We start from the raw sequence: 57,062 nt of genomic DNA, 5'->3' as shown, positions 1-57,062 counted from the left end.
AAGAATCTATTTAATACCTGGTACAACAGCTTACTCACAATAGGTTGCTTCTGGATATTTTATCAAATTCTTAGAAACTTCTTAAGTTGGGCTTTTACAAATGCAAAATGGGCAGTTGTTCAAGCTAACTTCCGGCTGTTTTTAGTAGGTCGATATCCCGTTAGTCAATCATGGCGAATTTGGATAGTATTCGGCATTTTAGCAATTATGGCTGGGTTATCTTGGGCTGCGATCGCTCACAAATTACCCAGCAAATTAAATCGTTGGCTACCTTGGATATGGGTGATAGTTTTCGCCATCATTTGCTGGTTGATTGGAGGCGGTTCTGGTTTAACGCCTGTGTCAACAAACCTATGGAACGGTTTGCTGTTAACAATTTTTACGACGATAATTAGTATTGGTCTATCTTTTCCTCTCGGAATATTGTTAGCTTTAGGAAGACAAAGTACGCTGCCAGTAGTACGTTGGTTTTCCATTCTCTACATTGAAATTATCCGGGGATTGCCGTTAATTGGAATTCTGTTTATGGCACAGGTGATGTTACCTTTGGTTTTGCCATCAGAAATCAGGTTGGATCGGGTGCTGCGTGCGATCGCAGGGCTTGTGCTTTTCAGCGCCGCATACATGGCAGAGAACGTGCGCGGCGGACTGCAAGCCGTGCCAAGAGGACAGGTGGAGGCGGCCCGATCGCTGGGATTCAACACTCTGTTAATATTATTGTTCATCGTGTTACCGCAGGCGTTACGTGCTGTTATTCCGGCAATTGTCGGCCAGTTTATTGGGTTATTTAAAGATACTTCGCTGCTTTCGCTTTTTGCGCTGGTGGAGTTAACTGGTATCTCCCGTTCTATTTTGGCACAGCCGCAATTTCTCGGTCGCTATGCCGAAGTTTATTTATTTGTAGGATTGATTTATTGGGTGTTTTGTTATTCGATGTCGCTGGCTAGTAGGGGTTTGGAAAAAGAGTTAGATGTGGGTAAAACTTAAGTTATGGCAATTATCGTTAGAGTGATATCCTTAAATTATCTGTTTTCATCGTGGGTTAAATTTTTACCACAGATGAAGACGGATGAACACAGATGAACACAGATAAGAATAAGAACAGGAATTTTTTAGGTGACCGATGGGTAAAACAATCGGAGAAAAGTGAGAACTTAGGGAATTGAGGAAGCGAATGCAGGAACAAAAACCGATCGTCATCGCCCAAGATGTTCACAAGTGGTATGGTAAATTCCACGTTCTTCGCGGTGTCAGCCTCACTGTCAACCGAGGGGAAGTACTGGTAATTATGGGGCCATCGGGTTCTGGCAAATCCACTTTTATCCGCACCTTCAACGCCTTAGAAGAATATCAAAAGGGAAAAATTGAAATTGACGGCATTACTCTGGGTCACGACCTCCGCAACATTGAAGCGATTCGGCGAGAGGTGGGGATGGTATTTCAGCAGTTTAACTTATTCCCTCACTTAACAGTGCTGCAAAACATCACTTTAGCGCCAATCTGGGTGCGGAAGCGATCGAAAGCAAAAGCAGAAGAAACAGCGATGCAGCTATTGGAACGAGTCGGAATTTTAGAACAAGCACAGAAATATCCAGGTCAGTTATCTGGGGGACAGCAGCAACGAGTTGCGATCGCACGCGCCTTAGCCATGCAACCCAAAATCATGCTCTTCGACGAACCCACCTCCGCCCTAGATCCAGAAATGGTGCGAGAAGTGCTAGACGTAATGCTACAGTTGGCCCAAGAAGGCATGACGATGGTTGTCGTCTCCCACGAAGTTAGCTTTGCTCGTGAAGTAGCCTCACGAGTAATTTTGATGGATAGCGGCTTAATTGTCGAGTCAGGGACGCCAGACGAATTTTTCCAGCGTCCCCAGTCAGAGCGCACCCGCCAGTTTTTATCTCAGATTTTGTAGTTATTTATCATTACTTTAGAAAACTAACAACTAAAAATAAACTAATCTTGCGGTGACGGTTCTGGTGTCCCCTCTGGTGTTAGCGGTTCTTGAAGCGTCGTTGGCAAACCCCCAGGCGACTGTTTCAGTGTGGTTGCCACCAGGGCATAGCCCAGGTAAGCGGAGACAACGATCATTGTCAGAGATGCTATACCACCCAGCCACATCAGCGGCTTTGACGACGAACCGTAGTGACACCTATAAGGGTCAAACTTCAGGCGTTCTGGTTTAATCAGATCCCGCAATGCCACAGGTCGCTTAAATCGCACCCGTCTGTCATCCAGTTTTTCCAATAAAATCCAGCCAGCTTCCCCCTCTTCATCGCACAAACGCTGAAAAACAACGGGGTCGCGAAATAGATCCCGGTTGGAACGTACAATTTTAAATTCCCAGCCTGCCAAACGCAATTCGCGGGCTAACCCTTGAGCAGAACCGTTTGGTTGTGGAGGTGCTTCCGCCTCGGCATTTAACTTGGATTCATAACGGGTCAAAATCTCTTCCTCCTGTTCGTCTTCTACCACAACCGCCGCTTGATACCAGCGCATCCATCCCCCTATGGCTGTTGCCTGGAGACCGAGACTGCCGACAAATAGGCTTAAAAAAGTAATTTCTAGCATTTTTTTTGTGCTGTTGTTAGTCTATTGCACTTCCTACCTGGATTGGCATTTTCAATCCGGGAACTTGTCATAGGGGCTAGGGAAGAGGGGCTAGGGGCTAGGGGCTAGGGACTAGGGGAAGAAGGGGAAGAAGGGGGTCAATCCAAAATCCAAAATCCAAAATCCAAAATTCCCTCTTCCCTAGTCCCTAGCCCACATCTGTGCGGGTAAATAACCCTCGATTAAGAAATCTTGGCCTATAGTTTGCCAGGTGACTCGTTCTAAGGTCAGTGCTTCGCTCATCTTAGTAAATCCTAGATCTCCCACAGGCGTTGGCGCTGTAGCCCCGCCAACGATTTTGGGGGCAATAAAAGCCAATATTTTTTGTACAGTTCCTTCTGCTAGAGCACGTGCAGCCAAAGTACCTCCACATTCCCACAACACAGAAAGCAACCCCTGCTCATACAAGTATGCCAGGGCGTTAGCAGGTGTCAGATGCTCCAGTTCTACCACCATCACACCCCGTTTTAGCAGCAGTTGTTGAAAATCTGGATTAGCTCCTTTTTCAGTCAAGACTAGAGTTGGAGCATCTGAAGTCTGCCATAAATAAGCTGACTCTGGTAGATTTAGCGTCCGACTCATCACCACTCGCAAAGGATTATGAGCCTCTGCTTGATGACTGGTTAAGTGAGGGTTGTCCCGCCGAACTGTATTGCCACCGACAATCACAGCATCGCAAGCCGATCGCAGTTTATGTACCAGAATACGAGCATTTTTGTCAGTGATCCAAACGCTGTCACCACTGGTCGTGGCAATTTTACCATCCAAGGTCATCGCGTATTTTAAAATTCCAAACGGACGCCGATACAGAACCCGATGTATAAAAGCTTCATTTAATTGACGACAGGCATCTGCTTCCACTCCCACCACCACATCAATTCCAGCCTCTATCAAACGATCGATCCCACTTCCAGAAACTCGCGGATCGGGATCGATCGTACCCACAACCACCTTAGTCACCCCAGCTGCTATCAATGCGGACGTACAGGGAGGCGTCCGTCCGTAGTGGTTGCAAGGCTCTAGGTTAACGTAGAGAGTCGCACCCCTAGCCAGTTCGCCCGCTTGCCTAAGCGCAAAGATTTCGGCATGAGGATGACCCGCACCGGGATGATAACCTTCTCCAACAATCTCACCTTCTCGGACAATTACCGAACCGACGAGGGGATTGGGCGCAGTCCGTCCTAAAGCTACGCGGGCTAGTTCCAGACACCTTAGCATCATTAAATCGTCATTAGTCATTAGTCATTAGTCATTAGTCATTGGTCATTAGGAAAGGGAAGATTGAAGAATTGTAGATTTCAAATTGATTGTTAATGACTCTTTCAGAGTTGTGATGCTTTTGTTCAAAAAAATAACATTTTTATTTCTCTGCCTCTCTGCCCCTCTTACCCCCTCCCCTCTGCTCCCTCCCCAAATAGCATAGTAAATACGAAAGAGCCATTCTACGACTGATCTAGCAAGTTTATTTTTTCCCACCAACGATTGAGCGGATAGTAAACCACGGGAGCCCAAAGACTGCTTATGATAGCAGAAGTGAGCGCGATTCGCTGATTATCTGTCCAAATTTCAGCTAAATTGCGATCGCCCATAGTCATAAACTGAAGGGCTAATAGCGTTTCCGCCACGAGCGCCATTCCGAATACAATTAAAGCTACCGAAATAAAATCTTCTTCTACATACCGTTGTTTTTTCATAAAAGCGGTCAAAATTCCCACGCAAGCCAGACTGATTGCATGAGTAGGATATGGTGCAGTCATACCATCTTGAATCAGCCCCAAAGTCAAACCTGCGATCGCGCCTGAAAAAGCACTGCGCTTGACACTCCAAGCAACCACCCAAATCAACAACCAATTCGGCCCCAAGCCCAACAATTCCATTCCGGGTAACCGCGTGGGCAAGCTTAGCAAACACAACATCACAGAGCAAAATATCACGATCGCATTGGCAATTTTACGGGTATTCTGATGCCAATTAGAGACATTTATTAAAGGATGAGGTCTTTTGAGTGAAGATCGGTAATTGGTCATTGGTTATTGCTATATCAGTACATCCGTGTATATCAGTGTCGTGCAGCAACCTATGGCTCTTTGGGAGTTGTTATGCTTTTCTTAAAACAAATAACATTTTTATGCCTCTGCGACTCTGTTCAAATAGCATTGTAAAGACGGAAGAGCCTTCTTTTTTCTGTAGCGCCCCTGATGAATAAATCGATCGCACCTACAAGTTACCTGGATATACAACAACCCACTCCAAGTAACTTGTAGGCGCTGAAAGTACTATCACAGCTTCAGGAGCAGGGCTTTGGCTGAGATTCAGTGACTCCACACGACCTAATGGCAAGCCGGAGGGAAAAAGCTCGCTGACTGATGACGTAGCGATCGCATCTCCTTTGCGGACATCTGGAACTCTTTCAAAGAACTGGATCGTGGCTTTATCACTTGACATACCCCGCATTACACCCATATAACGACTGCGGCTGATCGTAATACCAACCCGACTGCTGGCATCGCTAATTAATAACACGCGGCTGGTATGTGGAGTAACGCTAATAACCCGGCCTACCAAACCACCAGTCGCTGTAACAATATAGCCTTCTTTTATTCCGGCTTTACTGCCTCGACCCAAGGTAACCTGTTGCCACCAGTGATCCGCACTTCTACCCACAACTGGAGCTACAATCCCCTTGGTTTGATTGGCGGATACATATCCCAATAGTTCGCGTAGTTTTTTATTTTGACTTTGTACTTCCTCTAAGCGTGTTTGCAGTTCTAATGTCTTAGCATCGGCCATAACCTCTTGTTTGGGTGGATTAGATTGGAAAGGACGAGTCACCAACTGGTAGACTTCAAAGATTGCGGCACTTTGAGTTTGCTTAGCAATCCAGGCAGTACCGATGACCAGACCAAGCAGGGAGAATTGTAACCAATTGCGATCCCACCAACGACGTAGCGTATACATTCAACCTATTTATGCAATAAAAGTCAGCAGTCAAATATCAGGACTCAGAATTAAATCTGAATTCTGGCTTCTAAATTGGAGATTGGGATTGAAAACTATAGATTCCGAGAGCGACCGCTGAATACACGATCGAGCTGGCTAATATTTTCTAACACCCGTCCTGTTCCCAACACGACGCAACTTAACGGATCTGCTGCTATATGCACCACTATTCCAGTTTCGTGGCTGATCAGCGTATCCAGACCTTTAAGTAAAGCACCACCTCCTGCTAGCATGATGCCGCGATCGATGATATCTGCGGCGAGTTCTGGAGGAGTCCGCTCCAGAGTGCGTTTGACAGCATCAACAATCACAGCCAAAGGCTCCGACATACTTTCGCGGATTTCTGGCCCTTTGATCGTAACTGTTCGCGGTAGACCAGAAAGCAGGTGCAAACCTCTGACTTCCATGATGTAATCTTCATCGGCATTTGTTGGGTAAGCTGAGCCAATCTGAATCTTAATTTCCTCAGCCGTTCGTTCCCCAACCACCAAGTTATGAACTTTTTTCATGTACTGAGTGATCGATTCATTCAGCTCATCCCCAGCGACGCGCACCGATTCGCTGATCACCGTACCCTGCAAACTCAAAACAGCAACTTCAGTTGTACCGCCGCCGATGTCAATAATCATATTGCCTGTAGGTTCTGCTACAGGTAGTCCAGCTCCTATGGCTGCTGCTACTGGCTCGTCAATCAACCGGACATCTCTAGCACCTGCTTGAAGGGCTGCTTCCATAACTGCCCGTCGTTCTACTCCGGTGACACCGCTGGGAATGCCGATCACAATTCGGGGATGAACTAAGGTTTTCCCTTCATTTACCCGCCGAATAAAATGCTTGAGCATTAGCTCTGCGGTATCAAAATCGGCAATGACACCATCCCGCAGCGGGCGGACGGCAATCACGTTACCGGGACAGCGGCCCAGCATTTTTTTTGCTTCTTCTCCGACTGCCAATGGCTCCATTGTGTCTTTGTCGATGGCTACCACTGAAGGTTCTTGGAGAACAATCCCTTTACCGGATACATAAACCAGTGTGTTCGCGGTACCGAGGTCGATACCCATGTCGCGAGATAAAGAAAAGCGATTGAAAAAACCCACGCGCTTCTTGGCCCCCAAAGTGAGATGCTTTTGTGTACGAATGTAACCTAACCGTGCTGGATTCTATTACGTTTTCTATCCGGCGTCTAGTCCAGCAGGATAATTTATTGTAGCCAGCGCGATCGAAATCCTTATCCTAGCCTCAATTTCGCTAAAGTAGATCAAAGGAAAAAAGAGTACAGCTGTACTGGTAAATAATTATGACTCTCAATGTTGTTAACTTGGTAGGCCGTGCAGGGCGTGACCCTGAAGTCAAGTATTTCGAGTCAGGCAAGGTGGTTTGTAACTTAACGCTAGCTGTGAATCGTCAAAGTCGTAACAGTGATGAGCCAGATTGGTTTAATTTGGAAATTTGGGGCAAAACGGCAGAAGTCGCTGCTAATTATGTTCGCAAGGGTAGTTTGATTGGTGTGAGCGGTTCTTTAAAGTTTGACTATTGGCAAGACCGCGCTACGGGAGTAAATCGTTCCAAGCCCGTGATCAGGGTCGATCGGCTCGATCTACTGGGTTCCAAACAAGATACTAACACCAGTCAAGTAGATAACTACAGACAAGAGGAGTTCTAAACTGCTGCCTCTAGCACTACCAACCTTGCATCGGGACATTTTTGTCCCCTAGCCCCTAGTCCCTCGCAAGAACCCCTATTTTCTTTTGACTTTTGACTTTTGACTTTTGACTTCCCTAGCCCCTATGTCAATACCGAATTTGTAAGGTAACGGATGCTTCTACCTGCTGCTCGCCACCCACGACTGGTGTAGACGGCTGTGCATCCAGCTTTGCCTCGGCTCGAAGGAGCGGTCTTGGCGGGGGCGCGAAGGCTCCATTAACTTGAATGCTGACGACTTCCCGTTTAGTCAAATTCAGGGCGCTTAAAACGGCATCAGCTTGTTTTTGGGCGTCCTGAGTGGCTGACCGCAAAGCTTGTTGTTGGGCAGCGGCTAGAGCGTTATCTGAAGCCACAAAACTAATGCCGTCAATCCTTGTTGCGCCCGCTTGCACGGCTTCGTCTAGGAGATTGCCGACTCGCTGGGTATCAATGCGAAAGCTAACGGTATTGGTGGCGGTGTATCCCGTGAGGCGCTGTACGTTGTTTTCGTAGCTATAGTTGGGATTTAGCTGGATGCCTGTGGTTTGCAATTTTTCGACATTACGCGATCGCAGCAGTTCCACCACCGCAGATGACCGTCTTGCCGCTTCCTGCTGCACTTGAACTGCTGTTTTACCCTGAACCTCTACGCCCAACTGCACTTGTGTTATAGTTGTAGGAATCATTTCCACATCCCGACCCGTAACCGTGATGGTTCGTAAGAGCATCCCTTGTGTCTGACTTTGCTCTTGCGCCAAAACCGGACTAATTAACGTCAGATTTAGCACAGCTAAGCATAGATGCAGAGTTTTTGACCAATTACGTTTAGGTGAATTCAAAATTAGCTCGACTAAAAAGCTTCTTTTCATAAATTACCTTTCCTCCGTAATATTACTTGGAAATCATCAAAACACTGTTAATTTTTATACTCCTATTTGGGAATATTATTTTCGTTTTGTTGATTCAACCCTCCTTATATCCCATATCGTTTGGAAGCACAACAACCCAAAAATAGACTTGAGACTTGAGTTTGTTAAGAAACTTATGATTTGTGCGGAACCAATGGTTGATGCAAGCAATCTTCTTGATTGCGATCGCTATTATTGCTAAGGTTGTCACTGCTGGACGGTATTTGGTCAACCTCAAATCAACCGTTTGGCTCTAGGTGTGGGGATTCGACGAAGCGAAGTCGGACTCGTGTTTGCAGGGGTTGGTTCGGCAAGTGGACTCAGGAGTACTTAGATCCGGATAGCGTAATTGCTGATCTGAAAAAAAGTTTTATGCTCAGTCATTGCCCATTTGTAGATCGGGCTTCGGGTAATAGGCTCCCAGCAGCGTGGGGTGTATCAACAGTGTCGGTGTGAGGAAGGTGCGATCGCAATAATAGCGGTCTGTTGAACTTAAAGGGTTTTAGAGCCAGCCGGATTCATCTGTGGGGTCAATTCCATTATCCAAAATCCAAGAATCCTCTCATCGATTGACTTGTGCTGGGCAGCGCGTGCAGAGGTAAGTTGTGGTATTGTTCAACGCAGCCTCAAACTGTGTACTTATAAGCACGGGTACTCAGATCCAGACCTGTGACTCAAAGTAGAATCCTTACCAGCCGATAAAAATTATGCTGCTGGGCGACGAAAATCAGGAGAAACTATAGTGAAATTTCACTGGCTACTACCCAGTACTGTTTTGAGCCTATTTCTGCTGTCATCTCCAGCGTTTGCGGGTAGACTGCAATCTTGGCGTTTCGATGCCGATCGAAATCGGCTAGTCTTTACCACTGACAGCGGCGTTCAACCGAAAGCGCAATTGCTTTTCAATCCAACTCGCTTGGTAATCGATCTACCCGGTACTGCTTTCGTCCGTTCGACGGTAAATCAGCAACTGAGGGGGGCACTCCGAGAGTTCCGGGTGGGGCAGTTAGACTCCCAAACCACTCGCCTGGTGATTGAATTAAACCCCGGTTATACGCTAGACCCACAGCAGGTTAGATTTCAGGGAATTTCTCCCAGACAGTGGCTGGTGCAATTGCCAACACCTACGAGAGCGGATGACCAAGGAAGCAACACTGCTGCCTCTCTAGATGTTGCGACAGGGGGTTCTGCTTCGCTAACCCAAATCGAGGATGTACAGGTGACGCCCGATGGGTTTTTTATCCGCACCAGCGGGCCAAACCCAGGGGTCAACGTGCGGCGTTCTAGCGATCGCACGATTGATATCGACCTCGAAGGCTCTGCTTTATCTCCCCAATTGACCTTAAAAGACTTATCAGTTAATCGCAACGGAGTCAGCAGGATTGAGTTGACCCAAGTCCAAACAACACCGCCTCTAGCCCGCCTGACGTTGCAAGTGTCGAAAGATAGCCCTGATTGGCAGGCGAGGGTTAGCAATTTGGGTGGAATTGTGGTGTTACCAGCCCTGGGACAGGATTCAGCAACCGATCGCAATAATGACGATCGACTGGCTACAATTCAGTCAGTCGAAGTGAGTGGCAATCAGCTTTTAATCAGAGCAAACCAGCCTTTTACTTACACTAGCGGCTGGGACCAATCCTCTGGCGCTTACCGCATTACCATTCCTTCAGCTAAACTTGCCGATCGAGTCAGGGAACCGCAGTCAAATGCAAACAGTCCCGTATTACGGCTGCGGATGCGTCAGGTAGACCCTTCTACGGTCGTACTTCTGGTACTACCCGCTTCTGGCGTCCAGATTGGGGACATCAATCAGCCTTCACCTCAACTCTTAGCCCTACCGTTAAGAGGCTCAAGGGAAATTTCGGTTCCCCCACCCAGCCGTACCGATCCTGTGCCCGGTTCAGTCACGGATTATCCCAGACCCCTGCCATCCCGCAATCCGAATGCCCGGATTGTGGTGGTCGTAGATGTGGGACACGGTGGCAAGGATTCGGGAGCAATAGGGATTGGGGGGCTGCGAGAAAAGGATGTTATCCTGCCGATCGGACGAGAGGTGGAGAGGCTGCTCCAGCAGCAGAATATTCAGGTCGTGATGACGCGGGATGATGACTATTTCGTTGACCTCGCACCCAGGGTACAGATTGCCAGACGAGTGAATGCCGACTTATTCGTCAGCATCCATGCGAATGCGATCGATATGACTCGCCCCGACATTAACGGACTGGAAACCTATTACTACGGAAGTAGCGAAAGCGAACGTCTGGCCCGAACTATCCACAACAGCATCCTCCAAAGCATTGGCCTCCCAGACCGTCGGGTGCGACAGGCCAGATTTTATGTCCTGAGAAATAATCCCATGCCTGCGGTTTTAGTAGAAGTTGGCTTTGTCACAGGAGCGGAGGATGCCCCCAGACTGGCTACCTCAGCTTATCAAAGACAAATGGCAGCTGCGATCGCCCGTGGTATTCTCCAATACCTTCAGCAAAATTACTAATCAAGTCATTGGTGAATAACTACTGAACTTTTGACCGAAAACCAAAAGGCTCTACCGAAAAAGCACAACCGATCACTCATAAAGGACAAATGACCACTGATACAATAGGAGTCTTTGACAGCGGCGTCGGCGGTCTCACCGTCTTGAGAGAACTCTACCGACAATTGCCTAATGAATCCATACTTTATTTTGGCGACACAGCACGATTGCCCTACGGCAACCGTTCCGGGGCAGAAATTTTGCAGTTCGTGCGCGAGATTCTCCATTGGATGACGCTCCAAGGCGTCAAAATGGTAATTGTCGCTTGCAATACCAGTTCTGCTTTGGCGCTAGAGATGGTAAGGTCGGAGTTCAATGTCCCCATCTTAGGGGTGATCCTTCCCGGCGCTCGTGCCGCCGTAAGCATCGGCAAGCGGATTGGCGTGATTGCCACCCCCGCCACCGCCGCCAGTAATGCTTACCGTCACGCTATCCAGGAAATCGATTCAACTGTCCAAGTCTGGCAAGTCGGTTGTCCCGCATTCGTGCCCCTAATTGAGCAAAACCGCATTAACGACGTTTACACCTATGAGGTGGCGAAGGAATACTTAGCTCCTTTATTACAGCAGCAAATTGATACATTGATTTACGGCTGTACCCACTATCCCCATCTGGCACCAGTGTTGCGTGCCATTTTACCGCGATCGATACGTACAGTCGATCCCGCAGTCCACGTGGCAGCCGCAGCAGCTCAAGAACTCGATCTTTTAGGACTCAGGAGTACAAGTCCGCCACAGCCTACACGCTTTTGCGTCAGTGGAGACCCAGATCGGTTTGCTCAATTGTCAGTACAGTGGCTCGGTTGTACGCCACTTGTCGAGCAAGTGTGCTTACCCGTATCTGTTCCATTCCAGCAAGTGCCGCTAGAATCATTAGAATGAGCTATTGACATCATCCCACCGCTAGTTCGGATTACCTGATACAGCGGGGGTATAACGGCAGTCAAGATAAACAAGGTCAGGCTTGCTGTTGGTTAACCTGAGTTAACCCTCCGGGCGTCGCCAAGCTCCTGACCGTTGAGCGAGGATCAACAAGACATAAATGGCTAGTAAATAACCAGTCGCTATAAGGGGAATCATCAGGGGCATATCGCGGTAAACCATAATGCACTTAGGAGTAAAGCAGAGGAACGTAAAATTTGATACTAATAACTTTTTGTCAGCACGCACGAGGAAACCAGTCGCTCTGACGGCTGTCATAGGAACAGAAAGTATGGAGACATTACCGCCTCCAAATATATGCACTGGTGTATTGACATCATCCCACCGCTAAAAGAGGAGTACCGAATATAGCGGGGGATTCTCTCATATCCTTATGAGAGGGTTCCTCTTTCTACGAGTCGGCTTACTTAATTGGGTTTCCCCAACCAAACTCTTGTCGTTCTCTCCAGAGGCTTTAGTTTCCGACTGCCCATCGGTACTTAGCGGTATCGCGGGGGTATAACGGCGGGCTAGATAAAATTTAATACCAGAGCTTGTTCATCGCTCATTGTTAATTGCAATGAACCATGAACCTTAGAAGTGAAAAATGTCAATCTCTGGTCACTGAAAATATAGCAACTATCGGTTGCTTTGGAGCTATGATGTCAGCTACGGACTACTTACCGCTAGGAAGGATGCAGTCGTGACTTGTATTTACCCTGAGCCTCAACTCCGAATCCTTTTCAGGAAATGGCTTCAGCTATGCGCTACGCGCAGGCTATACATAACCCATCTCTAAGTCAGAGTGGGCTGACAATTTGGCAATACCACCCAAGCGTGGCTTTATCCACTTCCCAGATAGCAACCTTAAGAGTCTGTATCGCGGACAAAACGGGCTCCGCATCAGACTGCGAATCTGTTCGCGGATACAGTCTTCCTTGTCAAGCAAGGTTTTCGCTTCTAGGCGCTGTCGTTATACTCTGTTTTGGCATTTTTCGCCTATATAGCTTGAGGCTATGGTGGCAGAATCTTGCCGTGTTTTGTTGAATTTTTTTAAATCCTTATTATATAGACTATCACAAGGTTCCTGCCTTTTGGAGCATATTTGGAAAAATGCTTAAAAATTCTACACAATTGTAAAAGACCTTGTTCATCAGCGATCGAGTAGAGGGGGACAATTGCTCATCCACCTGCTTGATATACCTACTGCCCCAAAGAGCGGATATTCCAAGATCGGAAACTGGCTAATTGTACCTAGTCTTATTCCATCTGCGAGAGGCTTCGCTTAAAATGAGGACAGAATATGTTAAATTTCTTGACAATCCACCGCTAAAAATGGGTAAGACTTTTGGCAAAAGTACGCAAATCTACATCGCTTATGTATCCAACTGGTGCATATGTCCATATCGTGTGTAGGCAGGGTACAGTGCTTGCCATCCATCCCACAGTATAGATCGAGTGGATTTTCTTGCTAGATTTCTGTAACTATCACGCCTAAACCGGCAGATCCATGACCTCAACTACCTCACTCTTTTCGCCTGTTGAAACAGACCTGCGTTTGCTGTCGGAGAACTTGAAACAGCTAGTTGGTAAGCGTCACCCTATCCTGTCTGCCGCAGCAGAACACCTGTTTGGAGCGGGGGGAAAGCGGCTGAGACCTGCTATTGTCCTCCTGATTTCGCGGGCGACAATGCTAGATGGGGAGATAACTCCCCGTCATCGGCGGTTGGCGGAGATTACGGAAATGATACATACTGCTAGCCTGGTGCATGATGATGTGGTGGACGAATCAGAGGTGCGGCGTGGGGTGTCCACGGTGCATAGCTTGTTTGGCAACCGCATCGCCGTGCTAGCAGGGGATTTTCTGTTTGCTCAATCTTCTTGGTACTTAGCCAACCTGGATAACTTAGAGGTGGTCAAACTCCTATCTGAGGTAATTATGGATTTGGCCGCAGGGGAGATTCAGCAAGGGCTGAATCGCTTCGAGACGAGTTTATCGATCGAGGCTTATCTGCAAAAAAGTTACTACAAAACTGCCTCGCTGATCGCCAACAGTGCTAAGGCGGCTGGTTGCTTAAGTGGGGTTTCTGCTGAAATGGCGGAAAATTTATATCGCTATGGGCGTCATATCGGTCTGGCGTTCCAAGTTGTGGATGATATTTTGGACTTTACGGGTTCTACGGAAGTTTTGGGCAAACCGGCTGGTTCGGATCTCAAAAGTGGCAATCTGACTGCGCCAGTAATATTTGCCTTGGAAGAAAAACCTTTTTTGGAGGTGCTGATCGAGCGGGAGTTCTCTAAAGCTGGGGATTTGGAGCAAGCGATCGCATTGATCGATGAAGGCATGGGCATTGAGTGTGCCCGTGAATTGGCTACGCGAGAAGCTCGAAGCGCCGTTGAATATCTTGCCGATCTACCAACCTCAGAGTACCGTCAAGCCTTGATCGACATGGCTGACTACGTTTTGAGTCGGCTGTATTAAAAGTGCTGAGTGCCGAGTGCTGAGTGCCGAGTGCTGAGTGGAAATTCTCCATTTTTCTTTATTAGTATTTCGTTTGACAGAAGAATCTTTGCTTTGATACTCAGCACTCAGTACTCAGCACTCAGCACTTTTTCAGGCTATATCGGAAGGCAGATGTCTATTGGTATTTCGGGGTGCCTTGTAATTTTGCTGCAATTGGGCCCCGATTAAATTTTGTAAATCTTCCCGACGCAATTCTGTACCCGATGAAAGATTTCCTGGTGTATCAAAGAAAACAGTACTATAAACCCCTTTCATAGCCAGCATTTGAAACAAAATATGGGTGACAGGAATGGGGAGAGCTAGCACCTGGGGATCTTTAAGGGAATTTGGATCGGCGGTGACATCTTGGAGAGTTGAAAAAGCGTAAATAACTTGCTTTTGGTCGCCGGGGTTAGCGCGATTGCTTAAAGTAGTCAAGACCCAATCCCGCTCCAAGGTTTGCAGAATATAGTACTGGGAATGGCGCAATTGCTGAGCCAGGAGCTTGAGAGCTGGGCCGATTGCTTGGATCGCCTGGGTCGTATGCCCATCTTGAGGTGCATTGTCAATTAAAGCCTGTATTTGTCGATCTAAATTCATAGGTCACGTTCACTAGCCCAATAACAACGAGCTTGGGAGAGATCTGCTAGCGTGGAGGCTATCTTTGAGCTGCTGTTCAACGAACTTAAGCAGTCTACCCGTGCTTCAGAGCTGAATTGTCGCGAAGTTGCAGCGCGTTTAGCAACAGAAGTAACTCGAATCTGTAATGAAAGTACGCGCATCCAAGCGCTGGGCGCTGTCGAAACTTGGGCGACAAAACTCGCCCGTCATCGTTTACAGCAGTGCCTCAATTATTACAAACTGGGGTCAAAAGCTGGACGGGTAGAATTACACAGTACGCTGAGTGCAATTGTCTATCGTTACATTACACCACGTGGAGCGTCATCGATCTATCAAAATCGGTTGACCTTGATTGAAGATTTCCTACAGGGATTTTATGTAGAAGTCTTGAGTGCCTTTCGCCGAGAAGGAGCCATGTCCCAGCTAGCACCTACAAGTTCAACTTATCGTCCCCAGACTCTTTTGGAATTGGCGGAATATTTGGCTTTTACAGAGCGTTACGCCAAGCGACGCATTCGCTTTTCCAACAACCGGAGCCAGCAGCTGATCGTTTTGCGGGCACAAGCGTTTGTGCAAAAGCAACCGCCGGAAACATCTGTGGATATGGAACAAGCTGCTGAAGGCGGGACGTCAGAATCAGAGGCTAACTGGGATGAGGCGCTGGTGCAGCAGGTACGCCAGGTGATGGGGACGCAAGAAGAAGCGCCTAATCAGGAAGATTCGCTGCGCCAGTCAGTGATTAAGGAGTTGATGGCTTACTTACAAGAGCGTCAGCAGGAGGACTGCGCCAACTACTTCACCTTACGCCTGCAAGACCTTACCGCCCAAGAAATAGAAGCGATAATGGGTTTGACTCCGCGCCAGCGGGATTATTTGCAACAGCGTTTTAAATATCATTTAGTTCGATTTGCTCTATTGCATCGGTGGGAACTGGTGCATGAGTGGTTAGAAGCAGACCTAGAAAGGAATCTGGGCTTGACGCCCCAGGAATGGCAAGCTTTTGTGGCGAGTCTGGAGCCGCAGCAGCTGAGCTTACTGGAGTTGAAACAAAGAAAACTGTCCGATCGAGAAATCGCACGAAATTTAGGTTGGACAGTTACCCAAATTCAGAAGCAGTGGTTTAAGCTTCTAGAAAAAGCCTGGGATCTTCGCAATTAATTCGTGTCCGGATCGGGTGCATGGACTGATGAACAGAGACATAGAAGCCTTCCCTGAAAGATTCTTCGCCTGGTTACTGCAAACAGATCTGGTTTTACCAGATCTGGACTGCTGCTCAGATCCTTCGATCGGGAGGGAGAGTTCTAATTCAGAAACTCATAATGAGGATTTTGTTAACTCAGAGCTAGGCGATTGTGATATAGAAGATTGGGAATTAGATGATTTCGATCTACTGGAGTCAGAAGTATTGAACGCTACACTCAACCGCACCTCTACTTCGGAGGTTTTGCGTCAAACCCCGCAGAAACCAAGCGACATTCCTGCCGTGCAAGACCGTTTCCAGGCGATCCTTAAGCGTCGGCTAAAGACGGAGATCCAAAAGAACCCACCATTATTTCCGTGGGAAACAGAGATTTCTGACTACGAACCCGACGTTCCTACAAGGGTAGAGCCAGAGTCGATACCGGAAAGGCATTTGTGGACGACTGAGCTACAAAAGTTTAAGCTGCCAGTATCCATCCCGCCAGAGATTTCTGCCCAACTGTTAGACCGATGTCAAGCGGTGGTGCAATCTTCAAGAACCGAGACGACCAAATTAGTGCGTGCGGTGGAGCCTTTATTTCCGGGTCATTCCCAGATGCTGAACAAGTTTGCTGACAAGGTGTTAATGCCGACTGCTGGTAACAGTGCGAATACGGTTGACTGTTTCCAAGAAACGCCCAAGTTTCCGTGCAGTTACGAAGCGGCGACCTTGGCAGAACAAATGGTATTGTTGTTGCTGGCGGGGAGGCAGATTATTCGCTCTCTGACGGTGGCTGTTTCACCAACTCAGCTGACGGTGGAACGAGAGTGGCTCACTACTGCTGGTTTGCTGACGCTTGAGGTGGAATATCAACTCCAGAAGCAGTTAATTACATCTGTACGGATTTTAGGCCGATTTCCTTGTGGTGGTAGTTTGAAGTTTCGTGGGGGTCAGGCTCTAGCCTCTACCCAGCGTCCCGATCTGGGTTGCTTGAGTGTTGAGTTGTTTGACTTGGAACCCGATCGCAGTTACCCTTTAGAGGTCAAGTTTCAGCAATTGGGTCAGAAACCGTTAATTTTTGCTGTGTTGGTCAGCGGTCAGTAATTATAGTCATTAGGCATTGGTCATTAGTCATTGGTCATTGGTGATTAGATTAATAGATAGGGGATAGTGGAAAACGAGGATAAATAACCACTAACTTTTGACAAATGACTTTTGACAAACTGCGAAATACGCCGCTTTTAGCGAAGTTTCGGGAGCGGTTGGAGAGGATGCCGGTGCCAGAAGTAGAAGATTCGCTCTGGCTGCGAGTGCTGGTACAGGCTTTGGTGGTGGTGGGAATTATCGCTACGGATGTGGCGGCCCAAACGCAGATAAGCTTTTGGGCTGTGCCGTTGAGTATTGTGGGTGCGGCGTGGAGTTGGTATAGCCGCCGCAAGCCTAATATCCCGGTGAAGTTTTGTATTGCGATCGGAATGCTGGGCGCGTTGGCGTATTTTCTCTCGAATCTGAGGGATTCTCTCAATGATACTCGGTTTGTCTTAGCTGAATTATTAATTCAACTGCAAGTGTTGCACAGCTTCGATTTGCCCCGCCGCAAGGATTTGGGGTATTCGATGGTAATTGGGCTGATTCTGTTGGGGGTGGCGGCTACCCTGAGTCAGACGATGGCTTTTGCACCGCTGCTGTTGCTGTTTTTAACGATCGCTCTCCCGGTTTTGGTGCTGGACTATCGATCGCGCTTAGGAATGCGAGAAACGACTGGAAGACGTTCCGCAACAGAAATGGGAGAAGGGGGGAAAAAGCCAAAATTAATTTTGCCTTTTCCTTTACGACGCTTGAGTTTTTTGTTGCTGGTAGTTGTGGGGCTGGGGCTGACTATTTTTGCGTTTTTGCCGAGAGTACCGGGTTATCAACTGCGGACGTTTCCAGTCAGTTCTCCGATCCAGTTTACAGATAATCTAGATCCTACCAACGTTAATAATCCGGGTTATAGAGCCAGGAACGGTAAGGAAGGTAGCGGTACTGGTAGGGGACAAAACAAGGAAGAAGGGGCAGGCGAACTGGATGATACTTTTTATTATGGTTTTAATGAGAAGATTAACCAGAATCTGCGAGGCTTTCTGAAGCCGAAAGTGGTGCTGAGGGTGCGATCGCAAGCTGAGGGATTTTGGCGAGTGCTGGCGTTCGATCGCTACACTGGTCAGGGTTGGGAGATTTCTCGCAATAAACAAGCTTTTAGTATCGATCGCCCCAGCTGGTCTTATAAATTTATCTTACCTCCAGCCTTAACCGCCAATCGCATCCAAGAGATAGTTCAGACTTTCACTGTGGTGTCTGAGTTACCGAACTTAATTCCAGCGATGGCAAATGCTAAAGATCTTTACTTTCCAGCGCAGCAGGTAGCGGTGGATTCGGAGGGTAGTATCAGAGGACCGGGATTAATTGAAGGGCTGACTTACACGGTGATTTCGGACGTACCTTACCGCGATCGCACGCTTCTGAGTAAAGCTTCCACCAAATATTCCAAAAATATCCAGAAATACTATCTGCAAATTCCTGCTGGTATTAAGGAGAAAGTGCAACAACGTACTGAAGAAATTTTAGCCAATGCCCAGAAGGTAGCCAAGACAAATAAACCGATCGTCTCTGCTTACGAGAAAGCACTCTACATAGCTCAGTACTTGAAACAGAATCCTAATTACAAGCTAGAAAAACTGCCGCCCTTTTTAAAGGATAAGGAAGATTTGGTAGAAGCTTTCCTGTTTGGCTATCAAAACAGTCCTCCGAATCAGAAAATTACAGGCGGCTACCCCGATCATTTCGCTACTGTCTACACGATCATGCTGCGATCGATCGGCATTCCAGCCAGAGTAGTCGGTGGTTTTGCACCGGGTGAATTCAATCCTTTTACTGGTTTGTATGTTGTTAAGAACACCGATGCTTATTTGATGACTGAGGTGTATTTCCCCAAATACGGTTGGTTCGCTTTCGATCCGATTCCCGGTCATCCATTGATACCACCCTCTATTGAAGAAAACCAAACTTTTACGGCAATTGAAAAGTTCTGGAAGTGGATTGCGGGTTGGTTGCCTTCACCAGTCAATAATTTTCTGAATAACTTCTTCGGTGGAATTATTGGGTGGATATTTGGTGCTATAGTTTGGTTTTTTGCTTTGTTTAATCAAGGATGGACGGGTTTATTTACCGTCTTGATATTAGCAATTGGGCTGAGTTTCTTGGGTTGGTTAGCTTGGAATGCTTGGCAATATTGGCGCTATCACCGCTGGCTGAATAAATTGCATCCAATGGAAGGTATTTATCAGCAAATGCTGCGATGGTTGGGAGAAAAAGGTTGGCGAAAACATCCAGCTTCGACGCCATTTGAGTATGCAAGTGCGTCGCGTCAGCAATATGCTGATGAACGTGGGGAAGCGATTGAAGAAATTTCGCAAGCTTATGTCAGGTGGCGTTATGGGGGTGAGGTTCCTGATTTGAGTTATTTGCGGCGAAGATTGGAGGTTTTGAGAAAGTCGCAGTTGAGGAAGATGGGAAGACAGAGGAATTGAATAACCTAAGAAGTACTTAACCGCTAGTAAAATAGAGGAATAAAACTTTTGGATAATAAGAGGATAGACGATCGTGACAAACGCATCGAATGGCGGCGAGAGAATCGATCGAATAGAGACAGCGATGGAGCAGCTTACAGGGCGTGTAGATACTCTAGTCACTCTCATGGCTGATTTCCGTGAAAGCCAACTTCAAAGTCAGCAAGAACATTTACAATTGCTGCGGATTATGGCGCAACAGCAAACAGAGATTGTGGAGATAAAAAGAGAAATTAGAGATTTACAAGCTGAGGTAAAAGGATTACAAACAGAGAATCACCGCATTTTGGAATATTTATTTGGTCAGCAAGGACAAGGCTCGTCATAAGTATTAGGTTATGGTACTTGCTTGCGATCGCACTTAGCCATCATAAGATTCACACTACTACTTTTGCAATTCAAAAGGGATATGTCAGCGGATTTATCGGCAAAGTAACGCTGAGAGTTTTGCCCCATACCGACCCATTATTGGCGAACGTGGCGAATTTGCTAGTACAATATTCTCAGGTTGCTGGTACTGGCGTAAAAACGAGATTGGGAATGGGGCAAACAAATTTACTTAACTAAAGGTAAGCAACAATGCAACTTTTGACATTTCTGGGTAAAAATAAATATTCCCCTGCCTCCTACACTTGGAAGAAAAAACAGGTACAAACACCTACGCCCTATGTTGCCGAGGCTTTTTATGAATTGTATGAACTCGTTAGTCCGGGTAAAAAGATTGAAAAAGTATCAGTATTTTTGACTCCAGAAGCACGGGAAGCACATTGGGAGGAATTGAACAAGCGTTTGAGCGAGCGCGTTTTTCTTAAAGATGTTCCTATTCCATCGGGAAAGTCAGAAACAGAAGTTTGGGAAATTTTTGATGCTGTAGTGGGGGAAGTCGAGCCTGGTGCTAAAGTGTTATTTGATATTACCAATGCTTTTCGATCAATTCCTATTTTGGTGTTACTAGCAGGAGCTTTTTTGCAAAAAGCTAGAAATGTTGAAATTCAAGGAGTATATTACGGAGCTTTTGAGGCTAATCCTGCTGAACCTCCAATTTTCGATCTAACTCCAGCGATTAAGTTACTAGATTGGCTGACAGCAACAGAACAATTCATTACCACTGGTTCTTCCATCGGTTTAGGCAATTTACTATCGACAATTCAACAAGATTTTTCTAGTCAGGATCGTCGGCAAATTAGACCACCAAGGCTTCTAGAAAAATTAGGTAATTCTATTCAAGACATTTCGCGCTCGCTGGAATTAATTCGCTCTATGGGGGTTTTAAAAGAAACAGCGAAATTCCAGAAAATACCGGCGGAAGAACTAGCGAAAGAAGTCGGTTATTTTGCCAAGCCTTTTGAATTATTATCAGAACAAATTCAGCAGAGTTATGGTCAGTTTGCCCTGACCGATCCAGAAAAGTTAGAAAATAGTCAATCTGCTTTGCAAAAACAGTTTTTACTTCTGCGCTGGTATGTCAAGAAAGAACTGGGAGCGCAGGCAATTCTACTGGCGCGAGAATGGGTAGTTTCAGCGTGGTGTGTTACTAAGGGAATTGATGACTATCTGGATAGATCCAAGCGCGAACGGATGGAAGAAGAACTGAACCATACGACAGGGAAAATACGAATAAGAAAACCCCATTTAACTATAGTTACGGCTCGTTCATCAGATGACTTACTTGCGGTCATTTGGCTAGAGCTACGCGACTATCGCAATGATATTGCTCATGCAGAAATGCGTCGTGATTCTGCTGATGCTTCAGAATTACAGAAATATGTAAAAACCCAGTTAATTCAAAACCTCGAAAGGCTATTTCCCAAATTTGCAGTTTAGTAGCTTGGTTAGCGAATTGCCCCTTCTCTTAACCCCAAACTTAGGTAAATCAGTTCATGAGGTAAATATGTCTTTTAGCAGGTACAAAAGTATCGGTGCAGTTGTCAAAGAATTCCAGATTACCTACACCGAATTTGATTTTATTGTCGAAACCGAGTTTAGTATTTCTGATTACTTCCGAGAAGACTTACAAACCATGATGCGGGATGGTGTAGTTGATAACTCGGAATTTGCCATCTGTGAAAATTTGATTTATCCAGTTCTGAAAGAAGTTTGGAAGTGCTATCGTAGCAACTTCATATTGTGGAGTCATCAGTCACTAACTTATGACAATAATCTGTCGGGTTTTCCTGAGTATATCTTGGCTAAACGATCGCCTTTGGGAAAAGTGGTATTTGACAAACCTTATTTACTTTTGGTTGAGGCAAAACAAGATAAATTTGATGAAGGTTGGGGACAGTGTTTAGCAGAAATGGTCGCCGCGCAACGACTTAATGAGGAACTAGAGATAATTGTATTTGGCATTGTCTCCAATGGTGAACGCTGGCAATTTGGCAAGCTGGAAGCTGATGTTTTTACCCGAAATATTACTCTTTACACCATTCAGGATCTGGATAAACTCTTTGCTGCTGTTAACTACATTTTCCAACAGTGCGAATTACAGCTAGGCAAACTGGTGGCTGCTTAATCTTTCTGGTTTCCATAATTCTATCGATCGAGATGAGAATAAACTATGACCGCAACTAAAATCAAACAACAACTCACCTTTGAGCAATTCCTTGAGCTAGAAGTTGATGAAGAAGGTCGTTATGAACTGGTGAACGGAGAAATTCTGAGAAAATTAGCTACAAGACAACATGACAATACAGCAGATTTCCTTGTCAGAAAGTTTGATAGAGAGGTTGAACGTCTCAATCTAAACTACAGAGTTTCCGGTAGAATTATGGTGAGGACACTTACGCCAGATGGTAGAGAACAAGGTCGATTTCCTGATGTGAGTGTAGTAGACAAAGCGCTCTGGGACTCGAACCTTTCTGCTTATACTGCTTTTGTTGAACCTCTACAGTTAGCTGTGGAGGTCATATCTACTAATTGGGAGGATGACTATATCGATAAGCTGGATGAGTATCAACGGTTAGGAATTGCGGAATACTGGATTGTAGATTATTTGGCTTTAGGTAGTCGGAATTATTTGGGCAATCCCAAAGTACCAACAATTTTTGTCTACTTACTGGATGAAAATGGGGTTTATCAATGTACTCCATATCGAGGTAATGAACGGATTGGATCGCGGACTTTTACAGAACTGGCGCTGACAGCAGAGCAAGTGTTTGCAGCATAGATATTGACAACATATAATATATAAAATCCCAAATCCAAAATCCTTGCATCGGATGACCCGACAACCGCACGACCAATTTGCCAAGCAGTATCTAGAAGAACTACTCGCACCGCTTGGCGAAGTAGAAATCAGCCGCGAAATAGCTGGGGAAGTCCGCCAAGTCGATATCTGCTTTGCACCAAATCCAACAGCCGATCGCGAAATACTGGGATTACTAGGTAAAATGGTATCTACTCCCTGTCTGCTGGAACCATTTCGCAATCAACCCAGCAAAACCGAGATTCGCAGCTGTATGGTGAAACTATTTTCTCTCCACAGCGAGTTACAGCGCAAAGCTAGGCGCGAAGACGAGGAACTTCCCGAAGCCGAATTACCCCGCTTGTGGATTTTGGCAACTTCCGCTTCCGCCGCCTTACTCGATAGCTTTGGCGCTAGACTAGATCCAGACAATTGGCCTATAGGCGTTTACTTTTTAGCCGATGCTCTGAAGACAGCGGTAGTGGCGATAAACCAATTACCCCTTACAGAACAGACTCTCTGGCTGAGAATTCTGGGAAAAGGGACAACTCAGCAGCAAGCTATTAATGAAATTACCGCACTTCCTCCCGAAAACCCATTACGCCGCAACGTTTTAGAACTGATTTCTACCTGGCGTATTAATGTCGAAAGAAAAGACAATTTAACCGAAGATGAGAGGGAATTGATTATGAATTTAACACCAGCTTATCTGGAATGGCGGGAAAATACTTTACGGGAAGGAGTACAAGAAGGAGTACGAGAAGGAAGTTTACAGGAACGTCGCCTGGTGGTGGGAAACTTGTTGAGACTGCGATTTGACTCTGTGGATGAGGAACTGTCGAGGGTAATTGAGCCTTTGCTAAAGTTACCGCCAGAGGAGTATTCGCGTCTGCTTCTGCAATTGTCTCGCGAAGATTTGTTGGCTAGATTTGGAATTGAATGAGAAAGGAAACTCTGAGAATGCAGGCGGTGCAATCGCCAATTATCCCGGTAGTGGGGGAACTAATTCGCCAGCATCCGGGGACGATTTCTTTGGGACAAGGGGTAGTCTATTATGGCCCGCCGCCGTCAGCGATCGAGCAAATTACCGAATTTCTAGCCAATCCCCAAAATCACAAGTACCAAGCGGTAGAGGGAATTCCGTTGTTGCAAGCAGCGATAAAAAGCAAACTTTTAATGGAAAATAAGATCGAAATTGATGATAATCGCTGTATTGTGGTGACCGCTGGCGGAAATATGGCGTTTATGAATGCGGTGCTGGCAATTACTTCGCCTGGGGATGAAATTATTCTGATTTCACCATATTATTTTAATCACGAAATGGCGATCGCAATGGCGAGTTGCCAAGCAGTACTTGTACCTACCGATGCAAATTATCAGTTAATTCCAGATTCGATCGAAAAAGCCATCACCGCAAAAACCCGCGCCGTCGTCACTATTTCACCCAACAACCCCACTGGCGCAGTCTATCCAAAAGAAGCATTGCAAGCGGTAAACGAAATTTGTCGTCACCACGGTATCTACCATATTAGTGATGAAGCTTACGAATATTTTACCTACAATGGCGTACATCACTTCTCCCCAGGAGCAAATCCAGAAAGTTGTGAGTACACCATTTTGCTTTATTCTCTTTCCAAAGCTTACGGTTTTGCCAGTTGGCGCATCGGCTACATGGTAATCCCCGAACATTTACTCCTTTCGGTCAAGAAAATTCAGGATACAATTCTGATTTGTCCGCCAGTTATCTCCCAATATGCGGCTTTGGGAGCGTTGCAGGCAGGTGTGGGATATTGTAAAGAAAAGTTGAGTGCGATCGCAGTAGTGCGAGAAAAGTGCTTAAAAGAATTCGATCGCATTCAAGACTTATGTACTATTCCTAAAGCCGATGGCGCTTTCTATTTTCTGCTCAAAGTCCGCACTCAGCTAGGCGCGATGGAGTTGGTAGAGCGGCTGATCCGGGAACATGGGGTAGCCGTAATTCCAGGGACTACCTTTGGTATGGAAGATGGGTGTTACCTGCGCGTTGCCTATGGTGCTATCAAAGAGGAGACGGCTGTAGAAGGCATTGGGCGACTGGTGGGGGGTTTGCAAACGATTTTAGGCGCTCATTGAGGCCATAACTATAGCTAGGGGCTAGGGGAAGAAGGGGATAGAATCCGCCAGGGTTTCAGGAATTAAGAACGTCCTAACTGACTTTCATCGGTTGCTATATAAGGATTCTACACGAAGTCGGTAAGTGTGACTCCGCTCACACTGATGGCTTAGGTTTAGTCACGGGGAGTTAAACCCTCAGCTCACGCGATCGCCTTTTAATTATCACCGTTTGCTAAAGAGTTTAGTCACGACTAACGACAGTATTTTCACTGAATATTAAACATATTGAGTTAAAACCCTAAGACGATGATGCTAGTTAGCGAACCTGAAACGGAACCATCCAACTCATCTGATCAAGAATTTCAGCAAATCCCTGCACAATATAAAGGCTGGCGGCTAACTACTAAGCTGATCAACGGAAAGCTTTGGTTGCGTTGGCAACATCCACAAGAAAGCTTTGCCCGGTTCGGCTGTCCTATAAATCAAGACGATATAACCTCAACAATTAATCATGTACGATTTCTCATCGATTTAGCTATCAAGCTTGAGGAAGAAACGGCTAAACAACGAGGAAAAAATTAGTAATACCTCCCTCTTTCGCGTTTTGTATTCATTAAAATACGCTACTTTTTGAACACCATTATATGCTGCTGAGGCAAAATATTTTTCGTTTCAACCCAGACAAGACCGATCGCTGACATTTCTTTGCGGACTTGGTTTTGTGTCATTTTATGTAGCGGTTTGATCATCACAAATGGATTTTCGCCCCGGTATTCAACGAGAACTACCCGTCCACCCGGTTTGAGCGCCGTCACTATTCCTTCCATGACTTCTTTAGGATAGCTGAATTCGTGATAAGCATCTACCATTAAGGCTAGGTCAATACTTTGCGGGGGGAGTTTGGGGTCGGTAACGCTTGCCAAAATAGGTTCGACATTAGTAACACTGTTCTCCTTATTCAAAAAGTTAATAATGTCAAGCATCTGGGGTTGAATATCTACAGCCAAAACTTTCCCTTCTGGCACTAAGGGACTAATCCGAAAACTGAAATAACCTGTACCGGCTCCAATGTCGGCTACAATATCGGTTGGTTTCAAGTCGAGGGCTTCTACCACAAGGTTTGGTTGTTCTTCTTTCTCGCGACTCGATCGCTCCAGCCACATCGCTCCCTGGTGTCCCATAACTTGGGCTATCTCTCTGCCCATGTAAACTTTACCAATGCCGTCTGGGCTGTGGATGGCCCGATCCTGATAAACAGCTGACACGACTTCCAGAGTCTGACAGGCACTCAGAATCAGCCCGCAGAGGATGATAAAGATAATGGCTGTTACTCGGCCAAAAAAGTTAGGATGATTTTTTGTACTCATTGTTACTCAAATGACTAATGCAGCACGACACTGATATACACGAATGCACTGATATCCCAATCACTAATGACTAAAAAACTTTTATGAATGACTTGGATAAATATTACAAAATACTTGAACTGGAGCCGGGAGCAACTCTTGAAGATGTTAACCAGGCTTACAAAGATTTGGCATTTATTTGGCATCCTGACCGCATTCCTAAAGATAATATCCGATTACAAGAGAAAGCGCAAGACAAACTAAAACAAATCAATGAAGCTCGCGATCGCTTGCGCTCTTTTCAACCAAAACCTCCAAATACAGCTAAACAAAAGCAACCTCAATCCCCGCATCAAAGCCACTCGCAATCCCCGCATCAATCTCACTCGCAATCCCCGCATCAATCTCACTCGCAATCCCCGCATCAATCTCACTCGCAATCCCCGCATCAATCTCACTCGCAATCCCCGCATCAATCTTACTCTCAATACCCACATCAATCTTACTCTCAATACCCACATCAATCTCACTCTCAATCCCAGAAACAAAATGCAGACTTGAGTGGAAAAGACATGAGTCAGGCAGACTTAAGCGAAAAAGATTTATCTGGAAGAAACCTGAGCCGCGCTAACCTAACTGGTGCCAATCTCAAAGATGCCTTTCTGCACAAAACTAATCTTAATGGAGCCAACTTATTTAAAGCCGATTTGTTTAGAGCTAATCTGCTGCAAGCCGATCTTCGAGAAGCCAATTTACGCGAAGCTAATTTAATTGGAGCCGATTTGAGTGGAGCCGATTTGAGGGGAGCCGATTTGAGAGGAGCCAAAGTCGGGTCTAGCGGACGCATTTTTGTGAAACTGGTGGGAGCAAACTTAGCTGGGACAATTATGCCTGATGGCACAATTCATGATTAATATTTTCAGGAGTTAGGCAAAAACCAATGTTTTGCCCCCTAGCCCCCCAAATCTGGGGGGATAAAAGTCCTGTTCCCCCCAGATTTGGAGGGCTAGAGGGGAGAAAAGCGTAAGTCCTAATTTTGATTAAAATTTCGTAACAATAGCATAAAATAAAAAGAAGCGACATTTTCATATCTGCTATGCACCTGACCTGGTTAGACAGCAATTCCTGGTTGATTGAAATCGGCGGGAAACGAATTCTCCTCGATCCTTGGCTGGTTGGTTCGTTAGTTTTCGGTAACATCGACTGGCTGTTCAAAGGCTCTAAGGGTACTGAACGCCCAATACCAGAGAATATTGACCTGATTCTGCTATCTCAGGGTTTGGAAGATCACGCGCACCCACCGACGCTTAAACAGATCGATCGCAAAATTCCCGTTGTAGGTTCTCCTAATGCTGCTAAAGTAGCGCGGGAGTTAGGTTACACCCAGGTAACGGCACTCGCTCACGGGGAGACATTTGCGTTGAATAAAAGCCTCCAAATCAAGGCAATTCCTGGCTCTCCCATTGGCCCCACATTGATTGAAAATGGTTATCTCCTCAAAGAGTTAGAAACTGGCTTGACTCTCTATTACGAACCGCACGGATATCATTCCCCGTTGCTGAAAGAAGCGGCACCTGTCGATGTGGTAATTACGCCGATAATTGACTTGGCGCTACCTTTACTTGGGCCGATTATCAAGGGTACTAAAAGTGCTTTAGATGTGGCAAAATTGCTGCAACCCCAAGTGATGTTACCCACAGCTGCTGGAGGAGATGTGACCTTTGAGGGATTGCTGATGTCTTTTCTTCGGGTTGTGGGAAGTGCAGATGAATTGCGCTCTAGTTTGGCTGAAAATAATCTCGCGACGCGGGTGATCGAAGCAAAACCTGGGGAGCGTTTTGAACTGCAATTAGAGCAGCGGGCATTAGTTTTGTAAAGTAACGTTTGTGTTCTTTTATCTAGGAATTAAAAATGCGCTGTACGATTTCGAGTCGCGCTGGTCAAGTTTTGGCTAGAGGTAGTTTGGCAATTCAAAAAGATGAAGAGGGGGAACTACAACTGGTTTTCCGAACCGATGCGGGAAACATAATCTCAGGAGGAGCGATCGCTTCTGATGGAGACTTAACTTCAGCCAGTGAATTTCTATTTCGGCAGTTCTTTGAAACTTGGGGAATGAGCGATTTGACGCTGACTGCTAAAACTAAAACATAAGGATTTGTTATTAGTCATTTACAGATCTATTCAGGTGAGTGAGGTACAGAGAAACCGGGTTTCTTGAAGAAACCGGGTTTCTGGGGTAACTTAATAAAAAGCCCGGTAGCACCACCGGGCTTTACTGTAGATCAGGAGGAACGCGGACAAACTTTTTAAAACTAAAATATAACTGGAGATGGATAGCACCAGTTGATTGATAGCCAGAGAATTATTGATAATTTGCTTAGGAGAAGCTGCGTTTTATTTGCATTTAGCTGATATCTTTATATTGAGCTATTATTGTCCACTAATCTGTGATAAAAGTACTACACAATGTTGATAATAATCATCGAAATATGTGATGAGGTAATTAATTTATTGTGACTTGGTAGTTTTTAACTATGTGATACCCGCTTGCTACAGTTTGTGATTAGCGTCACACCCAATATCCGATACTTTGCGCGGTCAGAGATTGACATTTTTCATTTCGGGTCATTTATGGATAGGCTGTCGTAGCGTCCGTCAGTCGGGCCGATCGCATGGATTTATAGCATAAATTTAGTATATTGGAAGCATCTAACCATTAAAAGTGTTTTGCGATCGCGTTATGAAAATTTACCGCTCTGTTGTGTGGGTCAACATTTTATCTTTTCTGCTGGTTATTGCTCTAGTTATATATGCCAATTTTTTTGGCTCATCAGTAGGCGGATTGTTCCTACCTCCGTTTACTTTCTCAGAGCCAGATATAGGTTTTTTAACCCGGACATTCCAGTTATTGTGTTCTGTACCAACTATAGTTTGTGCTTTTACTTTTGGATTGCTCAAAACGATTGTACCGCGCGGTAAAAACAATGTATTTATCCTTTGTTCTGCTCTTTTAACAGGAGGGTTTCTCATCAACGAAATCTTTCGTATTCACATTTATCTCATATCATTTGCCGGTATTCCCAAGCTAGTTACTAGCTTAATATATGGACTTGTTGCTGCCGGATACGGATTCGCATTCAGACGGACAATAAAATCAACGCCCTACTTTTTGCTTCTAACGGGAATGGGTTTATTATTCATTGGCATTGTAGTTGATTCGCTGAAATTACACGGTCATGGAATTCCCGGTTTGCTTGAGGGTGTACCCAAGTTGTTCAGCGAGATTAATATCGCACTTTACTTTTGGTATGTCTGCTATGGAGAAATATTGCGATCGCAAACTCATCCCTGAACAATTTGACGTATCTGTTCCGATTCTGACAATATTTTTTCAACCCCTCCTTCTGCAATGCCTTTGACGTAGTTAATTTTGATTTCTTCTAACATATCTACGAGCAAGGATTGAATTTCCGTTTGGTGAGGCTTTTTCTTTAGTTGCAATTCTAACGCTTTTTGAAAGTTGACCACCAAACGAGTCGTTAATTCTGCCACAAGCGGATCTTCTATTGTTGCTGTCAGTGTTTTATAAGCTGTACCAGACAAATCTTTAGCTAAATTATCGGTAAGCTGCGTGCGTAAATTACTCAAACCTGGTAGATTCTGAAGTTGCTGATAAACAGGAGATTGGTTGAAGGTACTTTCAATAATATAACCCACTAAAGCTTCGATGTCGGGTTGGATTTGAGGGAGAACGTCATAGATACTTAATTTGAGAACACGAGATGCGATCGCTTGCAATTCATTGGTATTATTGATATCAACGTAAAGGCGGCGATTTTCCCCATGAAACAACCACCGCGTTACGTCACCCCGTTGAATTGACTCTTGCATTTGACTAATCATCCGAACTCCCACGACTTCAGTAAGTTCTTCAGCGAAATTAGCAACGAAATCATGGTTAATTTGTTGTCGTACTGGTTCGAGATTGATTAAGTCAGCTTGGTGGAGGCGAATTGTGACTGCAATGATTCGCAACCAGCGCCAGAAAGGTAGTAGTAAAAAAACGTCAAACCAACGCCGCAGCATTGCTGAGAACCAGTTTAATTGAGGATTGGTGCGTGCGATCGAGAAAGTACGGACTAGGAAATCTAAGCCAAATAGAATAACAAAAGGTAGATCGATCAGCCAAAATTTATCAACAAATTTGCCATTAGTTCCCGTATGGCGATAGTAGTTACTTTGCATCAGGGGTCGGGTATGGTTGTTAAAAAATTTGACTTCTTTTTGCCAACCAGCTTGGGAGAGATAAGCTTGACTCCAAAATTGACTAAATGCTTCGCGGGCAGATTCTTTGCCTATGCGATCGCGCATTTTATTTTTTATCTTCTCTAAATAGCCACTTTTATTTGCCAATGCAAATGGATTATCTTGAATGATTTCGTTACTGAGGGTTCGCAACTCGGAAAGTAAGCTTTCTACCTCAGACGACTCTAAACCTGTCTGGATTATCTGTTGTTCGAGTTTGGTTACCCGGTCGAGATATCTCTGGGTTTCTCGATGAGGTTCAATTCCCTTAACCGGGTCGTACAATTGAGTTATACTTGGGACAAATTCCAAGTATAAGTCGCGCCAAGGTATATAACTCAGGTCAAAAAATACTAAACCTAAGTTTACAGAGGCAATGATGGCAATTAACCGGGACAGCCAAAGGTAACGACGGACTGGAAGTTTTTTGATCCCTAGATTTGATGTCATAAAGGCAAAAGTTATGCGTTTTTACTTTTTCGAGGTTATTCTAATTCGATCAGCATTTCCATAGTGCTTATCCGAAAACCGCACGACGAAAACAAGCGCCGAGCCGCTTCGTTAGGGCCAGATGTATCCAGGCGAATTTGTTTAATTCCCATCTTGCCAAAAAGTTCTACAGCCTGCATTACCATCTGCCGTGCAATCCCTGCATGGCGATATTCTGGCTCCACCCAAATGTCGTGAATAAAAGCAAATTCCTTGAGGCGGTAGATGGGTATTTCGCGCTCTACCGTTGCGACCAGAAATGCAACCAATAGAGGGGATTGTTTTGGCTCAGTTGCTTCAATTTCAGCTACTAGAAACACGGCCCGATCGTCTATCGCAATTTTAGCCAACCAGCGATCGTAACGCAACTCTGGATTTGGTAAAAACCCATACTTAGCAGAATCCCAAGATTCGTGTAAAGCACAAATCTTAGCTACCATTGGTAGGACTGCGGGTACGTCAGCTGGTGTCGCTGGACGGATAATCATATAGTTTCCGGTTGATTGTTCAGGGAAAGCAAAATCTACCTCCTGCTCCCAGCTTAGCTTCAAACAGTCCTCAAATCGCACAATCTAGAATTTTAATTTATACCCATAGTCAGATATCTTAGGACAGTATAAAGCGATCGGCCCAGAGAAAATCCCTGTAGCAGTCGGCTTTCCCAAACAAAAAACCCCTGCCGTCAGGGGTTTCATCAGAGTGCATCTACTTGATCTAAAGGTAATCGCCGGTAGGTATTGGGCGGCTCACACAACCGGGTGAAATTTCACTGAGATGGAATTTGATCTGTGAAATTACTCCTTTGGAGAGACTACCGACAAAGAAGTATGGCATCATACATACCATTTGCTTATTTGCAATGGGTAATTACTCGTATAAACCTAAGACTTACAACCGCAGAATGACTTTGTATTTAGCCATATCTTTCGCAGGAGAGGTGTAAGTATTGGGCTACGGTTGTTATATTTACTGTTAGTAAAATATCGCCCCAAATGAGAGTTATGCAACCGCGCCCATACCTATAAATGTCGATATTCATCTGCTACGCATCTAATTTCACAGTCAGTTTTTCTGAGCTTATTGTGGGATGGGCATTCTGCCCGTCTTTGTATTCGATGTAGATGCGTAATAGCTTATCACATCCAGATTCGGATGTATTGATTGACAGTGCAAACAAATTAATGAATCTCTCTATAAGAGAGTTTAGATAGTAGTTTGCTGAATCGAGGCATAAATCAAAAGAGGAAACCATTGTTATGAACGAGAAGGATCAATACGATATGAGTCAATCTGATGTTCAACCTACAGAAGAAAAAATTGTGATGAGCGAGAACAAGGAGCCTTCTGAGGAGCGTCAAGAAAATGCTCAAGCAACTATAGATCAACCTGCTATTCATCCAGTTGGCACACGCATTGGTGCCGCTGCAGGCGGGGTAGCAGGAGCGGCTATTGGTAGTTTAGTTGGGGGTCGCGCTGGAGCAGCGATCGGTGCTGTAGTAGGCGCATTAGCTGGCGGTATCACTGGTAATGATGCAGCCGAGAGCGTTAGCCACACTGTAGAAGATGTAGTAGGCGCAGTAAAGGGTGTGGCTGAAGGTGTTACCCACACGGTAGAAGATGTAGGGGATGCAGCAAAGGTTACGCTTGAGGAAGTCAAGCCCTCTGTAATAGGTATAGCGGATTCCGTCAAGAGTACAGTTGAGGAAGTCAAGCCTTCTGTAGTAGGTATAGCGGAGTCCGTCAGGAGTACAGTTGAGGAAGCCAAGCCTTCTGTAGTAGGTATGGCGGAGTCCGTCAGGAGTACAGTTGAGGAAGCCAAGCCATCTCTAGTAAATGCAGCGCAAACCTTAAACGAAGCCGTTGAGGATGTCAAGCCATCTGTAAAAGATGTAGCCCAGTCCGTAAAGAGTGCCGTTGAGGAAGTCAAGCCCTCTGTAGTAGACGCCGTTAAGGGTAGCGCTGAGGGAATCAAGACTTCTGTTCAAGGTGTAGGCGACGCCGTAAGGGATACCGCTCAAGAGGTCAAGCCATCTGTAGTAGATGCGGTCAAGGGTAGTGCTGAGGGGATCAAGACTTCTGTTCAAGGTGTAGGGGATGCCGTAAGGGATGCCGCCCAGGAAGTGAAGCCATCTGTAGTAGAGGCAGTTAAGGGTAGCGCTGAGGGGATCAAAACTTCTGTTCAAGGTGTAGGTGAAGCTTTCAAGGATAAAGCTGAGGATGTCAAGTCCTCTGTAGCGAAGTCAGGAAAAGGTGCAACTGAGGATGTCTCCTATGTAACTATTGTTGATAATCGCACTGCCCCTACAGACACTGGTATGCCAGTAGCTTCTACTAATGCGGGCTTTTATCAAGGAGAAGTCGCTCCGATGGAAGTTTATGGAGAGACTGCTTACGTTGAGAACTCAACCTTCGACACTCAATCAGTCAACGTTGACAAACCAGTGAAAGACGACAGTGTTGACGATCGAAATCTGAACATCATCGATCGCAGCACGCCGTTGTAATAACTTTGCACAAGCTTTCTTGTTTGGTTAAAGCTTGCAGTTATAACTTTTGATGGGGGTGGGTCAACAATGGCCCACCTTTGGCAGTAAAGGATTAGTGAAATTTACTGTTTAGCTAGCAGGGGAAATCGTCAGAAAAATCTGGCATAATTTATCTTTTGTTTCTCCGATCTTAAAGGATAGCTACTGATGACGGTTTCTGGTTGTATCTGGGATGCTCCACCAGCAGATTTTACATTGTCGAGTAATGATATTCATATCTGGTGTGCTTGTATTGACTTACCCAGTCTACGAGTTCAGCAGCTAGCACAAATCCTCTCTGAGGATGAGCTAAAGAGGGCCGAGAGATTTTACTTTGAGCAGCATAGAAACCGTTTCATAGCTCGTCGTGGAATTCTCAGAACGATTTTGAGTCGCTATTTGGATAGATCGCCAAATGAGTTGGAATTTAATTATGGTTCTCGCGGCAAACCTGCACTGGCGGAAACCTGCGGTGGGGATAGACTGCGGTTTAATTTATCTGACTCTCATGGATTTGCTCTATATGCGGTGACGTGCGATCGCAATCTCGGTATCGACATCGAAAAAATCCGTCCCATTGACGATGCCGAACAAATTGCCAAACGTTTCTTTTCCTCCCAAGAATATGCTGTATTGCGCGACCTCGATCGCAGTCAACAACAAGTAGCATTTTATAATTGCTGGACTCGCAAAGAAGCTTATGTCAAAGCAATTGGAGATGGATTAAGTTTCCCCCTGGATGGATTTGATGTTTCCTTATCTCCAGGAGAACCAGCTAAGCTACTTAGTATCAAAAGCGATACCGAGTCAGCTGCTAATTGGTTGCTTCAAGATTTTATCCCTGTGACTGGCTATGTTGCTGCTCTTGCCGTAGAAGGTTTTGGTTTTAATATCAGCTGCTGGCAGTGGCTGGAGGAGTGAAAATCGGCTCTTCCGTATTTACTATGTTTTTGTTCAGTTAAGAACATTTTTATTTATTTTCTCATCTGCTCCTCTGCTCAAATAGCATAGTAAGTACGGAAGACCTATTTTTGTGGGTGCAGTTACGTTTTTTTTGTTCATCTGGAGTCCTTAGTATTTTAAATCATAAAAATCATAGCTTTTATAAAAAAAAGTTAAAGAAATTACAAGTTACTGAGGGCGTCTATGGTAAAGTAACTCCTGTAAACGAGCAACTAAAAAAAACCATGACCAAATCCAGCATAAAGCTACCCAGCGGTGAACTTACCGTTTTCGCAAAAGAGGAAAAAACCCTTCCTAGCTTGACCAACCAATCTGACAAAACGATAACATTTAAAATTCAAGCTGAGGGAAAGTGGAGTTACGGAGGTAAAGACGCATTCGCTAATCAAGTCGATGGCGATGGCAATACGGCGCAGACTGGACGAAACCCATATATGCGCTTTCCAGACGTAACGCCAGCGGCACTGGTGGCGGTAATTGATGGCAAACCTGTGGGAAGCGGCAAGGAACATACGATCGAGATCCCACCAGGCAAGACTGTATCGTTTATAAACAATGACCAACCGGGTGTGTACGGTGACAACAGTGGCAGTCTCACGATTAAGTGGTCTATTGCCAGCATCAAGAACGGTAACGGTTCTACTTCAACTAAAGAAGAATCTATTGTCTCTGGCCCTGACAATAAAACCTTTCCCCTACCTAGCGGCGAACTTATTGTTTTGGCAACTGAAGAGGAAAACCTTCCCAGCTTGATTAACGAATCGGACAAAAAGATAACATTAAAAATTCAAGCCGAGGGAACGTGGAACTACGGGTGGAGCGACAACAACGCCCCGATCGCTAACATGGTAGATGCCAATGGCAATCCGGCGAATACGGGGCGAGAACCATATATGCGTTTCCAAGGCATAACGCCAGCAGCACTGGTGGCGGTAAAAGACGATCGAGCTGTTGCTAACGGCAAGGAACAGACAGTTGAACTCAATCCTGGCGAAACCGTATCGTTCATCAACAATGACCAACAATACATATACTTTGACAACAGTGGCAGTCAAACCGTTAAGTGGTCAATTTTGAGCGTCAATTAATCGGATAGCTTACCCCACCCCCTCACCCTCTCCCCGCAACAGGGAGGGGGAAAATTTAGATCTTCCAGCACTCCCACACCCCACACCCTAAGCAACTTGAGAAATAGTAACTAGCGGTTTAGGTTGAGGTAAAGGTTTACCGTCTTGTTGATATTCTTCAACGAGTAATTCCAAAACTTCTTGAGCGTTGCTTAAGGCTTCTTGATAGGTGTCACCATGAGTGTGAAATTGTTGAGTGGGAAACTCTGGTAAATGGACTAAATAACATCCATCTTCATCACTCCATTGAATGACTATTGTATAAGGTAATTTCATTGTTCTGACTCCTTTTCTTGAATTTTTTGTAATTTAGCTAATTTTTGATTAACTTGTTTTTCTAAATATGCTTTTCGCACTCCCAAACTCACACATATCCAAAGTGCGATCGCATTTGCTCTTAACCCCAAACTTGACTTCGATCCGAATACTCGTATATCATTAATATAACTAAGGTCAATTGAAATTATACCTCTATCCGTTGGATGATTTTAAACCAGGGATAGTTTCAGAATCTTGGGGCAGATAGTTGCTTGCTTATGGGGCGGGAAAAATACTCTGTATTGGTTTATGATAGTTGTATTACGGCTATTTGCAGACCTCAGAGTATTACTGGGAACTTTTTTATAGGTGAGGGTTGTTACTATACCTAGAATATGCTGTAATACTAGCTAGAACAAACAAGCAAAAAAGGTTAAATTAAGTTCATGCTGATCGAGTTTCAAGTTGGTAACTACCTGTCTTTTAAGGAGACACTTACTTTCAGCATGGTTGCATCTGATATTGACAACCAAGATTCAGAACTAGATAGTAATAGTGTATTTACAGTAAATGAAAAATTAAATTTACTGCAAACCGCTGCTATTTATGGAGCAAATGCAAGTGGTAAAAGTAATTTTGCTAAAGCATTTGGATTTATGAGGAGGTTTGTTATTGATTCTTCCAGACAAATTCAAATTACTGATGAAATCGAAATAGAACCCTTTAGACTTAGTACGGTAACTGAGAATAAACCTTCATTTTTTCAGGTTATCTTTTGGCTAAGTAATAAAATTTATAGATATGGTTTTGAACTAACTAAAGAAAAAATTATTAACGAGTGGTTATATTGCACAACTAATGTACAAGAATATAATTTATTTACCAGGAACAAAAATCAATTTAGAATTAGTTCAAAATTTTTTAAAGAGGGAAAAAGCTTAGAAGAAAAGACCAAACATAACTCTCTATTCCTATCTGTCTCAGCCCAGTTTAATGGAAAGATTTCTGAACAAATATTGAAATGGTTTTTCAACTGTCAAGTTATTTCAGGAACCCAGGATAGGAATTACAGAAATATCACTATCAAATATTTTGAATCTTCATTTTCTCATAGAGAAGATATAGTGCAATTTATTAAAGATTTAGATTTATACATATACGATATTCGCATGACTAAAGAAAGTGTATCTCTGCCTTCAGAGATGCCAGAGGAACTCAAAAAGTTAATTTTACGTTCAGCGAATGAAATTTCTAGCACTAGCATTCAGACATGGCATGAAAAGTATAATGAAGAAGATCAGGTTGTAGAAATCGAAAAATTCGAGTTGGAAGAAAATGAATCGGAAGGAACAAAAAAATTATTTTATTTATCAGGCATTCTTTTAAATGCTCTAAGAAACGGGCATCTTATTGTTATAGATGAATTAGATGCGAAGTTACATCCTATGATTACTCGCCAAATTGTACAGTTATTTAATTCCCAGGAATATAACTCAAAAGGAGCGCAACTTATTTTTATGACTCACGATACAAACTTGTTGAGTTCTCGTTTATTTGGAAGTAGATTATTAAGGCGAGATCAAATATGGTTTACAGAGAAAAATCAACAAGGAGCTACTGATTTATATTCTTTAGTTGAGTACGATATACCAGAAGATGCTGCTTTTGAATCAGATTATATTCGCGGTAAATATGGAGCTATTCCTTTTATAGGAAATTTTCGGGAACTTTTAGCTAATCAATAGAAATGAGTAAAAAAAAGCCTAAGCCTTTTGAGAGGAAAACAAATTATAAATCCGTAAGGAAAACTTTTTTGATTGTTTGTGAAGGTATAGAAACTGAGCCGAATTATTTTGCAGCTTTCCAAAAGATAGGCAGAGATAACAAAACTGCAACTATTCAAATTATACCAGCCAGCGCAGTCGGTATAACGGTAGTAAAAAAAGCTAAAAAATTAAAAGATGATAGTGCTTACGGTGAAGATGAGGTTTGGTGTGTATTTGATAGAGATGCCAAAAAGGAAAATAATAATCAACAAAATTTTAATGAAGCAATTAGATTAGCTAGAGAAAATAAAGTAAATTTAGCTATTTCTAATGACGCTTTTGAGTTATGGTATCTATTGCATTATGAATATTATGTCAGTGAAACACATCGCAGCAATTTAAAAGAGATGCTTAGTAGTAAGACGCGACTCGGAGAAAAATATGAAAAAAATTGTGAGGATATGTATGAAAAACTGAAAGATAAACAAGCTAATGCTATTAAATATGCTAGAAACCTTTTGTCTAGTTATGGTATAGATACCGATAAGTTGGATAATTTAACGCTGGAAGAGATAACAAGAATACACAATCAAAATCCATCAACAACAGTTTATAGATTGGTGGAAAAGCTTAATGAAGTAATTTTTGCGCCTCAACAGGAATAAAGGTTTTTGAATAAGTGTGGTGTTGGGTGTCGATCAGGTTTTTGATGTGCGATCGCACTCCCAAACTCGCACACAGCCAAAGTGAGATCGCACTTGTCTTTGGATGAGCGATCTCACTCCATTGAATGACAATAGTATAAGGTAATTTCAAGGAAAGCATAAGGTTTTATCCCTTAACTTGCTTTCCTCTCAATATCCATCCCAGATAGCGGTTTACAATCTACAAAACTAACTGAATCAGGATCGAGAAAACCAGATATCGCCATTTCTAACACGGCTTCTACGGGATATTCTATTTCTGCTGAATATGCAATCAACGCCTGCTTAATTTTATTTGGAAGCGCATCAAGAAAAGCATTTGCGGCGACTGGTGATAAGTGTTCGGTGGCAGTTTCCATTATGCTTTATTCCTCTTGCCTGATACGAATGTTATAGCATCTGATTGATGGCGAAATGCGTAGATACCAGAGCGGGCAGGCACGCTTGCAAACTCACGAGTCAATGGGTGACATTCTATAAATGGGGTAGAGTAGAAAATCTCCAGAATTCTCTGTGCTTGCCCTGTCACGAAATCGTTTGGCAACTCATCCCCCTACAACAGCAATGACTCTACACCACAATTAAACAGTTTAATCTCTACAAAGTATACTCAAAGAGCGATCGCACTCCCACACCCCATAGCCAAAGTGCGATCGCATTTTCTCTTTTGCCGAGACTTGACTTCGATCCGAATACTCGTATATCATTAATATAACTGTAGTTACAAATATTAAACGACCATTACTGCTATCTATCTAACTTAACCATTGACTATTACCTAATGCTAGGCAAAAACATAGAAAACTTCAAGTGCAACCTCATGTCACCTTTACAAACAAAAGAAAAAGGTATTCCGAATAAGCGAAAGAAAAAAGCTTTCTGCACTTCCTTAAAACGCAGGCACAAAACTTTAAATTATAAGAGAAACGTTCCTGTAACTTATGAGGATGAGTCTCTGGCGCTGTCCGAACGCGATAGTCGGTTTTTCATATCCGTAATGGAAAATCTGCCTGCACCTTCAGAAGCGTTACTCTCAATTTTTGAATAGTGTATCTAGTAGGTCTAGCAGTGAAGTGACTAACGGAAAACTGAATATTGATGTTGCTAAGCAGGGTAAGCATATCCCCGGTCATCCAAATTATATCCCCGGTAAAAGCATATTAACCCATCCAGATCCGCAAGACCTCATCAATCGTTTTGGGGGAACGGGACAACCTCTCAAAGGTACTTTTGGACAACCAGGATTTAAAGAGCGTGTGGATTTTGGCGAAATTATTGGAGAGTACATCGATCCTAGTACCGGAGTTGCTACACTGACATCAAAGGGAATATTGCACTATTCCCAAGCAGGAGTTCACATCGTTCCAGCGAGGCCGTAAAATTATGCAGACAGTTGAAATGCGAAATAGCGTAATTTTATCAGTTCAAAGAGCGCTTTTGGGAGAAGTTTCACCAGCGCTTCGCGGCGTGACGGTGGGATGGGATGAAAACAGTATCGCGATTCTATGCTACTACGATCGCAAAATATCTCCAGAAGATCGAGAAGCCATGTCATGCGTTGAGACAGAAGTAATGGCTGATTTTCCAGACCTTCAAATGGATTTAGATGTAATTCAGTGCGATGTACCCCAGGAAATGAAGTTGCTGGATGTTTGGGTTTATCGCAGAAGTGAAACTTTGGCTAAATTAACAAATATGCCAATTTTTAAGCACTTTAAATTTAGTGGTACTTTCAAACAAGCTAATGCCAATGATGAATTTCCCGTAAATATCGATAATGCTGTTATTTACTGTTATGCCAATGGTTTAGTTATGCTTGAATGCAATCCCATAACAGTAAGAGAAATTAATAAAAAAAAATTATTGACGAGGGTGAAAAGTATTCATATAAACAAACTGAGATTGTTAGGAGTAGCGATCAACAATTACCACAAGAAGATAATTACGGAAACAAATTATTGCAACCTTTCCAGCTTGAAGGTTTAGAAAAAGTATTAATTAATCATGGTTATGAAGGAATTTATCAGATAGAGGGCAAAACTCCTGAAGGATGGGATGTATTAGCCGAAGTTTATAAATACAATATAAGCATATCCTTTAGTAATAATTTATTATATGAAAATATACATAAAGATGCAGGAAAATCTTTCATAGGATTGAGTAATTTATCTATAGATTATTCGCCTAATATTAAAAAAGAAGAAAGTAATCTTTTAGAGGTTACATACGGTATTGTTGATTTGCCGATTAGAGTACCATTTGCTACATCATTTCTTGATTCTCAAGCAGAAATTAGCGTTAAACCAATCAGAATTGAAGAAGGAAAAAATTTAATAGATGCAGTACTAAATGCTGAGATAAAGTTTAAAAAGTTACCTGTTGATGAGGTAATCAATTATGAATATGAAAATTACTACACTTGGTTTAATTTAATATTATCTTTTGCCTCCGGGCATACTACAGAGTCAATTTATCAACTAAAAACATTCAAAGTAGAGCATGAGAAAAACCAAAGTATAGAATATTGGATTGGTGGTAATCCTAAACCTAAAAAGAGAGATATTGAGGTTATTCAAGATCTTGAAGATTTTATTTCCAAGATTGCTAACGAGGTTAATTATGATAAATTTGATGAAAAAGGTTTAGGTTTGGCACTTAGCTGGTATCAAGACAGCTTATCTAGTGATATGAATTCAGTGCAATTCATATTTTTATGTACTGCCTTAGAAACACTTAATTACAAACATAACAAAGATGTTAGTAATAGAGTGCTACCAAGACGAAATTACAGTAGAATAAAAGAAAAAATATTGAGTTATTTTACTAATGTACTGCAAGAAGAAAAACAAATCATTAGTTCAGATAATAATATCTCACAGGAAGAAAAAGAAAAAATCATTAGCCAAGTAGATATTTTTAACAAGATAATAGTAAAACCTTTCGAGCAGGGTGACTATAACAAAATAGGTAATCTTAGAACCTCTCTTCAAATAATGCTTGACTATTATAAAGTCAAATACGATGATCTATTTCCTAAGCTTGAATTCATAGGCGTTAGAAATAAATTGATACATAATGGCTATGGTGGGTTGGATGTTGAACCAGGAGTATATTTTACACCAAAGCTTAAAAGTTTGTTTATACGTACAATTCTTTCTATGCTTGGATATCAGGGTAACTATATGGAGATGGAAAAAGTAGAACTAGAGAAAAAGCCGAAATATAATATGTACCGACCTGTGTGTAAAGGCTTCCCACTATCATAAAGGAAATAGTACTTGTTCTTTAGTATTTTTCAAGAAATAGCTTATTGGGTACAAGATACAGGTGGATGTTGCAACAACACCTGCCTCAAATACTCCCCAGTATAAGACCGATCGCACTTCGCCACCTCTTCCGGCGTCCCCACTGCAATAATCTCTCCTCCCTTATCGCCACCTTCGGGCCCTAAATCGATTACCCAATCGGCAGATCGAATTACATCTAAGTTATGCTCGATCGCTAAAATCGAATTGCCTTTATCCACCAGTCGCTGCAACACATCCAGCAATTTGTGAACATCGTAAAAGGATAAACCTGTCGTCGGTTCATCTATTAAATAGAGAGTCTTTCCCGTAGCGCGACGAGATAGTTCGGACGCCAATTTCACCCGCTGCGCTTCACCGCCAGATAAGGTGGGTGCTGATTGTCCTAAATGGATATATCCCAAACCAACATCTACTAATGTTTGTAACCGGGTAAAAGCTTTGGGAATATTTTGGAATACTTCCAATGCTTCTTCAATTGTCATGTTGAGAACATCGGCAATGGATTTACCTTTGTATTTCACTTGTAGGGTTTCTCGATTGTAGCGATCGCCTTTACAAACCTCGCACTGTACATACACATCTGGCAGGAAGTTCATCTCGATCGCATTCGCACCCTGTCCGCCACAAGCTTCGCATCTTCCACCTTTGACGTTGAAGGAAAATTGCCCCGGTTTGTAACCTCTAGCTTTAGCTTCAATCGTCTGGGAAAAAACATCCCGAATGACATCAAACACTCCCGTGTAAGTAGCAGGATTTGAACGGGGTGTTCTACCAATAGGAGATTGATCGATTACAATTGCTTTATCTATGGCGTCGAGTCCTTTGATAGCATCCATCTGACTGGGGAAAGGTACTTTGCGAGTCAGGTGATGTTGCAAAGCTGGGTAAAGTAATTCGTTAATTAAGGTAGATTTGCCAGAACCAGAAACGCCAGTAACGGATACAAGTTTACCCAGCGGAATTTCTACATCTATATATTGAAGGTTGTTGCGGTGGCAATTTTTCAGGATAAGGGATTTTCCATTTCCTTTTCTCCTCTCAGCGGGTGTTTCAATTGCCAGCCTTCCTGACAAATAAGCACCTGTCAAAGAATCTGACGCCGCCAGCAATGTTTCTAAATTTCCTTGCGCTACTATTTCCCCACCGTGAATCCCCGCTCTAGGCCCAATATCAATAATACAATCTGCGGCGCGAATCGTTTCTTCATCGTGTTCTACCACAATCAAAGTATTTCCCAAGTCGCGCAATTTGGTGAGAGTTTTCAACAACCGACTGTTATCTCTTTGATGCAATCCGATACTGGGTTCGTCCAAAACATAGAGAACGCCAGTTAATCCCGAACCAATCTGAGTGGCGAGACGAATGCGTTGCGCTTCTCCACCAGAAAGTGTCATCGCCGGACGATCGAGGGTTAGATAATCTAAACCAACATCGAGGAGAAATTGCAATCTTGCTTTGATTTCTCTGAGTACCAGGTCGCCGATTTGCGCTTGTCGATCGCTCAACTGCAAATTATTTACCCGTTCCTTACATTCCGCGATCGAAACTCCAGTTAAATCCAATATTCGATATTGTCCTAACCTCACCGATAGCGCTTCCGGTTTCAACCTTTTACCCTGACAAACTTCGCAAGGTCGATCGATTAAATACTGTTCCAACTTTTGCTTTTGCAATTCGGAAGCGCTGTCATCGTAATACCGTTGCAGCATCGGAATTACGCCGCTAAACTTTCGATAATCGTTGCGTTCTCTGATAAAAATCGGTTGGTCGGAACCGTACAAAATTATTTGTTGCTGTTCTGGCGTTAGCTGATTCCAAGGTTCGTGCAAATGAAAACCGTGTGCTTGTCCGACACTGTAAAGTAACCCAGTGTAATAGGAATTTTCCTTATCCACCCAAGGTGCGATCGCATCTCCCACTGTCGCTTTTGGGTCTGGCACCACCAAGTCTGGCGAAAATGTTCGCAAACTTCCCAATCCGTGACAGTGGGGACAAGCACCGTAAGGCGAATTAAAAGAAAACAAACGCGGCGATAATTCTTCCATCACCGCCCCATGTTCGGGACAGGCAAAGTTTTCCGAAAATATCAATTCTGGCGGTAATTCTTCATAGCTATTGACAGGGTTTTCCCCATCCTTTATTATATACGTACTATCTTTTCGCGACGCGCTTACTTTGTCCGATGTATTATTTAATACCTCAATAACAGCAATTCCCTGTGAATGCCGCAAGCAGGTGCTAAGAGAATCGACCAGACGCTCCTGAATATCGGGTTTCTTAATCAGCCTGTCAACGACGATATCTATATTATGTGTATGATTTTTATCTAACTCGATATTTTCATCGAGTTGTCGAACCTCCCCATTTACCCTAACGCGCACAAATCCTTCCGAGGCGAGACTGGAAAGTAGCTTGCGGTGAGTGCCTTTTTTCCCGCGCACGACGGGTGCTAGGATTTGGAAGCGCGTACCGTCGGGAAGTTCCAGAATGCGATCGCACATCTCGTCGATCGTCTGAGGCGCAATCGAGCGATCGCAAATCGGACAATGAGGTTCGCCAGCCCGTCCGAACAGCAACCGGAGGTAATCGTAAATCTCCGTCACCGTACCGACTGTGGAACGCGGATTGTGGGAAGTGGATTTTTGGTCGATCGAGATTGCTGGGCTAAGACCTTCGATCGCATCCACATCCGGCTTATCCAATTGTCCCAGAAATTGTCTGGCGTAGGCGCTCAGGGATTCCACGTAGCGACGCTGCCCTTCCGCGAAGATGGTATCGAAAGCGAGGGAAGACTTGCCGGAACCGGAGACGCCTGTGAAGACGATTAAGCGATCGCGAGGCAATTCCAAATCGATATTCTTCAGGTTATGCTGCCTCGCACCCCGAATCCGAATCGAATTTTGGTTATTGAGGTTTACCCCGTTGGGAAGATGACCGTTTTTGGTGTCGGCAGCGTGGGACATGACAGACAGAGTGCGATCGTGCTTAACTATCTTAGCGCTGTGGGGATTTTCGGGTGCTGGCGTGATGGGATGTTAGCCAGGGTCGCCTCTTCATTATAAATCTAGGGAATTTTTCACCCCTCGAACTCCAAGACTTAGCTCCGCTTGAAAGCCACACTGGAAATTCCTGATGCAGTCTAATTCAGTTTGTATATACAGAAGCTTTGCACCATGAGGAATTCAGTCTCCTAGCTCTGATTGACCAAACCCAATCAGGAAAAAGCATTTGGCTCTTCCGTACTTAGTGTGCCAAATTATTAGTTTTCCGTGTCCTACACCTTAGCTGGCTGGAGTTTCAAGGCGATCGCCCCGTCAGGAGCAAGTTGCCATAGGGCAAGCTAAGGGTGTAGATAATGTCAAAGCCTTATCTAGCAAAGCCTTGAGGATAAATTTAAGTTATAGCGCTGCGCGCTCGCGTAGTTACAACTTATAATCCAGAGTCCAGACTACAGGAAGGATACAAAAAAAATGTGTAAACACACCAGCGCGCAGCGCTATAACTTAGCACACTAAGTACGGAAGAGCCCGTTTCGGATGAGAGACATTGGCTCAAACCCCTATTCTCTCGTAACTTTTCGATCTACTGATTATGTTTATCTAATGAGGTAAATTCAATGAAATGGCTGCGTCCCTCCCTTATTGCTATACTGTTGTCCCTCATACTTTTCAGCATTCAGCCAGTCAATGCTAATCCGTTTCCACGGCTGTTTAGAACAACCATAAAGATTCCTAAACATCTACCCAAAAATATCCCTGAGTCTGTATTGAAAGGATTTGTTAGTCCTGCACCCGATCCAAATCAGGTCAGATTATATTTGTCTCGCCAGTCTGACAATTTATATGAGTTATCGCTATCTAATGGTAAAAAGTTACTCATAGATACTGAAAAAAAGTCTCTGGCACAACATTTATCGTCCGTAGTACCTGAAGTTCAGGGGAAATCACAGTTCTTTGTGCCGGAAGATGTCTTTTTTGAAAACTATGAGACATTTTCCAAGCTAGAAAAGGTTGATAATTTATCGGTTGTAAGAGCAAATACTAAGGTCCTGTCTACGCAGCGTCTTAAAACCATTAATGGCTTTGAGCGGGTAATTGAATTACGCCCACATCTTCCTCTTGGTGTGAAAACTTCAACTGAAATTGACAATGCAATTTGGTTGATGGATAGGAAATTCAATAGCGATGATATGCGGGTGATCTCTTTATTTGACCCAGCCGATGATTTCGACAACATTACAAGCACCCTAACTAATGTTGCTGGACAGCTTCATATACCTTTGCCTCAAATTTTAGACACCAGTATGGCTTTTACGTTGAGGCATTCAAAAAACAAAATCGTTTTTATTGTGGGGCACATAGAGGATAACGCATTTGTAGTTCGACGGGCTGATGGCAGCGTTGCAGCCAAGTTCTCAATCGCTCAACTGGAACAGGAAGCACAAAAATCTAACGTAGCCTTAGTTCTCTTAGGCTGTGAAGCAACGAGTGTTTCAAAGCAGAGTGGTTTTGTTACACCTGTCCGGGGTACTGTGGTTGCTGAAGGAATTGCGAAGGCACTCAAAGCAAAAAATTACGGTCAGATGCTCTCTGCACTGGCAACATCGGAAACTCCTCTGATGGTTCGTTCTGCAATTGCAGATCAAGTCAGGTTGATTATGGAGATTTCTGCCATACAAAACAGCCGAGCAGCAGCAGGAAGATTCTTGACACTCGATAGAGTAAGTGTTAGAGTAAGTGTTAGAGTAATTGTTAGAGCAAGAGTTGACCCTATCAGCCCACTTGTGGTTGATATCAGTTCTCCAAAGTCATGCAACGGTAGCAATAGTAGGTTGATTGTATATAGTAAAGTCAACGATGCGGATTGTAGCATGACTTTTAAGAAATGGTATGACTTATATTGGGTTGGAATGTTTTTCTCTATCTTCACCCTCCGCAGATCTTGGCGTAAATTTAAAGAAAAGTGGCTGTCTACATCTGGATTTCAGCTACCTGGATTGCTGAGTTCTCTTTATCGAACATTAGGAATAGCCGTATTCATTTTTATACTTCCATTTTATATGGCTTTGCTATTCTTCGGTTTTCTATTGTTGTTAGGATTCGATTCATTTCGTGCAATTGCTCTTATTTTCAGAAAAATTAGCTACATAGTGGAGTACTTATGGGTAAAGGTATCGAAGTTAATGCACTCGTAAATACGTTGAATCTCTATCGACCGGATCAACTAGATGCGCTACGTCAGCGATATCCCGATCAATCGGAGTCGCTGACACCTGGTAAAAAGTTGGGAGAATCCAATAATACTGGTGTTGCTGTTGCTGAACTTGCTATTTATACCTTGCAAGCAATCACAGAAGACGCAAATAATGGCCTCCGGTCTTTACACCTACGGCTCAAACGCGCAGCGAAAATTCGCCTGATGAGTAACATTGTTGGTGCTGTAACCAGTGCTGGTTTAATTTCAGCAGTACTGGTTGAGTCGAAAGGTGTTGCGATTGCTACTGCGTTGATTAATTTGGTATCTTCTGTTAGCCTTCTAATCTCAGAGTACCTGGAGTCGCCCTCTTCTGGAGAACAGAACAGGCGTCAGGATCTTAACCAGTTAATTAAGGCAGTCGTGGATATTGAAATGTTAGAGTTTAAGCTCACTATCGGTATTCAAACTAAAGCTAATGATGAAGAGTTATTAAAACTTGCTCAAGAAGCTAATGCCGTAGTAGCTTTAGTCCGAGGAATTCTAATGAATATCGGAAAATTGTCGCCAAAACGCAGTCTAACAAGTCGTGGTCGCGGACGCAGCCAAAATAGTCGGTGATGCGCTAGCGATCGCTCTACATCTAACTTAAATCGAGTGCGATCGCGTCAGCGATGCGTAGCATTATCGCCGAATCTTGACTGCTAAAATGAGAGCGATCGCCTTGTGGATTGCAGGCTGTCAAATAGCTTTGCAGTATAAAAATACACAACTAATTCGTTTGTCATATCTATCTATATCATTCCTATGAACTTTCCTCCCCAACTCCAGCAAAATATCGAAAAATGGGCAACCATTCAGGGAATTTCACCAGAAGATTTTATTTGGCAAGCTGTAGCCGAAAAAATTGATACTTTGAGTCAGAAAGCGGCTGAGAAACATCCCGAACAACACTCTGAATTAACAAATATAATGCCATCTAAAGAATCAAAAATATATCGAAAATTAGGAATTTTAGTATTAGATGCAGAATTACCAGAAAATTTCGATCTTAATACTTTCATAGATGACTTAAGAGAAGAACGTATTCAGGATCAAATGGCTTTATGAAAGTCTTGTTTGATACCTCTGTTTTGGTTCCTGCATTAATTGTCAATCATCCTAAGCATTCTGTTTGCTTCTCAAGGCTCAAAGCAGCAGAATCTAAACAAATTCAAGGGTTTATCTCAACTCACAGCTTAGCAGAAAGCTATTCTGTAATCACACGATTGCCGATTCAGCCACGCATTACTCCCGAACAAGCTCAGAGTATTATTCTAGATCTTTTGCAGTACCTTGAAGTGATTCCACTGCTCTCCAATGACTATCAAATTGCCATCAATCAAATGGCAAATTTAAACATTCCCGGTGGCGGTATTTTTGATGCTTTAATTGCTCAAGCTGCCCTTAAAGCTGAAGTTGGTGTTATCCTAACTCTTAATCCCAATCATTTCACTCGTTTGGGAAGTGCGATCGCTGCTCTTGTGCAAGTCCCTGCGTGATGGACTAAATTTAACAAGTCGCGATCGCGGACAGAGCCAAAATAGTCGGTGATGCGCTAGCGATCGCTTCATATCGAACTTAAATCGAGTGCGATCGCGTCAGCGATGCGTAGCATTATCGCCGACTCTTGACTGCTAAAATGAGAGCGATCGCCTTCCCTATTTAAGCTACAGTAAAAGATATATTTTCTAGCACTACATTAGGGACATTTCCTGCACCTAAAACTTCTGTAGCATCTAAAATCTCTATCCCTACTAATAACTCATTTTCACCAATATTTAAAGCAATTTCGTCCGTTAGCTGCAAAGTACGACAATCATGCTTACCTTCCACAAGTCTAATGTAGAGAGCATCAATTTCAGAATCATAACTAATTTTCATAAATCCCTCAAAAGTAAAAAGTATAAACTGTGAGCCCCAGTCAGTTTATCCAAAGCTGTCAACGCTTCTGCCTCGTACTCAACTGAATAATTCATTCCCGTTGCAAACCCAATTTCTGATAAACTTCCTCTGCTGGAATGCCGCGTTCTCCTGATTTTCTTCGCTGCATTTGTTCTATCAACTGCTGCTTGACTTCTTCTTTAATTTCTTTCCCCTCGTCAGGATCTCCAAAATACTCGTCCAGACATTGTTCAACAGTGTGCCGAATTAGGTCTGTAAGTTGTTCAACTGTCATATCTTTGACTTGCATTTCCATCTCCTTGGCATGGTGAGTGTTAATATTTTAGCTTTTTTCGATCGCAAATTATTATTACCGATGGCATAAGCTTTCCAAAAATCAGAAATTGTCAAGGATTTGATCAAGATCAGTGGCGTTATTTGCTGCTATCTCTGCTTCTGCTTTTGCAATCACAGCATCTAATTTACCTGCTGCCAAATCCTCTTCTATTTGCCTATCCCACTTTTCATTTAAATATTTCTGAATCCATTCTGCCAATTGACGAACATCATTTTCTGGAAGCTGTTTAATCGCTGCTTCGATTTCTGGCAAAGCATTCATAGAGAAAAATTTGTTTTGGATAACTCTATATTTCATCTTAACTCAAGATTGGGATAAGCTTGACAAAAATTAAGGTAAATTCTCAAAAGCGTAGCATTATCACTCCTAATCATCGTCAGCATCAATCTTCAGAAATATTTAAATCACCTCAACAAAGAAACCTTTCGATACAATGCTGCGATCGCACAACTAAAATTAATACTTGCAAATTCAACTTCTTCCCCTTCCCGATAAATTTGTTCTACCCAATTTCCCTCAGCATTCCGGCGAAAGCACTCAACCATTATCTCTGTTTGACTTATCAGCACGTATTCCGTCAAAGTTTCTAAGGTTTTGTAGTCGTTAAACTTGCCTTCTCGATCGAATTTTTCGGTTTTATCTGATAAAACTTCCACTATTAAACAAGGGTAGCGAATAAAGCTTTCTGCCGAGTTTCTATCCCGTTCATCGCAAGTAACTACCACATCGGGATAGTAGAAATCATTTGCTGCTTCTACTCGCACTTTCATGTCTGCACTATAAACGATGCAATCCGTATTTTCCAGAAAATTATCTAACTGCCTATATGTATTTCCTGTAATAATCACATGAGCTTTACTTGCTCCTGCCATTGCATAAATGAGTCCTTGCCTGTATTCGTGCTTGATTGGGCTGTTTTCTTCTATTTCTAGATATTCTTCAGGGGAAAAGTAAGCATTATCTTGAGTAGCAATCATCATCTCAAATCTCCTAATATTATAATTTTAAAGAATAGTCAAATAAGTTTCTGTCGGGCCGATCGGCAATAAAATCAATCTTTGATTTTTCAAATCTACTTCAATTCCCAACGCCTCCATCGGAATCACACCCAACAGCGCGTTACTTCCCGCTGGCAATTCCAAACATTCAAAAGTTCCTTCCCTTCCCAGCAGGGATATTTTCGCATCTTGAAATATTCTGGCAGTACTAATACCAGTGGCAATTTGAATTACTACTTCCTTGAGTAATTTCAACCCTAACTGGGCAATAACATTCGCCGGAAGGCAAAGAGTAGTCGCGCCTGTATCTACCAAAACGTTATCTAAGGTGATAGACCTTACTCGGTCAGTCGGAATAATCCCATCTTCTGCATTAGCTTGATCTATCCGATTAGTGATGATTAGCGTTGTGGTAACTTTTCCCATTATCTCTTCGGTAGTTGGCTGCATGATTTTACTTTGGTTTAATTGTATTATATTAGTGCATAACCATCTTAGCGCTCCCTTGGCAGGCGATCGGCCATCAACCGTAAATTTCGCTCCGATGTCCAATCTGGTGAATTACAATACTCAACAAAGTATTCCATTACTTATTTAAGCATCAAGTCCCGTTAATTACCTATAACTTAAAGATAGCCTATCTGAAGCGCGATCGCACTTCAGACAGACCATCTTTCTAGTTTGGTCAAGAATCTCCCGAAATACTTGAAGACATTGAAGGACATTCAATATCCTTACCCGTAACTTCAGCTAGTACCGGAGGCGTATCTGATGCTTCGTTAGTCGCGCAAATCTTATCTATAGCCGTTTCACCTTCCACAACAACTACGCCGCTATAACTCTTTAATCCAGGTTTTTTGGCTATAGCGATTACAATAGTTTTTGCTCGATCGGACCAGGAGATTTTATACTCATAGTCTTTATCTTTTGATTTTACCTGGAATCCCAAATCTGACCATGTAGAAGCAAATCGTCCATTTTCAGAAAAAAAACCTTTTTGCGTTCTATTGATCAAAGCGATAAGATCTTTAGCTTCTGATTCCCCGGCTTTTCCTATCTGAAGCACAGGGCTTAATTTATTTGAAGGTATCTGTTCTTTGTCCTCCTCCTCTGAGGATAATTTGACTGGTTCTGTCTCAGTACTAAAAGCAGGAGATCCAATTATATTTGACTGAGCAACATGAGAACCAGAAACATTATTTCCAGAGAATCTTTTTTCCAAATAACTATACATTTGAGAGCCTGCTAAACCTAAGACTATGGCTGCTCCGAACCCAAATATATTAGTTTTGGGCTTGTGATTATTTGCCAATGGTTTGACTGTAACTTCCGTAGGTATTTGACTAGGTGTCTCCTGTTCAACACCCAACATTGATGAGGTTATGGGAAACTTCAAATATTTTTGAGTTCTGATTTTGCGATCGGAAGTAATATACTTTTGGGTTGGGGGAATCAGCAAATCTTCATACAATGTTGCGATCGGCGTGCGGAAATCAATACTAGCAAAGTAAACTTCATCCCCTTTACTGTAGGGTTGAAAAATCCAATCACCCTCAGAATTGCGGCGGAAACATTCTACATTTACCCGCTCTTGACTGATTAGCACATATTCTTGTAAACTTCCTAATCTTCGGTAATCGGCAAATTTTTCTCCCCGCTCAAAAGCTTCCGTTATGGAAGAAGTTATTTCAACAATTAGGCACGGGTAGCGCTTGCAATATTCACCATTTTTATCCCGGTCATCGCCAGTTACAGTCACATCAGGATAATAAAAGATATTGGCTTCATCATCAACATTTACTTTCATGTTTCCGGTGTAAATATGATAACCGAGACACCGAATATGGTTTCTCAATAAAGCGATCGAGTTGACGCAAATAGTATCATGAGTATCGCTCGTTTCAGGGATTTCATAGATTTCTCCTCCCTTGTACTCTTGCTTGATTGGACTTATCTTCTCAGCTTCTAAATAGTCTTCTGAGTAAATTTTGGTACAACTGTTGGTAAAAGTCATGTAAATGCACTCCTGATGTCCAAAAAGTTTTTATTTTAGCCCGATCGACCGGGTTTCTTTCGCTCAAACAAACCCGGTTTTTGGCATTACTGAATCGGTTTTCTAGCGTGCCACAGGCATATACGCTCTTGCTGTCAAATCACCACAATAGATGCACATAGGCAAGCACAGGCAATCATCGATACTAATACAGTGGCTTACGCTGTTATGAGGTACAGAAGTAAGGGCGTTCGCGTTCGCGTAGCGGCGCGGATGCGCTCAGCGTGCCGGAGGCATTAGCATTCCGGCAAATAACTTATTGGTTATATGCAGAGGTTAATTACCGGAATGCTTCGCCCCTACAATGTACTCTATTACAGCCGGAACTGCTATAATCTTGTCCCCACTTTTGCAGGAACAGATTGCCGCATAATCACCTATTTTTCAATTCAAAAAATCGCTAAACTTACCTGTGAAAAGCTGAGAAAATTTTCTGCCTAAACCTATATATTTTCTAATGAGATAGGTTTGTGGGGGTCAAACCCCTCTTCCCTATTCATTTGATATATAGTAAAGTGCAGCCAACAATTTCAACCTACGGGTAGATATGGTAAGGGAGTTGATCCTATACAATATCGACGCTATATAGTATTTCTGGAATTTATGTATGTGTCAATCGTAAGTTTTATTATTTAAAGAAATTTTACAGATTAGAACAAAATTTTCCTATATCTCCCGTAGTTATGGTGATAAATAAAGCTGATTGCATTTTTCAAGTTCCGCACTTACCAAGGACTACCGATCATCGTAAAAGCTGCCCAATAAAAAGGATGCTTGAAATTTCTTGTTTGTGCCCCTGCGAGTTTAGCTGGGAGAGACATCCCGCCTCTGAGCATTGGCCCGCGCAACTTACCGTTTTCCAATAGCACATCTCCCCGCAGCATACCTATCTGCGCCTGCCTCAACGCCTCAGCTTTAATCGGCACTACCCTTAAGTGCTGGTAAAACTCAGTCATCAGCGCCAAAGTTCCCTCATCGCTAACACTCCACAAACTAGCCAGCACCGTCTTGACACCGCTGTTAACTGCCAAACCCGCAAATCCCATCTCCGCATCTTTATCTCCCACTGCCGTGCGACAGGCACTCAATACCAACAGATCCACTGGCGGGTTATTCCACTGCAACTCCCTCATCTTATCCAGTGTCAGTTTACTATCCCAAAACTGAATATAAGAGTTTCCCGGTGCGCCAGACTTGAACTCCGCATGAGTTGCTAAGTGAACAATTCCAAACCGCTGCGAAGCGCGTTGCGCCCTTAAATTATCTAAAGTAAATTCTTGATTTAAAAACTGTTTCCCTTGCCAAGAACCAGGCCAAAGCACACCTGAAAGATCCTCCATAATAGCTGCTAATTCCACAGGAACAGCAGCCAAGGGAGCTTGTTCTTTAAATTCCGACGCTCCCATTGCCAATACAGGCGAATTCTTAATATCCCTGTACAGCGTATCGGTCATATTGAAAGCAGGGATAAGTCCGATGCTGTACTTTTCTACGAGAAACTTTTGCCCATCATGCAATGCGGCAAGAGGTATGCTCCGCAGGTTGCTACCCATGCAAAAGATGATAGTGTCGATTTGATTAGCTTGAAGGTCAGCATCCAGCGGTGCGATTATCCACTTATACAGTTGCTCAGATGGAGCCAAGTAACTGGTCGTATTTAATTTGGTAAAATCTGTGATTTCTTCAGTGAATTGTTTCGTTACATTTGGGAGCGTCGATCGATTCGCTTCTGATACGCTTTTCCGAATAGTTTTACCCCCAGGAAGGACTAATACTAATTCCAGCTTATTAGGTGTAGGAACTGCGTAGATCAGGGCAGGTTTTTTCCCTGTTTGTGTAGCGAGTTTTGCCAAAGTTTCTGCTATTTCTTCGACTCCCTTAGAAGTGTCAGATAGATTGGCTTTAAAGTAATTTTCATAATCCTTTTCCCAGCTTTGCTCGATCGCACTTACTGCCTCTGTCGAGCTATTCACTTTGTTAAGGGTTTCTGCGAGGGTAGAAGGTGTAGCCGATCGCACTGGCGTTTTTTCTGGGCTAACTTCAGAGATAGGGGTAATACCTTCCTCAACAGGAGTTTTGGTTAAGTAATCTTTTATATCAATATAGATCGGCTGTTGCGTAACTTGGGTTTCGCCTCTGGTAATTGGAACTGCTGTAGCGCGAACGCGGACATCAAATAGCTCTTGCAAAACTTGGTTAGGATCGTCCCTATTCTCAAGAGTGAATAACACTCCGGTACAACCACCGCCAGGACTTTTAGCAACGCACACTACAGGTTGGCGGTTTACTAACCCAGTGGTAATATAATTGAGCGTTCCATTGTCGTAGTAAGTCTGAAATCTCTTAGAAACTTCGATACAGCGACTTTGCGGACTATAGCCCGCACCGCTAAAATAAGTAGAAACCCATCGAATTACGGGGATGTCTCCCCGCGAGGTGCGAGCAACGGTGGCTGGAGTATCCTTCCTTGTACCGCAGAAGAAGTTTGCGCTTTCAGCAGAGCGAGTCTGAGTGCCGGTAGCCGTACAACCCAGCGCAAATGCAAAGGCAGTAAATGTTTGAACAACTAACTTAATTTTCATCACGGATATTTAACCTCCTCAAATTGTGGCTTCGAGGATGATATGCGTCCCCGGTAGTGGAAGGAAGCGATCGGGCCTAAAACCCAAAGTTGGTGGTTTCAGAGCGATCGCAATGCGCGAACTAACCACAGACGTATCTCGCAAGAGGATGAAAAAGTGAACTTGCTGTTTTAAATTTAATTGTATGACGTAGAAGCTAAATCTCTCTAATGAGGGATTTCAATCTGCTGTCTTTGGATGATCTACATCTAACAACAACGTCTGCGTATTCGCGATCGCACAAGCACTTACCCTGAGTAACAGATTGTTGTGGTGTTGGGCGACATTACTATAGTACCGGACGGACAGGCGAAGCGATCGCAATAGATCGCCTAGCTGCGCGATCTTTAGGTAATTAAGCGGAAACGAAATCACCCCTTGTCAGGTAAGTGAGGTACAGAGAAACCCGGTTTCTTCGAGAAACCCGGTTTCTCGAAGAAACCGGGTTTCTGGGCTATATTACTCCACCTCAACGCCTTCAGTAAATTCCTCAGTTTATCCTGAACGACGAAATCCCTCGTTGAAAGACATTGATATAGATACAAACTCTCCGAGTTTCTACATAACTAGCCCAGCGTTTACCCTCTGATGGCGTCTTCTGCCAGCTGAGCAGATTTGATGCGCTGCTTCGTCTGGTTCTGAGAAATCTGGGGAATCAATACAGGGGTCGTATGGCAAGAGTAGTGTTGAAAACAGAAGCGAGTCACCCAATGCTGGGTAATTTACTGAAAGAACGTTACCAAATTATCCAAGTTCTCAATGCCGGAACATTTGGACGAAGTTACATTGCCGAAGATATATTATCACCTGGCAGACCCAAATGTGTCATCAAGCATATCAAACCCGCCAGTAACGACGCCAACTTCTTGGCAAGCGTTAGGCGTCAGTTCCTCAGCGAAGCAGATACCTTGAAACGGCTGGGCCAAAACGATCGCATTCCCCAGCTGTTGACTTCCTTTGAAGACGACCGAGGATTCTACTTGGTGCAACAATTCTTTCAAGGACAGCCGCTTTCCGCCTTACTGCCAACCAGTCTACGCTGCGGCAAACGCTGGAAGGAAAATCAAGTTATCCAACTGCTACAAGAAGTCTTAAGTATCCTAGAATTTGTTCACACTCAAGGCGTTATCCATTGCGATATCAAGCCGAACAATATCATTAAACGTGCTAACGACGGCAAATTTTGTTTGATGGAATTTGGCGCACTTCAGCCAGTGCGGACGCCATCTGTCAAGGAAGAACAGCTAGATTCTACTTTTTCTCTTCAACCAGCAGGGTACGTACCGCCAGAACAACTTGCATATCAGCCACATCCAAACAGCGATATTTATGCGCTAGGTACGATCGCTATTCAAGCACTGACGGGACTTTCTCCAGCGCAGTTACAAGCAGATTCTGCTCAAACAAGCTGGCATCAACAAGTGCAAGTTTGCGATCGACTGGTTTCTGTACTTAACCAAATGGTACGCTCTGACTACAGAGTACGCTATCAAACTGCAACAGAGGCTCTGCAAGCACTCCAAAATGAGGTCATCGCGAATCGCTCCTTAGAAGTCCCGCAGAACCATCTAAATGCGATCGCTCTCCAGACGCCAGACATCTCGTTAAATTCGATCGGGCCGGATTCAGAAACCGCAACCCAGGACTCAGAACCAATTGAAGATTTAGCTCAAAACTCTTTCTCTGAATCTTCACCTTTAGAATCTCTCACATTTGCGATACCGGAAACAGAAGTTTCTGATGCGATCGCTATTCCAGAGCCTACAGCAAATCCACCAAAAACACCAGCTAAGCCGGACAAGAGCAAGCCTTTTTCTAAAGCCCGCAAAAAAATATCCCCTATGATGACGGCATTTGGGATTGGCATGGCCGTTAATGCGTTAGTCATGTTGGTGGGTTCCTTTTATATATCCCAACCTGACCCTACTCAGTATAAAGCAGTCGATCGATTCATTGACCAAGTGCAGTGGGAGGAAGGAGCTAAAAAAGTCTGTCAAATTCCTCATATCTGTTTTTGGCAAAAGAGCGATCGACCTACTATCCAGCAATAAAAAATCTAAAGTCCAGTGGAAGCTTCCGAATTGCGGAAAAAAGCCTTTGCTCTAGCCGAAGATGGAGATTTTGCCGCAGCTTTGAAATATAGCTAGTGCAAGTGGTCAGTTGTCAGTTGTCAGTTGTCAGTTGTCAGTTGTCAGTGGTCAGTTGTCAGTGGTCAGTGGTCAGTTGTCAGTGGTCAGTTGTCAGTTGTCAGTGGTCAGTTGTCAGTTGTCAGTTGTCAGTT

General features: G+C 43.7%; 59 protein-coding genes and 1 pseudogene (1 of these 60 running past the window's edge). 36 read left to right on the top strand and 24 right to left on the bottom strand.

Features of this window, described 5'->3' with window-relative positions:
• Both LAY57_RS13245 and LAY57_RS13240 read left to right on the top strand, forming a co-directional pair.
• Nucleotides 1–987, top strand: the 3' portion of a protein-coding gene (locus LAY57_RS13245; protein ID WP_249067249.1) for an amino acid ABC transporter permease. Its footprint begins 66 nt before the window's first position; 987 of the gene's 1,053 nt are visible here — the last part of the coding sequence; its start codon lies off the left edge, out of view; its stop codon occupies nt 985–987.
• A 187-nt stretch (nt 988–1,174) separates the two neighbouring features.
• Complete coding sequence (locus tag LAY57_RS13240; RefSeq protein WP_249067248.1) at nt 1,175–1,915, top strand: amino acid ABC transporter ATP-binding protein; 741 nt, start codon at nt 1,175–1,177, stop codon at nt 1,913–1,915.
• 41 nt (nt 1,916–1,956) lie between these two features.
• Here LAY57_RS13240 and LAY57_RS13235 read toward each other — a convergent pair whose 3' ends face one another.
• The 5 genes from LAY57_RS13235 to LAY57_RS13215 form a co-directional block, all read right to left on the bottom strand.
• The gene (locus LAY57_RS13235; protein WP_249067247.1) at nt 1,957–2,571 is read right to left on the bottom strand and encodes a hypothetical protein; all 615 of its coding nucleotides are present in this window, start codon (nt 2,569–2,571) and stop codon (nt 1,957–1,959) included.
• Nucleotides 2,572–2,751: 180 nt separating this feature from the next.
• Entirely contained in the window at nt 2,752–3,849 is a 1,098-nt protein-coding gene (gene ribD / locus LAY57_RS13230; protein ID WP_249067246.1) for a bifunctional diaminohydroxyphosphoribosylaminopyrimidine deaminase/5-amino-6-(5-phosphoribosylamino)uracil reductase RibD, read from the bottom strand.
• Between the two features lie 203 nt (nt 3,850–4,052).
• Nucleotides 4,053–4,637, bottom strand: a complete 585-nt coding sequence (gene mreD, locus LAY57_RS13225; RefSeq protein ID WP_249067245.1) for a rod shape-determining protein MreD — start codon at nt 4,635–4,637, stop codon at nt 4,053–4,055.
• Nucleotides 4,638–4,827: 190 nt separating this feature from the next.
• A complete protein-coding gene (gene mreC, locus LAY57_RS13220) occupies nt 4,828–5,568 on the bottom strand; it encodes a rod shape-determining protein MreC (RefSeq protein WP_249067244.1) in 741 nt (246 codons plus the stop codon).
• A gap of 95 nt (nt 5,569–5,663) precedes the next feature.
• A complete protein-coding gene (locus LAY57_RS13215) occupies nt 5,664–6,671 on the bottom strand; it encodes a rod shape-determining protein (protein ID WP_249067275.1) in 1,008 nt (335 codons plus the stop codon).
• A gap of 236 nt (nt 6,672–6,907) precedes the next feature.
• Between LAY57_RS13215 and LAY57_RS13210 the strand changes: the two genes are divergently transcribed.
• A complete protein-coding gene (locus LAY57_RS13210) occupies nt 6,908–7,273 on the top strand; it encodes a single-stranded DNA-binding protein (RefSeq protein ID WP_249067243.1) in 366 nt (121 codons plus the stop codon).
• A 127-nt stretch (nt 7,274–7,400) separates the two neighbouring features.
• On the opposite strand, the gene LAY57_RS13205 is transcribed toward LAY57_RS13210, so the two are convergent.
• Complete coding sequence (locus tag LAY57_RS13205) at nt 7,401–8,162, bottom strand: SIMPL domain-containing protein (protein WP_249067242.1); 762 nt, start codon at nt 8,160–8,162, stop codon at nt 7,401–7,403.
• A 197-nt stretch (nt 8,163–8,359) separates the two neighbouring features.
• Between LAY57_RS13205 and LAY57_RS36495 the strand changes: the two are divergent.
• From LAY57_RS36495 to murI, 3 genes and pseudogenes are all read left to right on the top strand, one after another.
• Nucleotides 8,360–8,529: pseudogene (locus LAY57_RS36495) on the top strand (cation:proton antiporter); the annotation flags it as partial.
• 414 nt (nt 8,530–8,943) lie between these two features.
• Nucleotides 8,944–10,695 carry an N-acetylmuramoyl-L-alanine amidase gene (locus LAY57_RS13195; RefSeq protein WP_249067241.1) on the top strand — a complete coding sequence of 584 codons (1,752 nt, stop codon included), beginning with the start codon at nt 8,944–8,946 and terminating at the stop codon, nt 10,693–10,695.
• Between the two features lie 89 nt (nt 10,696–10,784).
• Nucleotides 10,785–11,615, top strand: coding sequence for a glutamate racemase (gene murI / locus LAY57_RS13190; protein ID WP_249067240.1), 831 nt, complete (start codon nt 10,785–10,787; stop codon nt 11,613–11,615).
• 102 nt (nt 11,616–11,717) lie between these two features.
• Here murI and LAY57_RS13185 read toward each other — a convergent pair whose 3' ends face one another.
• Nucleotides 11,718–11,933 (bottom strand): hypothetical protein, encoded by a 216-nt coding sequence (locus tag LAY57_RS13185; protein ID WP_249067238.1) that lies wholly within the window; start codon nt 11,931–11,933, stop codon nt 11,718–11,720.
• 1,231 nt (nt 11,934–13,164) lie between these two features.
• On the opposite strand from LAY57_RS13185, the gene sds reads away from it, so the two are divergent.
• A complete protein-coding gene (gene sds / locus LAY57_RS13180) occupies nt 13,165–14,136 on the top strand; it encodes a solanesyl diphosphate synthase (RefSeq protein WP_249067236.1) in 972 nt (323 codons plus the stop codon).
• 132 nt (nt 14,137–14,268) lie between these two features.
• Here sds and LAY57_RS13175 read toward each other — a convergent pair whose 3' ends face one another.
• Nucleotides 14,269–14,757 (bottom strand): hypothetical protein, encoded by a 489-nt coding sequence (locus LAY57_RS13175; RefSeq protein ID WP_249067235.1) that lies wholly within the window; start codon nt 14,755–14,757, stop codon nt 14,269–14,271.
• A 51-nt stretch (nt 14,758–14,808) separates the two neighbouring features.
• Here LAY57_RS13175 and hetZ point away from each other — a divergent pair, with 51 nt between their 5' ends.
• The 11 genes from hetZ (at nt 14,809) to LAY57_RS13125 (ending at nt 25,426) form a co-directional block, all read left to right on the top strand.
• Complete coding sequence (hetZ, locus tag LAY57_RS13170) at nt 14,809–15,936, top strand: heterocyst differentiation protein HetZ (RefSeq protein WP_249067233.1); 1,128 nt, start codon at nt 14,809–14,811, stop codon at nt 15,934–15,936.
• Between the two features lie 28 nt (nt 15,937–15,964).
• A complete protein-coding gene (locus LAY57_RS13165) occupies nt 15,965–17,062 on the top strand; it encodes a hypothetical protein (RefSeq protein ID WP_249067231.1) in 1,098 nt (365 codons plus the stop codon).
• A 104-nt stretch (nt 17,063–17,166) separates the two neighbouring features.
• Nucleotides 17,167–19,527, top strand: coding sequence for a transglutaminaseTgpA domain-containing protein (locus LAY57_RS13160; RefSeq protein ID WP_249067229.1), 2,361 nt, complete (start codon nt 17,167–17,169; stop codon nt 19,525–19,527).
• A 73-nt stretch (nt 19,528–19,600) separates the two neighbouring features.
• On the top strand, nt 19,601–19,894 hold the full coding sequence (locus LAY57_RS13155; protein ID WP_249067227.1) for a hypothetical protein: 294 nt from the start codon (nt 19,601–19,603) through the stop codon (nt 19,892–19,894).
• 17 nt (nt 19,895–19,911) lie between these two features.
• Nucleotides 19,912–20,133 (top strand): CRISPR system precrRNA processing endoribonuclease RAMP protein Cas6, encoded by a 222-nt coding sequence (cas6, locus tag LAY57_RS36230; RefSeq protein ID WP_338022403.1) that lies wholly within the window; start codon nt 19,912–19,914, stop codon nt 20,131–20,133.
• A 12-nt stretch (nt 20,134–20,145) separates the two neighbouring features.
• Nucleotides 20,146–21,390 carry a TIGR02221 family CRISPR-associated protein gene (gene csx2 / locus LAY57_RS13150; protein WP_249067224.1) on the top strand — a complete coding sequence of 415 codons (1,245 nt, stop codon included), beginning with the start codon at nt 20,146–20,148 and terminating at the stop codon, nt 21,388–21,390.
• Nucleotides 21,391–21,457: 67 nt separating this feature from the next.
• Entirely contained in the window at nt 21,458–22,078 is a 621-nt protein-coding gene (locus LAY57_RS13145; RefSeq protein ID WP_249067222.1) for a hypothetical protein, read from the top strand.
• A 45-nt stretch (nt 22,079–22,123) separates the two neighbouring features.
• Entirely contained in the window at nt 22,124–22,732 is a 609-nt protein-coding gene (locus LAY57_RS13140; RefSeq protein ID WP_249067220.1) for a Uma2 family endonuclease, read from the top strand.
• Between the two features lie 52 nt (nt 22,733–22,784).
• Nucleotides 22,785–23,693 (top strand): hypothetical protein, encoded by a 909-nt coding sequence (locus LAY57_RS13135; protein ID WP_249067219.1) that lies wholly within the window; start codon nt 22,785–22,787, stop codon nt 23,691–23,693.
• A complete protein-coding gene (locus tag LAY57_RS13130; protein ID WP_249067217.1) occupies nt 23,690–24,862 on the top strand; it encodes a pyridoxal phosphate-dependent aminotransferase in 1,173 nt (390 codons plus the stop codon). Before LAY57_RS13135 ends, LAY57_RS13130 begins: the two co-directional genes overlap by 4 nt.
• Nucleotides 24,863–25,150: 288 nt before the next feature.
• Complete coding sequence (locus LAY57_RS13125) at nt 25,151–25,426, top strand: hypothetical protein (protein WP_249067216.1); 276 nt, start codon at nt 25,151–25,153, stop codon at nt 25,424–25,426.
• Nucleotides 25,427–25,467: 41 nt separating this feature from the next.
• Here the strand turns inward: LAY57_RS13125 and LAY57_RS13120 are convergent, their stop codons facing one another.
• Nucleotides 25,468–26,211 (bottom strand): class I SAM-dependent methyltransferase, encoded by a 744-nt coding sequence (locus LAY57_RS13120; RefSeq protein ID WP_249067214.1) that lies wholly within the window; start codon nt 26,209–26,211, stop codon nt 25,468–25,470.
• Between the two features lie 83 nt (nt 26,212–26,294).
• On the opposite strand from LAY57_RS13120, the gene LAY57_RS36490 reads away from it, so the two are divergent.
• The 4 genes from LAY57_RS36490 to LAY57_RS13100 all read left to right on the top strand — a co-directional run bounded on the left by LAY57_RS36490 (nt 26,295) and on the right by LAY57_RS13100 (nt 29,542).
• Nucleotides 26,295–27,104 carry a pentapeptide repeat-containing protein gene (locus LAY57_RS36490; RefSeq protein WP_249067213.1) on the top strand — a complete coding sequence of 270 codons (810 nt, stop codon included), beginning with the start codon at nt 26,295–26,297 and terminating at the stop codon, nt 27,102–27,104.
• 182 nt (nt 27,105–27,286) lie between these two features.
• The gene (locus tag LAY57_RS13110) at nt 27,287–28,066 is read left to right on the top strand and encodes an MBL fold metallo-hydrolase (protein ID WP_249067211.1); all 780 of its coding nucleotides are present in this window, start codon (nt 27,287–27,289) and stop codon (nt 28,064–28,066) included.
• Nucleotides 28,067–28,101: 35 nt separating this feature from the next.
• Nucleotides 28,102–28,341 (top strand): hypothetical protein, encoded by a 240-nt coding sequence (locus tag LAY57_RS13105; protein WP_249067209.1) that lies wholly within the window; start codon nt 28,102–28,104, stop codon nt 28,339–28,341.
• Nucleotides 28,342–28,930: 589 nt separating this feature from the next.
• Nucleotides 28,931–29,542, top strand: coding sequence for a DUF8692 domain-containing protein (locus LAY57_RS13100; RefSeq protein WP_249067207.1), 612 nt, complete (start codon nt 28,931–28,933; stop codon nt 29,540–29,542).
• Here LAY57_RS13100 and LAY57_RS13095 read toward each other — a convergent pair.
• Both LAY57_RS13095 and LAY57_RS13090 read right to left on the bottom strand, forming a co-directional pair.
• Nucleotides 29,533–30,945 carry a hypothetical protein gene (locus LAY57_RS13095; RefSeq protein ID WP_249067206.1) on the bottom strand — a complete coding sequence of 471 codons (1,413 nt, stop codon included), beginning with the start codon at nt 30,943–30,945 and terminating at the stop codon, nt 29,533–29,535. The genes LAY57_RS13100 and LAY57_RS13095 overlap by 10 nt on opposite strands.
• Before the next feature lie 35 nt (nt 30,946–30,980).
• Complete coding sequence (locus LAY57_RS13090; protein ID WP_249067204.1) at nt 30,981–31,472, bottom strand: GNAT family N-acetyltransferase; 492 nt, start codon at nt 31,470–31,472, stop codon at nt 30,981–30,983.
• A gap of 768 nt (nt 31,473–32,240) precedes the next feature.
• On the opposite strand from LAY57_RS13090, the gene LAY57_RS13085 reads away from it, so the two are divergent.
• The 3 genes from LAY57_RS13085 (at nt 32,241) to LAY57_RS13075 (ending at nt 35,560) form a co-directional block, all read left to right on the top strand.
• Nucleotides 32,241–33,488, top strand: a complete 1,248-nt coding sequence (locus LAY57_RS13085; protein ID WP_249067202.1) for a glycine zipper domain-containing protein — start codon at nt 32,241–32,243, stop codon at nt 33,486–33,488.
• Nucleotides 33,489–33,677: 189 nt separating this feature from the next.
• Complete coding sequence (locus LAY57_RS13080; protein WP_249067201.1) at nt 33,678–34,430, top strand: 4'-phosphopantetheinyl transferase family protein; 753 nt, start codon at nt 33,678–33,680, stop codon at nt 34,428–34,430.
• A gap of 266 nt (nt 34,431–34,696) precedes the next feature.
• Nucleotides 34,697–35,560 carry a LecA/PA-IL family lectin gene (locus LAY57_RS13075; RefSeq protein WP_249067199.1) on the top strand — a complete coding sequence of 288 codons (864 nt, stop codon included), beginning with the start codon at nt 34,697–34,699 and terminating at the stop codon, nt 35,558–35,560.
• Between the two features lie 87 nt (nt 35,561–35,647).
• Here LAY57_RS13075 and LAY57_RS13070 read toward each other — a convergent pair whose 3' ends face one another.
• Together LAY57_RS13070 and LAY57_RS35845 are read right to left on the bottom strand one after the other, a co-directional pair.
• Complete coding sequence (locus LAY57_RS13070) at nt 35,648–35,875, bottom strand: type II toxin-antitoxin system HicB family antitoxin (RefSeq protein WP_249067197.1); 228 nt, start codon at nt 35,873–35,875, stop codon at nt 35,648–35,650.
• Entirely contained in the window at nt 35,872–36,006 is a 135-nt protein-coding gene (locus tag LAY57_RS35845; protein WP_275993936.1) for a hypothetical protein, read from the bottom strand. Before LAY57_RS35845 ends, LAY57_RS13070 begins: the two co-directional genes overlap by 4 nt.
• A gap of 357 nt (nt 36,007–36,363) precedes the next feature.
• On the opposite strand from LAY57_RS35845, the gene LAY57_RS13065 reads away from it, so the two are divergent.
• Nucleotides 36,364–37,602: an AAA family ATPase gene (locus LAY57_RS13065; RefSeq protein WP_249067196.1), complete on the top strand. Its 1,239-nt coding sequence runs from the start codon at nt 36,364–36,366 to the stop codon at nt 37,600–37,602.
• Between the two features lie 2 nt (nt 37,603–37,604).
• Nucleotides 37,605–38,288: an RloB family protein gene (locus LAY57_RS13060; RefSeq protein WP_249067195.1), complete on the top strand. Its 684-nt coding sequence runs from the start codon at nt 37,605–37,607 to the stop codon at nt 38,286–38,288.
• On the opposite strand, the gene LAY57_RS13055 is transcribed toward LAY57_RS13060, so the two are convergent.
• Both LAY57_RS13055 and LAY57_RS13050 read right to left on the bottom strand, forming a co-directional pair.
• Nucleotides 38,254–38,448 (bottom strand): hypothetical protein, encoded by a 195-nt coding sequence (locus LAY57_RS13055; RefSeq protein WP_249067194.1) that lies wholly within the window; start codon nt 38,446–38,448, stop codon nt 38,254–38,256. The two genes, LAY57_RS13060 and LAY57_RS13055, sit on opposite strands and share 35 nt — an antisense overlap.
• 13 nt (nt 38,449–38,461) lie before the next feature.
• Nucleotides 38,462–38,686, bottom strand: a complete 225-nt coding sequence (locus tag LAY57_RS13050; protein ID WP_249067193.1) for a hypothetical protein — start codon at nt 38,684–38,686, stop codon at nt 38,462–38,464.
• Between the two features lie 461 nt (nt 38,687–39,147).
• Here LAY57_RS13050 and LAY57_RS13045 point away from each other — a divergent pair, with 461 nt between their 5' ends.
• From LAY57_RS13045 to LAY57_RS13030, 4 genes are read left to right on the top strand one after another with little or no spacing between them, the layout of a single operon-like run.
• Nucleotides 39,148–39,375, top strand: coding sequence for a hypothetical protein (locus LAY57_RS13045; RefSeq protein WP_249067192.1), 228 nt, complete (start codon nt 39,148–39,150; stop codon nt 39,373–39,375).
• Nucleotides 39,376–39,400: 25 nt separating this feature from the next.
• Nucleotides 39,401–39,706: a polymorphic toxin type 50 domain-containing protein gene (locus LAY57_RS13040; RefSeq protein ID WP_249067191.1), complete on the top strand. Its 306-nt coding sequence runs from the start codon at nt 39,401–39,403 to the stop codon at nt 39,704–39,706.
• A 4-nt stretch (nt 39,707–39,710) separates the two neighbouring features.
• Nucleotides 39,711–40,313, top strand: coding sequence for a MafI2 family immunity protein (locus LAY57_RS13035; protein WP_249067189.1), 603 nt, complete (start codon nt 39,711–39,713; stop codon nt 40,311–40,313).
• Nucleotides 40,286–41,593: a HEPN domain-containing protein gene (locus LAY57_RS13030; RefSeq protein WP_249067187.1), complete on the top strand. Its 1,308-nt coding sequence runs from the start codon at nt 40,286–40,288 to the stop codon at nt 41,591–41,593. The genes LAY57_RS13035 and LAY57_RS13030 overlap by 28 nt, the downstream gene beginning before the upstream one ends.
• 41 nt (nt 41,594–41,634) lie before the next feature.
• Here LAY57_RS13030 and uvrA read toward each other — a convergent pair whose 3' ends face one another.
• The gene (uvrA, locus tag LAY57_RS13025; RefSeq protein ID WP_249067184.1) at nt 41,635–44,598 is read right to left on the bottom strand and encodes an excinuclease ABC subunit UvrA; all 2,964 of its coding nucleotides are present in this window, start codon (nt 44,596–44,598) and stop codon (nt 41,635–41,637) included.
• A gap of 653 nt (nt 44,599–45,251) precedes the next feature.
• Between uvrA and LAY57_RS13020 the strand changes: the two genes are divergently transcribed.
• The 4 genes from LAY57_RS13020 to LAY57_RS13005 all read left to right on the top strand — a co-directional run bounded on the left by LAY57_RS13020 (nt 45,252) and on the right by LAY57_RS13005 (nt 48,369).
• The gene (locus tag LAY57_RS13020) at nt 45,252–46,829 is read left to right on the top strand and encodes a hypothetical protein (RefSeq protein WP_249067182.1); all 1,578 of its coding nucleotides are present in this window, start codon (nt 45,252–45,254) and stop codon (nt 46,827–46,829) included.
• The gene (locus tag LAY57_RS13015) at nt 46,796–47,449 is read left to right on the top strand and encodes a hypothetical protein (RefSeq protein WP_249067179.1); all 654 of its coding nucleotides are present in this window, start codon (nt 46,796–46,798) and stop codon (nt 47,447–47,449) included. The genes LAY57_RS13020 and LAY57_RS13015 overlap by 34 nt, the downstream gene beginning before the upstream one ends.
• Before the next feature lie 186 nt (nt 47,450–47,635).
• A complete protein-coding gene (locus tag LAY57_RS13010; RefSeq protein WP_249067177.1) occupies nt 47,636–47,938 on the top strand; it encodes a hypothetical protein in 303 nt (100 codons plus the stop codon).
• Entirely contained in the window at nt 47,935–48,369 is a 435-nt protein-coding gene (locus LAY57_RS13005; protein ID WP_249067175.1) for a type II toxin-antitoxin system VapC family toxin, read from the top strand. Before LAY57_RS13010 ends, LAY57_RS13005 begins: the two co-directional genes overlap by 4 nt.
• A gap of 163 nt (nt 48,370–48,532) precedes the next feature.
• On the opposite strand, the gene LAY57_RS13000 is transcribed toward LAY57_RS13005, so the two are convergent.
• The 8 genes from LAY57_RS13000 to LAY57_RS12960 all read right to left on the bottom strand — a co-directional run bounded on the left by LAY57_RS13000 (nt 48,533) and on the right by LAY57_RS12960 (nt 55,156).
• Nucleotides 48,533–48,751 (bottom strand): DUF2283 domain-containing protein, encoded by a 219-nt coding sequence (locus tag LAY57_RS13000; protein WP_249067173.1) that lies wholly within the window; start codon nt 48,749–48,751, stop codon nt 48,533–48,535.
• 91 nt (nt 48,752–48,842) lie between these two features.
• Nucleotides 48,843–49,061, bottom strand: coding sequence for a hypothetical protein (locus tag LAY57_RS12995; protein ID WP_249067171.1), 219 nt, complete (start codon nt 49,059–49,061; stop codon nt 48,843–48,845).
• A gap of 87 nt (nt 49,062–49,148) precedes the next feature.
• On the bottom strand, nt 49,149–49,406 hold the full coding sequence (locus LAY57_RS12990; protein ID WP_249067169.1) for a hypothetical protein: 258 nt from the start codon (nt 49,404–49,406) through the stop codon (nt 49,149–49,151).
• A gap of 107 nt (nt 49,407–49,513) precedes the next feature.
• Nucleotides 49,514–50,089 (bottom strand): Uma2 family endonuclease, encoded by a 576-nt coding sequence (locus LAY57_RS12985; protein WP_338022402.1) that lies wholly within the window; start codon nt 50,087–50,089, stop codon nt 49,514–49,516.
• A 24-nt stretch (nt 50,090–50,113) separates the two neighbouring features.
• Nucleotides 50,114–50,557 carry an aspartyl protease family protein gene (locus tag LAY57_RS12980; protein WP_249067167.1) on the bottom strand — a complete coding sequence of 148 codons (444 nt, stop codon included), beginning with the start codon at nt 50,555–50,557 and terminating at the stop codon, nt 50,114–50,116.
• A gap of 235 nt (nt 50,558–50,792) precedes the next feature.
• On the bottom strand, nt 50,793–52,121 hold the full coding sequence (locus LAY57_RS36210) for a Uma2 family endonuclease (protein WP_338022401.1): 1,329 nt from the start codon (nt 52,119–52,121) through the stop codon (nt 50,793–50,795).
• A 764-nt stretch (nt 52,122–52,885) separates the two neighbouring features.
• Entirely contained in the window at nt 52,886–54,742 is a 1,857-nt protein-coding gene (locus tag LAY57_RS12965; RefSeq protein ID WP_249067165.1) for a CHAT domain-containing protein, read from the bottom strand.
• A 219-nt stretch (nt 54,743–54,961) separates the two neighbouring features.
• Nucleotides 54,962–55,156, bottom strand: a complete 195-nt coding sequence (locus LAY57_RS12960; RefSeq protein WP_249067163.1) for a hypothetical protein — start codon at nt 55,154–55,156, stop codon at nt 54,962–54,964.
• Between the two features lie 296 nt (nt 55,157–55,452).
• Between LAY57_RS12960 and LAY57_RS12955 the strand changes: the two genes are divergently transcribed.
• Nucleotides 55,453–56,832 (top strand): serine/threonine-protein kinase, encoded by a 1,380-nt coding sequence (locus tag LAY57_RS12955; protein WP_249067160.1) that lies wholly within the window; start codon nt 55,453–55,455, stop codon nt 56,830–56,832.
• The last annotated feature ends 230 nt before the right edge of the window (nt 56,833–57,062 follow it).

The organism is Argonema antarcticum A004/B2, assembly GCF_023333585.1.
GTDB lineage: Bacteria > Cyanobacteriota > Cyanobacteriia > Cyanobacteriales > Aerosakkonemataceae > Argonema > Argonema antarcticum.
This window is presented reverse-complemented; position numbering and strand designations above follow the sequence as displayed.

Coding starts and splice junctions, on each gene's coding strand:
- LAY57_RS13240 (WP_249067248.1), top strand. CDS start 1,175: ATGCAGGAACAAAAACCGATCGTCATCGCCCAAGATGTTCACAAGTGG.
- LAY57_RS13235 (WP_249067247.1), bottom strand. CDS start 2,571: ATGCTAGAAATTACTTTTTTAAGCCTATTTGTCGGCAGTCTCGGTCTC.
- ribD (WP_249067246.1), bottom strand. CDS start 3,849: ATGACTAATGACGATTTAATGATGCTAAGGTGTCTGGAACTAGCCCGC.
- mreD (WP_249067245.1), bottom strand. CDS start 4,637: ATGACCAATTACCGATCTTCACTCAAAAGACCTCATCCTTTAATAAAT.
- mreC (WP_249067244.1), bottom strand. CDS start 5,568: ATGTATACGCTACGTCGTTGGTGGGATCGCAATTGGTTACAATTCTCC.
- LAY57_RS13215 (WP_249067275.1), bottom strand. CDS start 6,671: ATGGGTATCGACCTCGGTACCGCGAACACACTGGTTTATGTATCCGGT.
- LAY57_RS13210 (WP_249067243.1), top strand. CDS start 6,908: ATGACTCTCAATGTTGTTAACTTGGTAGGCCGTGCAGGGCGTGACCCT.
- LAY57_RS13205 (WP_249067242.1), bottom strand. CDS start 8,162: ATGAAAAGAAGCTTTTTAGTCGAGCTAATTTTGAATTCACCTAAACGT.
- murI (WP_249067240.1), top strand. CDS start 10,785: ATGACCACTGATACAATAGGAGTCTTTGACAGCGGCGTCGGCGGTCTC.
- LAY57_RS13185 (WP_249067238.1), bottom strand. CDS start 11,933: ATGACAGCCGTCAGAGCGACTGGTTTCCTCGTGCGTGCTGACAAAAAG.
- sds (WP_249067236.1), top strand. CDS start 13,165: ATGACCTCAACTACCTCACTCTTTTCGCCTGTTGAAACAGACCTGCGT.
- LAY57_RS13175 (WP_249067235.1), bottom strand. CDS start 14,757: ATGAATTTAGATCGACAAATACAGGCTTTAATTGACAATGCACCTCAA.
- LAY57_RS13165 (WP_249067231.1), top strand. CDS start 15,965: ATGAACAGAGACATAGAAGCCTTCCCTGAAAGATTCTTCGCCTGGTTA.
- LAY57_RS13160 (WP_249067229.1), top strand. CDS start 17,167: ATGACTTTTGACAAACTGCGAAATACGCCGCTTTTAGCGAAGTTTCGG.
- csx2 (WP_249067224.1), top strand. CDS start 20,146: ATGCAACTTTTGACATTTCTGGGTAAAAATAAATATTCCCCTGCCTCC.
- LAY57_RS13145 (WP_249067222.1), top strand. CDS start 21,458: ATGTCTTTTAGCAGGTACAAAAGTATCGGTGCAGTTGTCAAAGAATTC.
- LAY57_RS13140 (WP_249067220.1), top strand. CDS start 22,124: ATGACCGCAACTAAAATCAAACAACAACTCACCTTTGAGCAATTCCTT.
- LAY57_RS13135 (WP_249067219.1), top strand. CDS start 22,785: ATGACCCGACAACCGCACGACCAATTTGCCAAGCAGTATCTAGAAGAA.
- LAY57_RS13130 (WP_249067217.1), top strand. CDS start 23,690: ATGAGAAAGGAAACTCTGAGAATGCAGGCGGTGCAATCGCCAATTATC.
- LAY57_RS13125 (WP_249067216.1), top strand. CDS start 25,151: ATGATGCTAGTTAGCGAACCTGAAACGGAACCATCCAACTCATCTGAT.
- LAY57_RS13120 (WP_249067214.1), bottom strand. CDS start 26,211: ATGAGTACAAAAAATCATCCTAACTTTTTTGGCCGAGTAACAGCCATT.
- LAY57_RS36490 (WP_249067213.1), top strand. CDS start 26,295: ATGAATGACTTGGATAAATATTACAAAATACTTGAACTGGAGCCGGGA.
- LAY57_RS13110 (WP_249067211.1), top strand. CDS start 27,287: ATGCACCTGACCTGGTTAGACAGCAATTCCTGGTTGATTGAAATCGGC.
- LAY57_RS13105 (WP_249067209.1), top strand. CDS start 28,102: ATGCGCTGTACGATTTCGAGTCGCGCTGGTCAAGTTTTGGCTAGAGGT.
- LAY57_RS13100 (WP_249067207.1), top strand. CDS start 28,931: ATGAAAATTTACCGCTCTGTTGTGTGGGTCAACATTTTATCTTTTCTG.
- LAY57_RS13095 (WP_249067206.1), bottom strand. CDS start 30,945: ATGACATCAAATCTAGGGATCAAAAAACTTCCAGTCCGTCGTTACCTT.
- LAY57_RS13090 (WP_249067204.1), bottom strand. CDS start 31,472: ATGATTATCCGTCCAGCGACACCAGCTGACGTACCCGCAGTCCTACCA.
- LAY57_RS13085 (WP_249067202.1), top strand. CDS start 32,241: ATGAACGAGAAGGATCAATACGATATGAGTCAATCTGATGTTCAACCT.
- LAY57_RS13080 (WP_249067201.1), top strand. CDS start 33,678: ATGACGGTTTCTGGTTGTATCTGGGATGCTCCACCAGCAGATTTTACA.
- LAY57_RS13075 (WP_249067199.1), top strand. CDS start 34,697: ATGACCAAATCCAGCATAAAGCTACCCAGCGGTGAACTTACCGTTTTC.
- LAY57_RS13070 (WP_249067197.1), bottom strand. CDS start 35,875: ATGAAATTACCTTATACAATAGTCATTCAATGGAGTGATGAAGATGGA.
- LAY57_RS13065 (WP_249067196.1), top strand. CDS start 36,364: ATGGTTGCATCTGATATTGACAACCAAGATTCAGAACTAGATAGTAAT.
- LAY57_RS13060 (WP_249067195.1), top strand. CDS start 37,605: ATGAGTAAAAAAAAGCCTAAGCCTTTTGAGAGGAAAACAAATTATAAA.
- LAY57_RS13055 (WP_249067194.1), bottom strand. CDS start 38,448: ATGCTTTCCTTGAAATTACCTTATACTATTGTCATTCAATGGAGTGAG.
- LAY57_RS13050 (WP_249067193.1), bottom strand. CDS start 38,686: ATGGAAACTGCCACCGAACACTTATCACCAGTCGCCGCAAATGCTTTT.
- LAY57_RS13045 (WP_249067192.1), top strand. CDS start 39,148: ATGTCACCTTTACAAACAAAAGAAAAAGGTATTCCGAATAAGCGAAAG.
- LAY57_RS13035 (WP_249067189.1), top strand. CDS start 39,711: ATGCAGACAGTTGAAATGCGAAATAGCGTAATTTTATCAGTTCAAAGA.
- uvrA (WP_249067184.1), bottom strand. CDS start 44,598: ATGTCCCACGCTGCCGACACCAAAAACGGTCATCTTCCCAACGGGGTA.
- LAY57_RS13020 (WP_249067182.1), top strand. CDS start 45,252: ATGAAATGGCTGCGTCCCTCCCTTATTGCTATACTGTTGTCCCTCATA.
- LAY57_RS13015 (WP_249067179.1), top strand. CDS start 46,796: ATGGGTAAAGGTATCGAAGTTAATGCACTCGTAAATACGTTGAATCTC.
- LAY57_RS13010 (WP_249067177.1), top strand. CDS start 47,636: ATGAACTTTCCTCCCCAACTCCAGCAAAATATCGAAAAATGGGCAACC.
- LAY57_RS13005 (WP_249067175.1), top strand. CDS start 47,935: ATGAAAGTCTTGTTTGATACCTCTGTTTTGGTTCCTGCATTAATTGTC.
- LAY57_RS13000 (WP_249067173.1), bottom strand. CDS start 48,751: ATGAAAATTAGTTATGATTCTGAAATTGATGCTCTCTACATTAGACTT.
- LAY57_RS12995 (WP_249067171.1), bottom strand. CDS start 49,061: ATGCAAGTCAAAGATATGACAGTTGAACAACTTACAGACCTAATTCGG.
- LAY57_RS12990 (WP_249067169.1), bottom strand. CDS start 49,406: ATGAAATATAGAGTTATCCAAAACAAATTTTTCTCTATGAATGCTTTG.
- LAY57_RS12985 (WP_338022402.1), bottom strand. CDS start 50,089: ATGATGATTGCTACTCAAGATAATGCTTACTTTTCCCCTGAAGAATAT.
- LAY57_RS12980 (WP_249067167.1), bottom strand. CDS start 50,557: ATGCAGCCAACTACCGAAGAGATAATGGGAAAAGTTACCACAACGCTA.
- LAY57_RS36210 (WP_338022401.1), bottom strand. CDS start 52,121: ATGACTTTTACCAACAGTTGTACCAAAATTTACTCAGAAGACTATTTA.
- LAY57_RS12965 (WP_249067165.1), bottom strand. CDS start 54,742: ATGAAAATTAAGTTAGTTGTTCAAACATTTACTGCCTTTGCATTTGCG.
- LAY57_RS12955 (WP_249067160.1), top strand. CDS start 55,453: ATGGCAAGAGTAGTGTTGAAAACAGAAGCGAGTCACCCAATGCTGGGT.